The sequence below is a fragment of the Sphingomonas sp. SAFR-052 genome, assembly GCF_051965015.1.
In the GTDB taxonomy this organism is placed as follows: Bacteria; Pseudomonadota; Alphaproteobacteria; order Sphingomonadales; family Sphingomonadaceae; genus Sphingomonas.
On sequence record NZ_JBQCMO010000009.1, the window covers coordinates 115,343 to 170,367 of the forward strand.

Annotated in this window: 50 protein-coding genes, 1 tRNA gene and 1 pseudogene (1 of these 52 cut by a window edge); 35 read left to right on the plus strand and 17 right to left on the minus strand. The window is 67.3% G+C overall.

The window, feature by feature from the left end:
* On the minus strand, positions 1–449 hold the 5' end (the start) of the coding sequence (locus tag ACTHQV_RS15420; protein WP_440491519.1) for a TonB-dependent receptor domain-containing protein. Its footprint begins 2,596 nt before the window's first position; 449 of the gene's 3,045 nt are visible here — the first part of the coding sequence; its start codon is at positions 447–449; its stop codon lies beyond the left edge, outside the window.
* 276 nt (positions 450–725) lie between these two features.
* Here ACTHQV_RS15420 and ACTHQV_RS15425 point away from each other — a divergent pair, with 276 nt between their 5' ends.
* A complete protein-coding gene (locus tag ACTHQV_RS15425) occupies positions 726–1,841 on the plus strand; it encodes a glycoside hydrolase family 43 protein (protein ID WP_440491576.1) in 1,116 nt (371 codons plus the stop codon).
* Between the two features lie 49 nt (positions 1,842–1,890).
* Here the strand turns inward: ACTHQV_RS15425 and ACTHQV_RS15430 are convergent, their stop codons facing one another.
* A complete protein-coding gene (locus ACTHQV_RS15430; RefSeq protein ID WP_440491520.1) occupies positions 1,891–2,145 on the minus strand; it encodes a hypothetical protein in 255 nt (84 codons plus the stop codon).
* Positions 2,146–2,239: 94 nt separating this feature from the next.
* Positions 2,240–3,070, minus strand: a complete 831-nt coding sequence (locus ACTHQV_RS15435; protein WP_440491522.1) for an exonuclease domain-containing protein — start codon at positions 3,068–3,070, stop codon at positions 2,240–2,242.
* Between the two features lie 45 nt (positions 3,071–3,115).
* On the opposite strand from ACTHQV_RS15435, the gene ACTHQV_RS15440 reads away from it, so the two are divergent.
* Positions 3,116–3,919, plus strand: coding sequence for a DUF2306 domain-containing protein (locus tag ACTHQV_RS15440; protein ID WP_440491524.1), 804 nt, complete (start codon positions 3,116–3,118; stop codon positions 3,917–3,919).
* A gap of 7 nt (positions 3,920–3,926) precedes the next feature.
* Here the strand turns inward: ACTHQV_RS15440 and ACTHQV_RS15445 are convergent, their stop codons facing one another.
* Positions 3,927–4,529 carry a hypothetical protein gene (locus ACTHQV_RS15445; RefSeq protein ID WP_440491526.1) on the minus strand — a complete coding sequence of 201 codons (603 nt, stop codon included), beginning with the start codon at positions 4,527–4,529 and terminating at the stop codon, positions 3,927–3,929.
* Positions 4,530–4,714: 185 nt separating this feature from the next.
* Here ACTHQV_RS15445 and ACTHQV_RS15450 point away from each other — a divergent pair, with 185 nt between their 5' ends.
* The 8 genes from ACTHQV_RS15450 to ACTHQV_RS15485 all read left to right on the plus strand — a co-directional run bounded on the left by ACTHQV_RS15450 (position 4,715) and on the right by ACTHQV_RS15485 (position 12,442).
* Positions 4,715–5,215, plus strand: coding sequence for a 2Fe-2S iron-sulfur cluster-binding protein (locus ACTHQV_RS15450; protein WP_440491527.1), 501 nt, complete (start codon positions 4,715–4,717; stop codon positions 5,213–5,215).
* Entirely contained in the window at positions 5,212–6,201 is a 990-nt protein-coding gene (locus ACTHQV_RS15455) for an FAD binding domain-containing protein (RefSeq protein WP_440491528.1), read from the plus strand. The genes ACTHQV_RS15450 and ACTHQV_RS15455 overlap by 4 nt, the downstream gene beginning before the upstream one ends.
* On the plus strand, positions 6,198–8,537 hold the full coding sequence (locus ACTHQV_RS15460) for a xanthine dehydrogenase family protein molybdopterin-binding subunit (protein WP_440491529.1): 2,340 nt from the start codon (positions 6,198–6,200) through the stop codon (positions 8,535–8,537). Before ACTHQV_RS15455 ends, ACTHQV_RS15460 begins: the two co-directional genes overlap by 4 nt.
* 119 nt (positions 8,538–8,656) lie before the next feature.
* Entirely contained in the window at positions 8,657–9,958 is a 1,302-nt protein-coding gene (locus tag ACTHQV_RS15465) for a cation:proton antiporter (RefSeq protein WP_440491530.1), read from the plus strand.
* A gap of 103 nt (positions 9,959–10,061) precedes the next feature.
* Positions 10,062–11,183, plus strand: coding sequence for a DUF3182 family protein (locus ACTHQV_RS15470; RefSeq protein WP_440491531.1), 1,122 nt, complete (start codon positions 10,062–10,064; stop codon positions 11,181–11,183).
* Complete coding sequence (locus ACTHQV_RS15475; RefSeq protein WP_440491532.1) at positions 11,180–11,938, plus strand: alpha/beta hydrolase family protein; 759 nt, start codon at positions 11,180–11,182, stop codon at positions 11,936–11,938. Before ACTHQV_RS15470 ends, ACTHQV_RS15475 begins: the two co-directional genes overlap by 4 nt.
* An 88-nt stretch (positions 11,939–12,026) precedes the next feature.
* Entirely contained in the window at positions 12,027–12,227 is a 201-nt protein-coding gene (gene rpsU, locus ACTHQV_RS15480; protein WP_055997902.1) for a 30S ribosomal protein S21, read from the plus strand.
* An 11-nt stretch (positions 12,228–12,238) separates the two neighbouring features.
* Complete coding sequence (locus tag ACTHQV_RS15485; RefSeq protein ID WP_242121085.1) at positions 12,239–12,442, plus strand: DUF5818 domain-containing protein; 204 nt, start codon at positions 12,239–12,241, stop codon at positions 12,440–12,442.
* Positions 12,443–12,481: 39 nt separating this feature from the next.
* On the opposite strand, the gene ACTHQV_RS15490 is transcribed toward ACTHQV_RS15485, so the two are convergent.
* Positions 12,482–14,071 carry a serralysin family metalloprotease gene (locus ACTHQV_RS15490; RefSeq protein ID WP_440491533.1) on the minus strand — a complete coding sequence of 530 codons (1,590 nt, stop codon included), beginning with the start codon at positions 14,069–14,071 and terminating at the stop codon, positions 12,482–12,484.
* 249 nt (positions 14,072–14,320) lie between these two features.
* Between ACTHQV_RS15490 and ACTHQV_RS15495 the strand changes: the two genes are divergently transcribed.
* Positions 14,321–14,656: an AprI/Inh family metalloprotease inhibitor gene (locus tag ACTHQV_RS15495; protein WP_440491535.1), complete on the plus strand. Its 336-nt coding sequence runs from the start codon at positions 14,321–14,323 to the stop codon at positions 14,654–14,656.
* A gap of 142 nt (positions 14,657–14,798) precedes the next feature.
* Here the strand turns inward: ACTHQV_RS15495 and ACTHQV_RS15500 are convergent, their stop codons facing one another.
* Both ACTHQV_RS15500 and ACTHQV_RS15505 read right to left on the minus strand, forming a co-directional pair.
* On the minus strand, positions 14,799–16,886 hold the full coding sequence (locus tag ACTHQV_RS15500) for a catalase (protein WP_440491537.1): 2,088 nt from the start codon (positions 16,884–16,886) through the stop codon (positions 14,799–14,801).
* A gap of 87 nt (positions 16,887–16,973) precedes the next feature.
* On the minus strand, positions 16,974–18,902 hold the full coding sequence (locus ACTHQV_RS15505; RefSeq protein ID WP_440491538.1) for a beta-N-acetylhexosaminidase family protein: 1,929 nt from the start codon (positions 18,900–18,902) through the stop codon (positions 16,974–16,976).
* 100 nt (positions 18,903–19,002) lie between these two features.
* Here ACTHQV_RS15505 and ACTHQV_RS15510 point away from each other — a divergent pair, with 100 nt between their 5' ends.
* The 8 genes from ACTHQV_RS15510 (at position 19,003) to ACTHQV_RS15545 (ending at position 24,892) form a co-directional block, all read left to right on the plus strand.
* Positions 19,003–19,257 carry a hypothetical protein gene (locus ACTHQV_RS15510; protein WP_440491578.1) on the plus strand — a complete coding sequence of 85 codons (255 nt, stop codon included), beginning with the start codon at positions 19,003–19,005 and terminating at the stop codon, positions 19,255–19,257.
* Between the two features lie 110 nt (positions 19,258–19,367).
* Positions 19,368–19,865: a c-type cytochrome gene (locus ACTHQV_RS15515; RefSeq protein ID WP_440491539.1), complete on the plus strand. Its 498-nt coding sequence runs from the start codon at positions 19,368–19,370 to the stop codon at positions 19,863–19,865.
* Positions 19,847–20,809: a cytochrome c oxidase subunit II gene (locus ACTHQV_RS15520; protein WP_440491540.1), complete on the plus strand. Its 963-nt coding sequence runs from the start codon at positions 19,847–19,849 to the stop codon at positions 20,807–20,809. Before ACTHQV_RS15515 ends, ACTHQV_RS15520 begins: the two co-directional genes overlap by 19 nt.
* Positions 20,806–22,698 carry a cbb3-type cytochrome c oxidase subunit I gene (locus ACTHQV_RS15525; RefSeq protein ID WP_440491541.1) on the plus strand — a complete coding sequence of 631 codons (1,893 nt, stop codon included), beginning with the start codon at positions 20,806–20,808 and terminating at the stop codon, positions 22,696–22,698. The genes ACTHQV_RS15520 and ACTHQV_RS15525 overlap by 4 nt, the downstream gene beginning before the upstream one ends.
* A complete protein-coding gene (locus ACTHQV_RS15530; RefSeq protein WP_440491542.1) occupies positions 22,695–23,312 on the plus strand; it encodes a cytochrome c oxidase subunit 3 in 618 nt (205 codons plus the stop codon). The genes ACTHQV_RS15525 and ACTHQV_RS15530 overlap by 4 nt, the downstream gene beginning before the upstream one ends.
* Positions 23,309–23,617, plus strand: coding sequence for a hypothetical protein (locus ACTHQV_RS15535; protein ID WP_440491543.1), 309 nt, complete (start codon positions 23,309–23,311; stop codon positions 23,615–23,617). The genes ACTHQV_RS15530 and ACTHQV_RS15535 overlap by 4 nt, the downstream gene beginning before the upstream one ends.
* Positions 23,605–24,480 carry a cytochrome c oxidase assembly protein gene (locus ACTHQV_RS15540; RefSeq protein WP_440491544.1) on the plus strand — a complete coding sequence of 292 codons (876 nt, stop codon included), beginning with the start codon at positions 23,605–23,607 and terminating at the stop codon, positions 24,478–24,480. The genes ACTHQV_RS15535 and ACTHQV_RS15540 overlap by 13 nt, the downstream gene beginning before the upstream one ends.
* Complete coding sequence (locus ACTHQV_RS15545) at positions 24,473–24,892, plus strand: c-type cytochrome (RefSeq protein ID WP_440491545.1); 420 nt, start codon at positions 24,473–24,475, stop codon at positions 24,890–24,892. The genes ACTHQV_RS15540 and ACTHQV_RS15545 overlap by 8 nt, the downstream gene beginning before the upstream one ends.
* Before the next feature lie 27 nt (positions 24,893–24,919).
* Here ACTHQV_RS15545 and ACTHQV_RS15550 read toward each other — a convergent pair whose 3' ends face one another.
* From ACTHQV_RS15550 to ACTHQV_RS15575, 6 genes are all read right to left on the minus strand, one after another.
* Positions 24,920–25,222, minus strand: a complete 303-nt coding sequence (locus ACTHQV_RS15550; RefSeq protein ID WP_440491546.1) for a hypothetical protein — start codon at positions 25,220–25,222, stop codon at positions 24,920–24,922.
* Positions 25,223–25,393: 171 nt separating this feature from the next.
* Positions 25,394–25,879: a peptide-methionine (S)-S-oxide reductase gene (locus tag ACTHQV_RS15555; protein WP_440491547.1), complete on the minus strand. Its 486-nt coding sequence runs from the start codon at positions 25,877–25,879 to the stop codon at positions 25,394–25,396.
* Positions 25,876–27,084, minus strand: coding sequence for an ABC transporter permease (locus ACTHQV_RS15560; protein ID WP_440491548.1), 1,209 nt, complete (start codon positions 27,082–27,084; stop codon positions 25,876–25,878). Before ACTHQV_RS15560 ends, ACTHQV_RS15555 begins: the two co-directional genes overlap by 4 nt.
* Before the next feature lie 196 nt (positions 27,085–27,280).
* Positions 27,281–28,003 carry an ABC transporter ATP-binding protein gene (locus ACTHQV_RS15565; RefSeq protein ID WP_440491549.1) on the minus strand — a complete coding sequence of 241 codons (723 nt, stop codon included), beginning with the start codon at positions 28,001–28,003 and terminating at the stop codon, positions 27,281–27,283.
* Positions 27,993–29,375 carry an efflux RND transporter periplasmic adaptor subunit gene (locus tag ACTHQV_RS15570; RefSeq protein WP_440491550.1) on the minus strand — a complete coding sequence of 461 codons (1,383 nt, stop codon included), beginning with the start codon at positions 29,373–29,375 and terminating at the stop codon, positions 27,993–27,995. Before ACTHQV_RS15570 ends, ACTHQV_RS15565 begins: the two co-directional genes overlap by 11 nt.
* The gene (locus tag ACTHQV_RS15575) at positions 29,375–30,859 is read right to left on the minus strand and encodes an efflux transporter outer membrane subunit (protein WP_440491551.1); all 1,485 of its coding nucleotides are present in this window, start codon (positions 30,857–30,859) and stop codon (positions 29,375–29,377) included. Before ACTHQV_RS15575 ends, ACTHQV_RS15570 begins: the two co-directional genes overlap by 1 nt.
* Before the next feature lie 184 nt (positions 30,860–31,043).
* Here ACTHQV_RS15575 and ACTHQV_RS15580 point away from each other — a divergent pair, with 184 nt between their 5' ends.
* The 5 genes from ACTHQV_RS15580 (at position 31,044) to ACTHQV_RS15600 (ending at position 39,505) form a co-directional block, all read left to right on the plus strand.
* Positions 31,044–31,997, plus strand: coding sequence for a GGDEF domain-containing protein (locus ACTHQV_RS15580; protein ID WP_440491552.1), 954 nt, complete (start codon positions 31,044–31,046; stop codon positions 31,995–31,997).
* Between the two features lie 617 nt (positions 31,998–32,614).
* Positions 32,615–34,507: an Ig-like domain-containing protein gene (locus ACTHQV_RS15585; protein ID WP_440491553.1), complete on the plus strand. Its 1,893-nt coding sequence runs from the start codon at positions 32,615–32,617 to the stop codon at positions 34,505–34,507.
* Between the two features lie 141 nt (positions 34,508–34,648).
* Complete coding sequence (locus ACTHQV_RS15590) at positions 34,649–35,941, plus strand: serine hydrolase domain-containing protein (protein ID WP_440491554.1); 1,293 nt, start codon at positions 34,649–34,651, stop codon at positions 35,939–35,941.
* Between the two features lie 91 nt (positions 35,942–36,032).
* The gene (locus ACTHQV_RS15595) at positions 36,033–38,564 is read left to right on the plus strand and encodes a glycoside hydrolase family 9 protein (protein ID WP_440491555.1); all 2,532 of its coding nucleotides are present in this window, start codon (positions 36,033–36,035) and stop codon (positions 38,562–38,564) included.
* Positions 38,561–39,505 (plus strand): 3-keto-disaccharide hydrolase, encoded by a 945-nt coding sequence (locus ACTHQV_RS15600; protein ID WP_440491556.1) that lies wholly within the window; start codon positions 38,561–38,563, stop codon positions 39,503–39,505. The genes ACTHQV_RS15595 and ACTHQV_RS15600 overlap by 4 nt, the downstream gene beginning before the upstream one ends.
* A 173-nt stretch (positions 39,506–39,678) precedes the next feature.
* Here ACTHQV_RS15600 and ACTHQV_RS15605 read toward each other — a convergent pair whose 3' ends face one another.
* Positions 39,679–40,776, minus strand: a complete 1,098-nt coding sequence (locus ACTHQV_RS15605; RefSeq protein WP_440491557.1) for a DUF3616 domain-containing protein — start codon at positions 40,774–40,776, stop codon at positions 39,679–39,681.
* A gap of 162 nt (positions 40,777–40,938) precedes the next feature.
* On the opposite strand from ACTHQV_RS15605, the gene ACTHQV_RS15610 reads away from it, so the two are divergent.
* From ACTHQV_RS15610 to ACTHQV_RS15645, 8 genes are all read left to right on the plus strand, one after another.
* Positions 40,939–41,595: a YjbE family putative metal transport protein gene (locus ACTHQV_RS15610; RefSeq protein ID WP_440491558.1), complete on the plus strand. Its 657-nt coding sequence runs from the start codon at positions 40,939–40,941 to the stop codon at positions 41,593–41,595.
* 165 nt (positions 41,596–41,760) lie between these two features.
* Positions 41,761–42,786: a glycosyltransferase gene (locus ACTHQV_RS15615; RefSeq protein WP_440491559.1), complete on the plus strand. Its 1,026-nt coding sequence runs from the start codon at positions 41,761–41,763 to the stop codon at positions 42,784–42,786.
* Positions 42,783–43,757, plus strand: coding sequence for an acyl-CoA dehydrogenase (locus tag ACTHQV_RS15620; protein ID WP_440491560.1), 975 nt, complete (start codon positions 42,783–42,785; stop codon positions 43,755–43,757). The genes ACTHQV_RS15615 and ACTHQV_RS15620 overlap by 4 nt, the downstream gene beginning before the upstream one ends.
* Before the next feature lie 20 nt (positions 43,758–43,777).
* Entirely contained in the window at positions 43,778–44,392 is a 615-nt protein-coding gene (locus ACTHQV_RS15625; protein WP_440491561.1) for a PIG-L deacetylase family protein, read from the plus strand.
* Complete coding sequence (locus tag ACTHQV_RS15630) at positions 44,389–44,964, plus strand: class I SAM-dependent methyltransferase (RefSeq protein WP_440491562.1); 576 nt, start codon at positions 44,389–44,391, stop codon at positions 44,962–44,964. Before ACTHQV_RS15625 ends, ACTHQV_RS15630 begins: the two co-directional genes overlap by 4 nt.
* An 87-nt stretch (positions 44,965–45,051) precedes the next feature.
* On the plus strand, positions 45,052–46,185 hold the full coding sequence (locus tag ACTHQV_RS15635) for a Gfo/Idh/MocA family protein (protein WP_440491564.1): 1,134 nt from the start codon (positions 45,052–45,054) through the stop codon (positions 46,183–46,185).
* Positions 46,186–46,192: 7 nt separating this feature from the next.
* Positions 46,193–47,014, plus strand: a complete 822-nt coding sequence (locus tag ACTHQV_RS15640; RefSeq protein ID WP_440491566.1) for an SDR family oxidoreductase — start codon at positions 46,193–46,195, stop codon at positions 47,012–47,014.
* Complete coding sequence (locus ACTHQV_RS15645) at positions 47,007–48,818, plus strand: glycoside hydrolase family 15 protein (RefSeq protein ID WP_440491567.1); 1,812 nt, start codon at positions 47,007–47,009, stop codon at positions 48,816–48,818. The genes ACTHQV_RS15640 and ACTHQV_RS15645 overlap by 8 nt, the downstream gene beginning before the upstream one ends.
* Before the next feature lie 27 nt (positions 48,819–48,845).
* On the opposite strand, the gene ACTHQV_RS15650 is transcribed toward ACTHQV_RS15645, so the two are convergent.
* Entirely contained in the window at positions 48,846–49,574 is a 729-nt protein-coding gene (locus tag ACTHQV_RS15650; RefSeq protein WP_440491568.1) for a Crp/Fnr family transcriptional regulator, read from the minus strand.
* A gap of 190 nt (positions 49,575–49,764) precedes the next feature.
* Here ACTHQV_RS15650 and ACTHQV_RS15655 point away from each other — a divergent pair, with 190 nt between their 5' ends.
* A complete protein-coding gene (locus tag ACTHQV_RS15655; protein WP_440491570.1) occupies positions 49,765–50,847 on the plus strand; it encodes a CAP domain-containing protein in 1,083 nt (360 codons plus the stop codon).
* A gap of 41 nt (positions 50,848–50,888) precedes the next feature.
* A complete protein-coding gene (locus ACTHQV_RS15660) occupies positions 50,889–52,007 on the plus strand; it encodes a DNA alkylation repair protein (RefSeq protein WP_440491571.1) in 1,119 nt (372 codons plus the stop codon).
* A 17-nt stretch (positions 52,008–52,024) separates the two neighbouring features.
* Here ACTHQV_RS15660 and ACTHQV_RS15665 read toward each other — a convergent pair whose 3' ends face one another.
* Complete coding sequence (locus tag ACTHQV_RS15665; RefSeq protein WP_440491573.1) at positions 52,025–52,918, minus strand: TonB-dependent receptor domain-containing protein; 894 nt, start codon at positions 52,916–52,918, stop codon at positions 52,025–52,027.
* A gap of 35 nt (positions 52,919–52,953) precedes the next feature.
* Here ACTHQV_RS15665 and ACTHQV_RS15670 point away from each other — a divergent pair.
* Positions 52,954–54,438: pseudogene (locus ACTHQV_RS15670) on the plus strand (S9 family peptidase); the annotation flags it as partial.
* Positions 54,439–54,948: 510 nt separating this feature from the next.
* Here ACTHQV_RS15670 and ACTHQV_RS15675 read toward each other — a convergent pair.
* A tRNA-Met gene (locus tag ACTHQV_RS15675) sits at positions 54,949–55,025 on the minus strand.

Below are 55,025 nucleotides of genomic sequence, written 5' to 3' on the forward strand. Positions count from 1 at the left end.
CGGCCGTTGAGCAGGATCAGCGTGCGGTTGGGGCCGAGGCCGCGCAGGCCGAGCGTGTTCGCGCCGCCGCCGCCATCGGTGACGAAGCCGCCATAGGCGCTGTTGATCTGCGAGGCACCCTGCGCGACCGCGTTGCTTTGCAGCGCATCGCCGACGCTGGCGAAACCGGCCTGGGTGATCTCGCCGCGGCCGATGACGGTGATCGGTTCGGCGACCGAGAATTCGTCGCGGCGGATGCGCGAACCGGTCACGACGATGTCGGCGCCGGTCACCGTCGCGCTGTCGGCATTGGGCGACTGCGGGTTCTCGGCGTCGCTCGGCACCTGGGTCGGGTCGGGGACCGGGCTGGTCTGCGTATCGGTGGCGATCGTCTGCGCGGCGGCAGGCAAAGCAAGTGCGATGGCCAGCGGCGTCAATGCCGTGGCCACATACAGATGTGACAGTTTCACGATGTTTCCCCGTTTTTATAGCCCGTCGGGCGTATCGATATAAGAATATTCGTACGCGGCAGCGGCAAGGGGGAAATGTAGGCGCGGCCTACTAAATTGTTGAATGTGCCAAAAATATCACGGCTGCCCCGCGAGGGTGCGTTCCGCCGATGACCGCCGCATCGGCCTCCGACACCCAGCCTCTTGCGGGCGGCGTACCGCGAATGGTAGCGCTATCGCAGCAGCGGCATCAGCCGCGCCGGACCAAGATGAGAGGATGGGCTGTTGCGTCTTTCGATGAAATTGCCGGCGGCTGCGGCCGCATTGGCGCTCCTTGCCGGGTGTTCCGGTAACAACGCCGTGCAGAACGATGCCGCGGCCAATGCCGCTACGCCTGGCAATGCAAGCGACGAGGCGCGCAGTCCCGAGGGCAAGCGCTATCTGGCGCAGCCGCTGGTCAAGGATCTGTATTTTGCCGATCCGTCCGCGCATGTCTTCAACGGCAAAATCTATGTCTATCCCAGCCATGACGTCGATGCCGGCATCCCCGACGACGATCTGGGCAGCCAATATGCGATGCACGACTATCAGGTGCTGAGCATGGACCGGCCGGGCGGGCCGGTGACGGTGCATCCGGTGGCACTCGACCTGAAACAGATTCCGTGGGCATCGGAAAAGGCATGGGCGCCCGACGCAGCGTACAAGAACGGCACCTATTACCTGTATTTCCCGGCCAAGGACAAACAGGGCGTGTTCCGCATCGGCGTCGCCACCTCGTCCTCACCGGTCGGTCCGTTCAAGGCCGAGCGCAAGCCGATCGAGGGCGCCTATTCGATGGACCCGGCGGTGTTCACCGACGATGACGGGCAGAGCTATCTGTATCTGGGCGGCATCTGGGGCGGGCAGTTGCAGCGTTGGGCGACCGGCAAATACGACCCCAAAGCCGGCGACACCGACCTGAAGCAGGACGACAAGCCGGCGCTGTCGGGCAAGGTCGCCCGCCTCGGCCCCGACATGAAGCAGCTGGCCGAGCCGCTACGCGATGCAACGATCGTCGACGAAAATGGCAAGCCGGTGCTGGGCGGCGACCATGACCGGCGCTTCTTCGAAGGGTCGTGGGTCTTTAAGCGGAACGGCAAATATTATTACATGTATTCGACCGGCGACACGCATTACCTCGCCTATGCGGTCGGCAATACGCCCTATGGTCCGTTCAAATATACCGGCCGCATCCTCGAACCGGTACAGGGCTGGACCAGCCACGGGTCGGTGTTCGAATTCGGCGGCAAATGGTATCTGGCATATCACGATACGCAACTGACGAACAAAAACCATCTGCGATCGGCCAAGATCACCGAACTGACCTTCCGCCCCGACGGGACGATCGAGACGCTGAACCCATTCAAGGATTGAGGACTGGGGGCGGATCGCGGGTTCTTTCCTGCGATCCGCCCCGATTCCTTCAGACCGTTTCCGACTCGGCGATCGCGGCGTCGATCATCGCTGCCCAGACCGCCGGGTCGCCGGTCGTCGACATGGTGGCGGAGGGTTCGCGGATCGTCCGGAGCACCGCATCGGCCTGCGCCAGATAGGCGCGCCAGGTTTCGTCGACGCTGGTCGCGGCCGACGTCTCGCGCCCTGCACCGTTGGCGCTGTGGTCCAGCCCGGCAAGGGTGCGGGCGATCCGTTCCACCAGCGTGGTCGTGGCGATGTCCATGGCGTGTCTCCTGCGTCCGTTCCTGCGCAACGGCGCGGCGGGGCGGTCGTTCCGCGACCGACGCTTAGGGCACGGTAGAAGTCGTTGATCTGAATCAGGAAGTCGGCAGCGCATCCTCCGCGACGATCGCGATCGTCGCGCCGGCGCGGTTGAGTTCCTCGGCACGGCGATAATCGGCATGGGCGTGGACGAAGCGGCCGAAGGTCTGGGCGTTGCCGATCACCAGCATCGTCGTGGTCGTGCCGACCCCGGCGGTGATCCGGGCGCCCATCGCCGCCAGACGATGCGCGAGCGGACCGTCGCGGGTCGCGCCGAGCAGGGCGATGCGCTGTCCCTTGAGCGGTCCATCGGCAGCGGCTTTCGGCGCAGGCCGGCGCTTGGGCGTCGGGGCGAGCAGGGTGGCGAGGTCGTGGCCGGTGTGGGCCATGGCACGGACCACGACCATGCCCGCCGCGCGCGCGTCGCTCAGCGCGTCGTGATGCTTGTGGCGGAGTTTCAGGAATTTGGTCAGGATGTTGAGCCGGTGGCTCGGCAATTCCGGCCAGGCGCGCCGCGCGACGCCGACGCTGTCGAGCCAGCGCGTCTCGATCGGCGGCAGACCATGCTGCGCACAGGCGGCGGCAAGCGCGCTCTTGTCGAACGACGAATGCGCCACCGTCACCCGGCCGGTCAGATAGGTGCCGACCGTCGCATGGATATCGGCGAAATTGGGCTTGCCACGGACGTGGTCGCTGGTGATGCCGTGGATGCGGATGTTCGAGACGAAGAATTCGTCGCAGGGGTCGAGCAGCGTTTCGTAGGCGAAGACCTCCGCCCCGCCGGAAAAGCCGACGATGCCGATCTGGCAGATGCTGCTGACGCGCGAACAGGCGGTTTCGACATCGATGACGACGAAATCGACGGGCGGGACGAGAGGCACGGACACCGCGTCGCCATAGCATGACCGCGCGCGCCCGCGTAAGATGGCGCGATGGAACGGACGGTGCGATGGGCGGCGGTGCTGCTGGTCGGTGTGACCTGGATCAGCGCGGCGCTGTTCGGCGCCTATATCGTCGCGTTCTTCGGCGGGGCGGCGCTGCGCGGCAACCCGGACCAGTGGAATGAATCGCTGCCCGCGCTATTCGATCGCGCCGGCCCGGTCGGCACCGCGGCGATCGGCGCGCATTTCGTGGCCGGCGGGGTGTTGTTGCTGCTGGGGCCGATCCAGCTGATCGGACGGGTGCGCCGGGGCTGGCCGCGGGTGCATCGCTGGCTGGGCCGCGTATACGTCGTCGCGGCGGCGGTGACCGGGGCGGGGGGCCTGGGGTTCATCGTCACGCGCGGCACGATTGGCGGGCCGGTGATGGATATCGGCTTCGGCCTGTACGGGCTGCTCACCTGCGCCGCCGCGGTGCTGGCGTGGCAGCGGGCATGGACCGGGCGGATCGCGGCGCACCGGGCATGGGCGATCCGCCTGTTCGCGCTGGTCATCGGATCGTGGCTGTACCGGATGGAATATGGACTGTGGTTCCTGACCATGGGCAAGGCCGGGCATAGCAGCGATTTTCGCGGCGGCTTCGATGCGGTAATGGCGTTCGCCTTCTACCTGCCCAATCTGGCGGTCGCCGAACTGTTCCTCCGCGCCCGCCGCCGCCCGGCTCATTCGGCACTGGCGATCGGCGCGGTCGTGGCGCTCATCGCCGCCAGCCTGTTCATCGTGCTGGCGACCTGGGTGTTCGTCACCCGCTTCTGGGGGCCGGGGTTCGTCAGCGGGGTGACCGGCGCGCCGCTATGATGCCCGGTCAGTCGACCGGGGTGATCCGCGCTTCGAAAAAGGCCCAGTTGCCGTCGCGGTCCCAGAATTTCTGGCCCGTGGCCCAGGCCGACTGGATCGAGGCGAAGTCGCGCATCAGGAACATGATGGTCTCGCGATGCCCTTCGGAAATGGTCATTACCTGCTTGTTCGCCGCCTGAATCTCGAACTCGGGATCGCCAGGCGGGACGTCGTAGCAGTGGATATCGACCTCGATCAGCATCGTCGCCGCCGGCGGATCGACGAGGCGGATCAGCACCTGCGGCCGTTCGACCGAATAGGAGGAGGGCATGTCTTTTTGAAAGATCAGGTCGAACGCGGCATACATGTAGCTGCCGTCCGCGAACTGCCCCATGCCGACCGCGCTGGGGCTGACATATTCGACCCAGCCCTTGCCCGGCACGATCGGCTGGTCGGGGCGCAGCGTCAGCCATGGCGTGTCGAGCTTATAGGGTTTCTGCGATCCCAGCAGCGCGGCGATCCGCGCGGCGCGCGTGTCGCGCAGCGCCGCGAGGCGAGCGGGATCGATCCGCATCCGCGACGGATCGAAACGTTTGCGGGTGAAGGTACGCAACAGCCTGGCATCCGGCATGGCGGCTCTCCTGTGGTTGCCGGCACGAGGCGGCAGTCATGGCGATGATGCCGGGGAGGCGACAGGCCGGGAATACGCCATATCGGGTAGCGTGCCTTGGTGCCATGGGGACCGAAAATGCCGGCTTTTCAATTATTCGCACTATGATAGCCTGATGCGATCCAGCCATCGGACGGAGATCAGGCGTGTCGCTCATCATCAACGGGGTGGCGGTCGCGCCGCCCGCCGATCCCCGCGTCTCGCTGCTCGACCATCTGCGCGAGACGCTGCACCTGACCGGTACCAAGAAGGGCTGCAACCAGGGCGCGTGCGGGGCGTGCACCGTGCTGGCCGATGGCGAGCGCATCCTGTCGTGTCTGGCACTCGCCGTCCAATATGACGGACGGTCGATCACCACGATCGAGGGGGTGGGGCAGGCGGGCGCGCTCCACCCGCTGCAACAGGCGTTCATCGACCATGACGGGTTCCAGTGCGGCTATTGCACGCCGGGCCAGATCTGTTCGGCGCTGGGGATGGTGGCGGAGGCCAAGCGCGGGCTGCCGAGCAACGTCACCGCCGACCTGACCGCCGCCGTCACGCTCGACCGGGGCGAGGTGCAGGAGCGGATGAGCGGCAATCTGTGCCGCTGCGGCGCGCATAACGGGATCATCGATGCGATCCGCCAGAGCGTGGAGACGGTGGCATGACCCCGTTCGACTATGCCCGCGCGGGCGACGTCGCGGATGCGCTGCGCATGGGGGCGGGGCAGGGGGCCGCGTTTCTGGGCGGAGGCACCAATCTGGTCGACCTGATGCGCGAGACGGTGGCGCGGCCGGCAAGGCTGATCGACGTGAGCGGCCTGTCCGACACGATCGTGGAGACGCCGGACGGGGGGCTGCGCATCGGCGCGGGGGTGCGCAATACCGCGCTTGCCGAACATGAAGCGGTGCGCAGCCGCTATCCGGTGCTGGCGCGGGCGATATTGGCGGGGGCGTCGGCGCAGATCCGCAACATGGCGACGGTCGGCGGCAACCTGTTGCAACGCACCCGCTGCACCTATTTCTACGACACCGAGGGGTCGCGCTGTAACAAGCGGGTGGTCGGATCGGGCTGCGACGCGCGCGGCGGGTTCAACCGCATCCATGCGGTGCTCGGCGCGTCGGAGGCGTGCGTGGCGACGCATCCCTCCGACCTGTGCGTGGCGCTCGCCGCGCTCGATGCGGTGGTGCATGTCGAGGGACCGGACGGCGCGCGCACGATCGCGTTCGATGCGTTCCACCGCCTGCCCGGCGACCGGCCCGATCTGGACACGGTGCTGGCGCCGGGCGAGTTGATCGTCGCGGTCGAGCTGCCCGCCGACCGGCTTGCGGCGCATTCGACCTATCGCAAGGTGCGCGACCGGGCGAGCTATGCCTTTGCCCTGATCTCGGTCGCGGCGGCGCTGTCGATCGAGGAGGGTCGCATCGCCGATGTCCGCATCGCGTTCGGCGGGGTGGCGCACAAGCCGTGGCGCGCGGCGAAGGCGGAGGCGGCGCTGCGCGGACAGGCTCCGGGCGAGGCGGCATTCCGCGCGGCGGCGGCGGCCGAGTTCGCCGATGCGCAACCGCTGCGCGACAACGGATTCAAGCCGGTGCTGGCGCAGCGCACGCTGGCGGCGGTGCTGGGCGAACTGGCGACGGGAGCAGCGGCATGAGCATCATCGACAGCGCCAAACAGACCGCTCAGGGGCTGGTGATGGGCGCGCTCCAGAAGCTGGTGCCGCTGGCCCCCGACAGCTGGATCCCGGGCGGGGTGCCCGACCCGCTGATCGCGCGCAAGCACGGGCTGATCGGGACGCCGGTGTCGCGGATCGACGGGCCGCCGAAGGTGAGCGGCGGCGCGGCGTTCGCCGCCGAGTATCGGTTCGACGCCATGGTCTATGCCGCGCTCGCCTATGCCACGATCGCACGCGGTCGGGTCACCGCGATCGACAGCGCGGCGGCGGAGGCGGCGCCGGGCGTGGTGCTGGTGATGACCCACCGCAACGCGCCGCGCATCAAGACGCCGGCGATGTTCGGCACGTCGGGCAGCGCGGTCGGACCCGACACGGTACCGATTTTCCAGGACGATCAGGTCCATTGGAACGGACAGCCGATCGCCTGTGTGCTGGCCGAGACGCAGGAACAGGCCGATCATGCCGCGTCGCTGCTGCGCTTCACCTATGCCGAACTACCGGCGGTGACGACGCTGGCGGCGGCGAAGGCGAAGGGCATCGAACAGGGCCTGTTCATGGGACAGCCGCTGCGCGACGAGATCGGCGATGCCGAGGCGGCGCTGGCCGCCGCGCCGCACAAGGTCGACCGGCGCTATACGACGCCGCGCCACAACCATAATCCGATCGAGCCGCATGCCGCGACGCTGGCATGGATCGACGGCGAACTGGTGATCCACGACGCCAGCCAGATGGTCGCGCAACAGGCGCAGGCCATGGCCGAGGTGTTCGGAATGAAGGCCGACAAGGTCCGGCTGACCTCCCCCTATGTCGGTGGCGGTTTCGGGTCGAAGGGGCTGTGGGAGCATCAGGTGATCGCCGCCGCCGCCGCGAAGCTGGCCGGGCGGCCGGTGCGCATCGCCCTGTCGCGCGAGGGGGTGTACCGGGTGGTCGGCGGGCGGACGCTGACCGAACAGCGCGTCGCGATCGGCGCGGACGCCGATGGGCGCTTCACCGCACTGATCCATGACGGGCTGTCGGTGATGACGCCGCACAATGCGATGCCCGAACCGTTCATCCTCGGCACCCGGTCGGCCTATGCGGTGCCGAACATCGCGCTGAACGTCGGCATCGCGCGGATGCAGATGCTCGCCAACACCTTCATGCGCGCGCCGGGCGAGGCGGTCGGCACCTTTGCACTGGAATCGGCGATCGACGAACTGGCGGGCGAGCTCGGCATCGATCCGGTCGAACTGCGCATCCGGAACGAGCCGGACAAGGACCCGACCTCGGGCCTGCCCTTTTCCTCGCGGCATATCGTCACCGCGTGGCGGCAGGGGGCGGAACGCTTCGGCTGGAACGACCGGCCGGCGACGGCAACCCGCCGCGAGGGCGAATGGCGGATCGGCATGGGCTGCGCGACCGGCACCTATCCCTATTACCGGATGCCGGGGGCAAAGGCGCGGCTGACGCTGACGCGCGATGGCGACGACGTGCGTGCCCATGTCGAGGTGGCGGCGGCGGAAATGGGCATGGGCACCGGCACGACGACCGCGATCGTCGCTGCCGAACGCCTGGGCCTCCCGCTCGACCGGGTCGAGGTCGGTTATGGCGACAGCGCCATTCCCGGCGCGATCATGGCCGGGGGATCGCAACAGACCGCGGCGATCGGCGCAGCGGTGATCGCCGCGCACAATGCGCTGACCGCGAAGCTGCTGAAACTGGCGGGCAACGACTCGCCGCTTGCCGGGCTGTCGGCGAAGGAGGTCGGCAGCGATAGCGGTGGCCTCGCCAGTCTCGACGATCCGACGCGGCGCGAAAGCTATGCCTCGATCCTCAAGCGCGCCGGGCGCGACAGCATCGAGGTGACCGAGGCGGGGTCGCCGCCGCTCGAATTCATGCACTGGTCGATGCATTCGCACAGCGCGCTGTTCTGCGAAGTCGGGGTCAACGACGTGACCGGCGAGGTGCGGGTGCGCCGGTTTCTCGGGTCGTTCGACTGCGGGCGCATCCTCAACCCGCGTACCGCCGCCAGCCAGTTTCGCGGCGGCATCGTCATGGGGCTGGGCATGGCGTTAATGGAAGAGACGCAGTTCGACGAACGCAGCGGCCGGATCATGAACCCCAGCCTCGCCGAATATCATGTGCCGGTGCATCTCGACGTGCCGGAGATCGAGGTGATCTGGACCGACATTCCCGATCCGCACACGCCGATGGGTGCGCACGGCATCGGCGAGATCGGCATTACCGGCGTCGCCGCGGCGGTGGCCAATGCGGTCCACAACGCGACCGGCCGCCGCATCCGCGACCTGCCGATCACGCTCGACAAGCTGTTGTAGCGGGCGAGAAACCGGAGCGATTTTAAGGACGTATGCCGGCCGGTCGCCGAAACCGGCTTGCCAGCGTGATCGAGTCCGGCGATGCATGCCGGACAGAACGAAATGGGCGGGAGGGGCCGATGGCGTTACCGGAATTGAGCGTGGCATTCTTCCTGCAGATTTTCGTGATCGTCGGCGCGTGCCGGGTGACGGGATGGTTCGGGAAACGCTTTCTCGATCAGCCGCAGGTGGTGGGGGAGATGATCGCCGGGGTCCTGCTCGGCCCGTCGCTGCTCGGGCTGTTCGCGCCCGATCTGCAGGCGGCGATCTTTCCGAAGGATGCCAAGCCGATCCTGTATGTCTGCGCGCAGCTGGGCGTCGGGCTGTACATGTTCCTCGTCGGGCTGGGGTTTCGCACCGATCATTTCCGGCTGAACGCGAGGAGCGCGGTCGCGGTGTCGCTGTCGGGGATGGCGGCGCCGTTCCTGGTCGCGCTGGCGCTGACGCCGTGGTTGCTGAGCCTCGACCTGTTCGGGAAGGGGATCACCAGCCTGCAGGTGACGCTGTTCATGGGCGCGTGCATCTCGATCACCGCCTTTCCGATGCTGGCGCGGATCATCCATGAGCGCGGGCTGACCGGTACGCCGCTCGGATCGCTGTCGCTGTCGGCAGGTGCGATCGACGATGCCGGGGCGTGGGTGGTGCTGGCGATCGTGCTGGCGAGCTTCGGCGGCGGCAGCGAGGTCGCGATCAAGGCGATCGTCGGCGGCGGCGCGTTCGCTGCGTTCATGATCCTGCTGGGGCCGAAGGTGCTCGCGCCGCTGACCCGCTGGGCCGATCGCGAGGGGCGGGTGACGCAGCCGATGCTGGCGGTCGTCGTGATGCTGTTCGGGCTCAGCGCATGGGCGATGGACGCGGCGGGGATGCATTCGGTGTTCGGCGGCTTCCTGCTCGGCTGTGTCATGCCGCGCGGGGTGTTGACGCGCGAGGTGCGCAAACAGGTCGAACCGTTCACGACCGCGTTGCTGGTGCCGATGTTCTTCGCCTATTCGGGGCTGAACACGCAGCTGACCATGGTCAACAGCGTCGACCTGATCGCGGTCGCGTCCGTGATCCTGATCGGATCGGTGGCGGCGAAGGGCGTCGCATGTTGGGCGGCGGCGCGCGCGACCGGTCAGGACAATGCGACGGCGATGGCGGTCGGCACGCTGATGAACGCGCGCGGGCTGATGGAACTCATCATCATCAATATCGGGCTGCAAAAGGGGATTATCGGCCCGGCGCTGTTTTCGATGTTGGTCATCATGGCGATCGTCACGACGCTGATGGCCTCGCCGCTGTTCGAGATCGTCTATGGCCGCAAGGCACGCGCGGCGGGCGCGCTGGGGCAGTTGAACGAGGATGAAGCGGCGGAACCCGTCGCGCGACCATCGGCGGCCTGACGGGCGGCAAAGATCGTTACGGCTTGCGAAGTTAGGAGAGGCGCTGAACCGGTCGGGATTGCGGTGCGTTGGCGCGACATTCCTCTGATGCAGGCGAAACGGCATGCTCCACGCTTCCGCTGTCGACCCGACCGTGACGATCCCGCCGCTGCCCCCGGTGCGGGTGGTTGCCGCAATGACCGATGCCGATCGCGCGAGCGGCAACGTCCATGACCATAGGTCGCGCGAAACGCTGCTGCTACGGATCGCCGCCTTGCTTGAGGTCGAGGTAAGCGATCCGCTCGACGACGCGACGCTGCACGTGCCGGGCGACGCGATCGAGGCGGCGGTGGCGGCCGCGGCCGGGATCCGGCGCGCCGACCAGATACTGGGCGGGGTCGTTCCCGCCGCCTTCGTTGCGACCAAGGCGATCACCCACGGCCTGCTCCACCGCGATGCGCAGTGTCCGCCGCTTTGGTCACCAGCGATGGTCGAGCTGATGGGCGATGCCGCGCTGACCGGCTATACCGCGTTCAACCGCGAGGACGCGCTGGCCGCCGGCCGGCAATTGCTGGCGCGCGGGCCGGTGCGGATCAAGGACGTGTGTGCCAAGGCCGGGCTGGGGCAGATCGTCGTCCATGACGATGACGCGCTCGCCTATGCTCTGTTGCGCGAGGACGACGCGATGCTGGCGCGCCACGGCATCGTGCTCGAGGAGAATTTGACCGACGTCGTGACCTACAGCGTCGGCATCATCGAACTCGGTGGCGGCACGATCAGCTATTGGGGCAGCCAGAACCTGACCCGCGATCATCACGGGCGCGACGTCTATGGCGGGTCGGACCTGTATGTCGTGCGCGGCGGGCTCGATACGCTGGCCGCCAAGCCCCTGCCGAGCGCGATCGCGCGGGCCGTGGCGTGCGCGGGGACGTTCGACCGCGCGGCGCGGCTCGCCTATCCCGACCTGCTGCTGACCCGGCGCAATTACGACGTGATCGAGGGGACCGATGCGGCGGGCGTTCGGCGCATCGGCGTCCTCGAACAGTCTTGGCGCGTCGGCGGCGCGAGCGGCGCGGAGATCGCCGCGTTCGAGGCGCTGCGCGACGAACCCGATACCCATGCCGTGCGCTGCTCGACCGTCGAAGTCTATGCCGAGATCGACCCGCCGACCGGCGCGACGCTCTATTATCGCGGGGTCGATCCGGTGGTCGGGCCGATGACCAAATATGCGGTGCGGCTGGCGTGAGCGATCTGGAGACGCTGGACGAAGGGCGCGTGACGCTTAACGTCGACGGACAGAAGCTGACCGGCACGCTGATCGAGCCCGAGGCGCCGGTGCCGGGCTTCTTGTTCGTCCATGGCTGGGGCGGGGACCAGGCCGAGGATTTCGGGCAGGCGGAGGAGCTGGCGCGGCTGGGCTGCGTCTGCTTCACCTTCGATTTGCGCGGCCATGCCGGCAGCGATGCCGACCGCAACGAGGTGACGCGGCAGAACAGCCTCGACGATGTCGTCGCTGCATACGACTATCTGGCCGCGCATCCGCTGATCGACCGGGACGCCATCGGCGTGATCGGGACTAGCTATGGCGGCTATCTGTCGGCGCTGCTGACCGCCGAGCGGCCGATCCGCTGGATGGCGCTGCGGGTGCCGGCGCTATATCCGGACGAACATTGGGACACGCCCAAGGCGCTGCTCGACAAGGAGGTGGTGCGTGCCTATCGCCAGCAGCCGCAGGACGAGCGCGGCGACCGCGCACTCGCTGCCTGTGCCGCGTTTCGCGGCGACGTGCTGATCGTCGAATCCGAAAAGGACGAACAGATCCCGCGGGAGGCGATGCTGTCCTACCAGTCCGCATTCCGCAACGCCAACTCGCTCAGCCACCGGATCCTGCACGGCGCGAGCCATGCGATGCGCGACCCACGGCACCAGCGGACCTACACCACCTTGCTGCTGCATTGGATCGATGAAATGGTCCGTGCGAGCCGCAGGACCGATCGATGATTGCCAAATGTAAGGCAATCGTAATAGGCGGTGCCGGATAGCGCGGCCGAATCACGCCGACTCGAATCAACTTAGGACGTCGTACATCATGCAGATCATCGTTCGCGATAACAATGTCGATCAGGCGCTGCGGGCGCTCAAGAAGAAGCTGCAGCGCGAAGGCGTGTATCGCGAGATGAAGCTGCGCCGCCATTACGAGAAGCCGTCGGAAAAGCGCGCCCGCGAGCGCGCCGCCGCGATCAGCCGTGCACGCAAGGCCGACCGCAAGCGCGCCGAACGCGACCGCTGAGCCGCTCGGCGATGCCGACGATCGGCACCCGCATCGACGAAAGCGGAACGCTGATCCGCGAGGGCGGTGCCTTCTACCTGCGACGCGATCTGGGCGGGCGGTATCAGCTCGAACTGCATCGCACGCCGGTCGATGAAGTCGAAAAGCGGGTCCGACTGGTCGGCACGCTGGTCGGCGCCGATCTGGTCAACGCCGACAGCGTCACGCTCGCGTGACCCTGCCGGGGCCGGCGCGATGCCGGCCCCGGTGGTCGCTCACCAATACAGGTCGCTACCCGACAGCGACCCCGTCAACGACAGCACGAAGTCGGCCACGCCATCGCCATTCTGGTCGAGGGATAGCAGCGCCGTGCCGTTGCTGTTGCTGATGACCGCCTGCCCGGCGCGGCCGGTGAACTGCGACACCTGGGTAAAGGCCTGATCGCCCGATACCGACAGGTTGGCATCGATCGCCGTAAGGTCGATCTTGTCGACGCCGGTGGCGAAGTCGGTGATCCGATCGCGGACGTTCGATGTCGAATCGCCAATCGCGGTGAAGACGAACACGTCCGCCCCGCTGCCGCCGGTCAGCACATCGGCACCGCCGCCGCCGATCAGCACGTCGTTGCCGGCATTGCCGAACAGCTGGTTGGCGACTTCGTTACCGATGATGCGGTCGGCGCCCGATCCGCCGCGCGCATTCTCGATCGTCGCACCCTGCGCGATGGCGACATTGCCCTTCAGCCCGCCGACGTCGGAGAAATTACCGTCGTTCAGGTCGATGACCTGCGCGCTGCCATAGCCCGAAAAATCGAACGTGTCGTTGCCGCCGGCATCCCATGCGGCAAAGATCAGCGCCGAGTTGCCCGATAGTGCGGTGTAATAATCGCGCCCGGTATTGGAGTTGAACCCATAAACGGTATCGCCGGTGCGGGTCGTGTTGTTCGCACCGTATAGCCGCTGGATCGCGGCGATATCGTCGAGGAGCGGTGCTGCGGCATAGAACCCGCCCTGGTCGCCGCCGGTGTTGGTTTCCGACCAGTAGCTCATGACCGAATATTGCCGCGTATCCTCGTAATAGGAGGCGCTGTTGGCATAGGTCGGCGATCCGTTGCCGGCATTGTAATCACCCGGATGGCCGAGCCCCAGCGCATGGCCGATCTCGTGGATCAGCACCTGCCCGCCATAGTTCAGGTTGTCGGGTGCGCGATTGTAGCTGAGCGAACTGTTGTACCAGCTGTCGCCGCCGACGCCGCTGCCGGGATAATAGGCGAAGGCCGCCGCTCCCGATGCGCCGCTCGAATAATTGCCGAGCAGCATCTGCGCGTTGTTGCTATAGCCATTGCCGCTGTCGACCCGGCGGAAGGTGACGCGCGCGACATCGGCCCATGCCTGGAACGCGATTTGCGCCTGTTCGATCTGCGCATCGTTGAAGCGCGAGAAGCCCGACGTGCCGTTGGGCATCGACGTCGGTGCGCTGGCACGGAAGGCGTAGGTGACCTCCGCCGCCTGTCCCAGCGTCGAACCGTTCCAGGTCTGGTTGGCGCGGCCGATCTGCGCGGCGGCTTCGCTGATCGTCAGCGACTGCTTGCCGTTCGGCCCGGAATCGCCGCGCTGTTCGCCGTTCAGCGCCGCCTGCGGTCCCGAACCGGTCCCCCGGTCCGGCGTGCCGCCGTTCATGCAGCCCCAGCACTGGCACCCTTCCGCCGCCGCCGCGGTCTGCGACGACTGGTGCGACTGCCATGCGTCCCATCCGAAGCCGAACGCGGCACCGGTGGCGGGCATCGGCAGTACGGCGGACAGCGTCGGTGCCGCACCAATAGCGGGCAAGTCGATGCCGCCGATTGCGGCGTTGCCATCGTTCATCAGTCGATGCAATATCGATGTCGCATCGGGTCCGTTCGGACCGTCGAAATATTGATCGGATATCATTCCGGAAAAGGGAGTTGTGGGATGCGCTACTGCCACGGATATTCTCCACGCAATCGCCCCCCGACCGCATGGATCGGACGCGTATTTCGGTACGTTAGGGGAATGACTTTGAGCATTGCCCCGTTGGTATTCTTTATCAATACGGCTGGCTGCGCAACGCTTGGTACGAAGGACGACATTGGAATGGCCCAAACCCACGACGAACCGGCCCAATCGCGCGGCAGCTTGAGGATGGAGGAGCCGGAATCGCTCGCCGGACGCTGGTTGGTCGCGACCGCCAAGGGCGAATGTGCGGTCGTGTTCACGACCCGGCGGGTCGAATCCGCCAATGCGTGGGCGCTCGAGGATGCCGGCAATTGCTTCGCCGGACTGGTGCCGGGCGCGGTCGGATGGCGGCCGGTGCCCGACGGTATCGCGCTGGCATCGGCCGACCGCCGCACCGCCGCACTGTTCGCGCGTGGTGCGGACGGATGGACGGCGACGCTGGCGAGTGGCGCCGCGACGCTGCGGCGGGGGTAGGGGTGCTGGGGTACGGCTATGACGCCGTACCTGGTTTTCGCGCGATCTTTACGGAAGCGCACCGCACCGTGTCCCCGCGAAGGCGGGGACACGGTGTAGCTGATTGGCGGAGCGCTCGTCGGCGCAGGGATATGGTGGACGATCAGGCCAGCGTGCGGACCTTCGGTTCGCGGTCCCAGTAGCGCCGCTTGGCCGCGTCGACGAACGCGGTGAGGTTGGTGACCCCTTCGTCGGGTTCGACGCCGGCCTTGTCGAGCAGCGGCTGGGCGTCGGCGTTATGGCCGATCGCTTTCAGATGACCGAAGGCGTCCATTACCCACTGCACGGCGGCGCCTTCCTTCGTCAGCTTCTGCGCTGCTTCGTCCGACAGGATCACCGCACAGGCATCGACCGTGACCGATGGCTGGCCGAACAGCTGCGCATCGGCGGCGATCGTCGATCCGTCCGACAGCGGCACCTTGCCCACCTTCGGCGCGATCGTCATGGCATTGCCGCCGGCTGCCTTGACCGCATCCTTCAGCGTCTTCAGTTCGGCCGCATCGGTGCCGTCGGCGATCAGGATGCCGACGGTGCGCCCCTCCAGCGTATGCTTTTCGAGTGGCCCGCGAATGATGCGCAGCGCCGGCGACGGGTCCATGTCGAGCACCGGCGCGGCGGTCGGCGACGCTTCGGGCAGGTCCATCGCCAGCCCATCGGCGACGCGGCCCGCCAGCCCTTCGTCGACGTTGCGCAGATTGGCGAGCATCGCGATGCGGATATGCTCGAGGCTGACCTTCGACAGCTCAAACACGAGCGCGGAGGCGATGTGGGCCTGTTCGGCCGGGTCCATCGAGCGGAAGAACAGCCGCGCCTGGCTATAATGGTCGGCGAAGCTTTCGGGGCGGATGCGCAGCTTCTGGCCCTCCTCCTCCGACGGATAGGTCTTGTAGCCCTTCGCCGGATCCTCGCGCGCGCCGGCTTCCTCGCCGGCCTTTGCCAGACTGTTCGGCTCGTAATTGGCGCGGCCCTTGGGGACGGTCATTTGCATGTGGCCGTCGCGCTGTTGGTTCATGAATGGACACCCCGCCGCCGCGGCGCGGCCCTTGGCGCTGTTGATCGGCAGCTGGTGGAAATTGACCGAGCCGAGGCGCGACAGCTGGGTGTCGGTGTAGCTGAACAGGCGGCCCTGCAGCAGCGGGTCGTTGGAGAAGCCGATGCCGGGGACGACATGGCTGGGCACGAACGCCGCCTGTTCGGTTTCGGCGAAGAAGTTGTCCGGGTAACGGACGAGCACCATCCGTCCGACGATGCGGACCGGAAGAACTTCCTCCGGAATGATCTTGGTCGCGTCGAGCACGTCATAGGGTTGGCGGTTCGCGAATTCCTCGTCGAACAGCTGCACGCCCAGTTCCCATTCGGGATAATCGCCACGGTCGATCCGTTCGAACAGGTCGCGGCGCTGGAAATCGGGATCGGCACCGGCGATCTTGACCGTCTCGTCCCAGATGGTCGAGGCGAGGCCCGCCTTGGGCTTCCAATGGAACTTGACGAAGGTCGACTTCCCCTCGGCATTGATGAAGCGGAAGGTGTGGACGCCGAACCCCTCCATATTTGCAAAAGTGCGCGGCAGGGTACGGTCCGACATCGCCCACATGATCATATGGGTCGCTTCGGGCATCAGCGAGATGAAATCCCAGAAGGTATCGTGCGCGGTCGCCGCCTGCGGATAGCCGCGATCGGCCTCCATCTTCGCAGCGTGGATCAGGTCGGGGAACTTGATCGCGTCCTGGATGAAGAAGACCGGGATGTTGTTGCCGACAAGGTCCCAATTGCCTTCGCGGGTGTAGAATTTGACCGCGAAGCCGCGCACGTCGCGCGGGGTGTCGACCGAACCCGCGCCGCCCGCGACCGTCGAGAAGCGGACGAACACGTCGGTGCGCTGGCCCTTTTTCTGGAACAGGTCGGCGACGGTGATGTCGGACAGGCTGTCGGTACATTCGAAATAGCCATGCGCCGCACTGCCGCGGGCATGGACGATGCGTTCGGGAATGCGTTCGTGATCGAAATGGTTCATCTTCTCGCGGAAGACTTCATCCTCGATCAGCACCGGACCGCGTGCGCCGGCCTTCAACTGGTTCTGATTGTCCGACACCGGGGTGCCGTGGTTGGTGGTCAGCACCGGATGATCGGCATCGGTCACCTGATGCGTTTCGCCGCCGTTGCCGGGATTGCGCGTCGATAGGTCGGTCATGGCATTCCTTCTGGTTCGGAACGCCAACGGTTCGCGACCGGGCAAGTTGCGGTAGGTTAGGTGCTTTGTCCGAAAACGCCCGCCCGGTCACCGCGCCGGCGCCACGATCAGCGTCGGCGCGTCGGCGACGAACCGGTCGAGCACCCCGTCGGCGATCCGCACCGGGCCGTCGAAGCGGGTGGCGCCGGGGATCGAGCGGACCGCCGCCGCTTCGCCGGCCAGTTTCCGCGCGTCGGCGAAATAGCGCGTGGCGGTGCCGCTGCCCTGGTTCGCCGCGTCCAGGCCGGCGGCGGTCAGTTGCAGCGCCCGGCCCCATAGCTGCATCGCGTCGAGCCAAGGTCGCGATTGCGCGACGAAGCCGGGATCGACCAGCCCGGCGCGGATCAGGTCGGGCGCGGCGGCGAAGGCGTCGGCGCGTTCGCCCAGATCGGCGATCGCCCGTTGCCGTGCGGGCGCATCGCCATTGGCGATGGCATCGCGCACCCGGTCGAACAGCGCTTTCAATCGGGGCGCCTGTTCCTGCCAGGGCTGGGTGCCGAAGGTCGGTGCCATATGCTGGGTATCGAAGAAGGTCAGCAGCGCCTGCGTCGCACGTTCGTCGCCGCCCGCCAGGTCGCGCGCGGTCGTGACCCACGTCCCCTCGGCATCATAGCCGCGATCGTTCCATGCGAAGGCGGCGACACCGGCGACGGCGACACGGCTCGGCGCCTCCTGGTTCATCGGGTTGGACAGGATGCCGCTCAGCTCGCCCGACAGCCCCGCCTGACGCCGCGTATAGGGCGCGAGCAGCAGCCGCCCGGTCGTCTGCGCATAGTCGTTGACCGGATAATTGTCCCACAGCAGCGTCTTGCGCCCGAACGCCTTGGTCGCGGCCTTCGCATCGGGGATCGAGATGGCGGGCGGCACGACGTCGGTCCCGGTCCATTGCACGACGATGCGTGGGTTCAGATCCTTGCGCAGCGCGGCCTTGTACGGGCTGTCCTTTGCATCATAATATTCGGTCGGCACCATGATGAGCGGGCGCGCGGCGGGCAGTTTCGCGGTCAGATAGGCCTGCACCCCGTTCAGGAAGCGCGCCTGCGCGACGCCGGCCGCCTGTGGTCCCGACGGGCCGAAGGTCGCCTTGTCCGCCTCGCAATTCCATTTGGCATATTCGATATCGTCGAGCGCGACATAGAAGCTGCTGACGCCGATACCGCGCAGCGCGTCGAACTTGCGCTCCAGCGCCTGTGCGTCGGCGGGATCGGCGAAGCAGACGGTCGGGCCGGGCGAGATCGCGTAGACGAAATCGATATGGTTGCGCCGCGCGGTCGCCGCCAGCGTGCCGAGTTCGCCCAGCGTCGCCGCCGGGTATGCATCGCGCCAGCGATCGCGGGCGTAGGGATCGTCCTTCGGCGAATAGACATAGGTGTTGGCCTGAACGGTCGCGAGGAAGTTCAGATGGTCGGTGCGCTCGGCCATCGACCATGGCTTGCCATAGAAACCCTCGATCGTGCCGCGGATCGGCATCGCCGGATGGTCGGCGATCACCAGCGCCGGGATCGGCCCACGCTTCGCCAGTTGCCGAAAGGTCTGCACCGCATGGAACAGGCCGTCGGCATCGCGACCGGCCAGCGTCACGATGCCGCTGTCGCCGACGATGCCGGCGGCGATGGCATAGCCCTCGCGCTGGGTCGGGAGCGTCGCCTTGGCACGCGTGAGCGCGCTCTGGACGACACCGGTTTCGCCGACGCCGATGACGATATGCGGCCGGTCGATGGTCGCGGGCAGGCGGCGGGCGGTGACGATCGTGTCGACCCCGGCGGCGGTCAGGATGCGGCGGACCAGTGCGACGGTGTCGGCATCGGCGCCCGCCCCTTCGACCAGCACCACCGACCGGCCGAGCGCGATCGTGCCGCCGGTCGCGGTCATCGACACCGGCGCCGGCACCAGCATCGGCAGCGTCACCGGTTCGGCCGCGGCGGGGGTGGCGGCGAGGCCGGCGAGGGCGAGCAGCGGGGCGGAGCGTCGGGTCATATAGTCTCGCAAGGCAGCGGGGCGGGTCGCGCAATGGGTGGAGCGTTTCGTGGCGCTCGGCAAGCGTGACGACGCCCCGCATGGCGGCTATGCGACGGCGATGGCTCGCAAGAAGCGTATCCTGACCGCGACGATGGCCGATGGCTGGGTCAAGACGATCGGCCCGACCAACGCGCCCTTCACCCATTTCTGGCGGATCGTCGCCACGCTGGAGAACGGCAGGACCGAGGTGTTCTGGGGCCATGCCGCGTCGCTGAAGGAAGCCAATGGCAAGCGGGCGGCGACACAGGACGCAGCCCGGCAGCGCGGTTGGCGCGATTATGCGTTCGAGGTCGTGCCCCTGGTCGAGGAATAGCGGCGCGCGACGTGAATGGTGGTGCCCGCCCCGTTTTTCCGACCGATCCTAACCTGCGTCACTGTCCATACCGCTGAAAATACGATGATATTGCGGCGGAAGAGGTGGCGATGTCGACGGATGAATCGACGGGAATGGCGAAGGACAGGCGGCGCCGGCTGATGTGTCGGCGGGCGCTGCTGATCGCCGCCGCGCTGTCGGGATGTAGCGGCGAAGCGCGGACGGTCGCGCCCACCGTGCCGCAGACGCCGCCCCGGTCCGACGGTGACGCGCGCATCGGCGCATATCAGGGCAATGCCTATCAGATCGCGCAGGGCGGACGCTATTTCGGCTGGTATGGCTGCTCGGCCTGTCATGGGGAGGGGATCGATCCGGTCCGCAATCTGGCGGATGGGCGGTGGCGGCACGGCGCGGGGTTCGCGGCGGTCTATCGCGCGATCGCCATGGGCCATGGCGGGCGTTTCGGACGGACCATCCCGCCCGAGCAATTGTGGCAGATCACCGCCTATATCCGCGACCTGCCGACGCATACGCCCGAAAAGCGTCGGCGCAGCGCCGCCGATCAGTCGGCCGAGCCGCAGGGGGCCGTGTGGCGCGGGCCGCTATAATCCTCGCCACGCTGTTGCTCGCCGGCTGTGCGGGCAACCAGTCGCCGCTCGACCCGGCGGGCGATCAGGCGTGCGCTTTGCACCGGTTGCTGGTGCTGATGACGGTCGTTTGCGGCGCGGTCTATGCGCTGGTGCTGTCGGGCGTCGCATGGAGCCTGTGGCGTGCGCGGCGACGGATGGCGTCGGGCGGTGACGACAAACCGCTCGACCGGGGGCTGTGGATGACGGCGGGGGCGATCGTGGTCGCGCTGAGCGTGCTGATCGTCGGCAGCTTCGTCGCCGACCGCGCGCTGGTCGCGACGCGCGACGATCCGGCGCTGCTGGTCCGGGTGACCGGGCATCAATGGTGGTGGCGGATCGAATATCGCGACCCTGGAACCGATCGCTGGATCGAGACCGCCAACGAACTGCATCTGCCGATCGGGCGGACGACGCGGGTCGCGCTGGGATCGGCGGATGTCATCCACAGCTTCTGGGTGCCCAATGTCGCGGGCAAGATCGACATGATCCCCGGCCGGCGCAACCAGATCGATGTGACGCCGCGCCGTGCCGGATGGTTTCGCGGCCAATGCGCCGAATTCTGCGGGACGCAGCACGCGCATATGGCGCTGGACGTAAGGGTCGACGCGCCCGCCGATTTCGACCGCTGGCTGGCGACGCAGGCAAGGCCTGCCGCACCGCAGGCGCAGGCCGTGTTCGCGCAGCGCTGCGCCGCGTGCCACCGCGTGCGCGGCACGCAGGCGGCGGGGCGGGCCGGGCCCGACCTGACCCATGTCGCGGCAAGGCGGTCGATCGCGGCGGGCACGCTGCCGATGACACGCGGCGCGCTGCAGGGCTGGATCCAGCAGCCGCAGGCGTTAAAACCCGGTACGTCGATGCCGGCGGTGCCGCTGTCGGCGGCGGAGGCGCTGGCGGTCGCCGACTATGTGGGCACCCTGCGATGATCCCGCCGCAGGACCGCATCGACCAATTGAACGCGACGTGGCGCGACCCGCCGGGGTTGCGCGGGTTCCTGACGACGGTCGATCACAAGCGGATCGCCGCGCGCTACATCGTCACCGCGCTGCTGCTGATGTTCCTTGCCGGCATGCTTGCGCTCGACATGCGCTGGCAATTGTCGGTGCCCGACAACACGCGGATGACGCCGCAGCTGTATAACGAAAGTTTCTCGCTCCACGGATCGACGATGCTGTTCCTCGTCTCGGTACCGGTGATGGAGGCGATGGCGTTCTGGCTGGTACCGCTGATGCTCGGCACCCGCAACCTGGCGTTCCCGCGCCTCGCCGCGTTCAGCTATTGGCTGTATCTGGGCGGGGTGCTGACGATGTGGGTCGCGCACGCGCTCGACATCACGCCCGATCTCGGCTGGTTCGAATATCCGCCGCTTGCCGGCCCGTCCTATTCGCCCGGCCACCGTGCCGACATCTGGGCGCAGATGATTACCTTTACCGAGGTCGCGGCGCTCGCCGCCTCGGTCAACGTCGCTGTGACGATCCTGAAGATGCGCCCGCCGGGCATGACGCTGGCGCGGATGCCGGTGTTCCTATGGGCGATGCTGATCGCGTCGATCATGACCATCCTGTCGATGCCGGCGATCATGTTGGTGACCTCGATGCTGATCGCCGACCGGCTGGTATCCACGCAGTTCTTCGCGCCCGCAGCTGGCGGCGACGTGCTGCTGTTTCAGCATCTGTTCTGGTTCTTCGGCCATCCCGAGGTCTATATCATCTTCGTCCCCGCCACCGGTTTCGTCTCGTCGATCGTCGAGACGTTCTCGCGCCGCCCGTTGTTCGGGCATAACGTGGTCGTGCTGGCGATCATGGCGATCGGCGCGCTCGCCTTCGGCCTGTGGGTGCATCACATGTTCGCGGTCGGGCTGCCGCGGCTGGGCAACAACTTCTACACCGCAGCCAGCATGGCGATCGGCCTGCCGGCGGGGCTGCAGATCTTCTGCTGGATCGCGACGCTGTGGAGCGGGCGGCCATGGTTGGCGACGCCGATGCTGTGGGTGATCGGCTTCATCGCGACCTTCGTCATCGGCGGGCTGTCGGGGATCATGACCGCATCGGCCGCGCTCGACCTGCAGCTGACCGATAGCTATTTCATCGTCGCCCACTTGCATTACGTGCTGATCGGCGGGGCGATGTTCCCGCTCTTCGGTGCCTTTTGCTACTGGTATCCCAAGGCGACCGGGCGGCTGATGTCGGAGCGCTGGGGGCGGATCGCGTTCGTGCTGATCGTCGGCGGGTTCAATCTCGGTTTCATGCCGATGCATTTCCTCGGCCTGATGGGGATGCCGCGGCGCATCTACACCTATCCGGCAGGCATGGGGTGGGAGGTGCTGAACCAGGTCGCGACCGCGGGCAGCGCGATCGCGGTGCTGGGCGGGCTGGTGTTCGTCGCCAATGCGATCGGCAGCTATTGGCGTGGTCGCCCGGCCGGGGCCGATCCGTGGCGCGGATCGACGCTGGAATGGGCGGCGGCGTCGCCTGCGCCGGCCTGGAACGTCGCCTATACCCCGATCGTCGACAGCCTGACCCCGATGTGGAACGATGGACGCTCGATCCGGGTGCTCGACGGGATCGCGATCCACCGGCGCGAGGTGCTGGTGACCAGCGTCACCGATGCCGAGCCGATTTATCGACAGGAAAGCGCCTCCCCCTCGATCTGGCCGCTCGCCGCAGCGCTCGCCACGTCGGCGATGTTCATCGCCAGCATCTTCACCCCCTGGGCCGTTGCGATCGGGGCGGTGCCGATCGCGATCACCCTGATCGGTTGGTTCTGGCCTGCCCGGCCGCGCGCGGACAGCGGGCCACTGGCGGTGGCGCCATGAAGTTCGGGCGCGGGATCGAGATTGCGGGCGACCTGTCGCACCTGCCCGCCAGCACCACCGGACCGCGCCATCTGGTGTGGTGGGGCAATATCGGCTTCATGCTGATCGAGGGGACCGGCTTCGCGCTGGCCGCCGCAGCGTATCTCTACCTGATGACGCAGCACGGACGCTGGCCGCCGGCGGGCGATGCGGTGCCCGACCTGTTCTGGGGCGCGGTGTTCACCATTGCCATGCTGCTCACCACCATTCCCGATGCCTGCCTGTTGCGCTGTGCGCGGCGCAGGCATCTGGCGGGGGTGCGCTGGGGCATGCTGGCGATGGCGGTGTTGTCGCTGCTGCTGATGATCCCGCGCGCGTTCGAATTCGCGCATCTGAACGTCGCTTGGCACCGCGATGCCTATGGATCGGTGCTGTGGCTGTTACTGGTGCTGCACACCACCCACCTCGTCACCGAAGGCGCGGAGACGGCGGTGCTGTCGGTCTGGCTGTTCACCCACCAGGTCGGCGACGACCAGTTCGCCGATGTCGAGGACAATGCCAATTACTGGACCTTCGTCGTGCTGTGCTGGTTGCCGCTCTATGTGCTGATCTATTGGGCGCCGCGGGCGACATGAGCGTCCGCGCCCGCGCCTGGACGGCGATCGCCGTGCCGCCGTTCAGCTGGTTCCTGTTCGAACAGGGGCTGTCGGCACTGCTCCATGCCGATTGCCGGCGTGCATGGGTCGGCGTGGTCTGGGGCGTCGCCGCCGCCGGACTGTGCGCGGGCGTGGCGTGGCGGGTGTGGCACTTGCGGCCCGCGGTCGGCGAACGGGGCGATGTCTGGCTGGCCCGACTGGCGCCGATGATCGCCGCGCTGTTCACCCTCGCGATCGCGTTCCAGACGCTGGCCGTGCTGCTGGTGCCGCCATGCGTGCGGTGAGGCTTGCCGGCTGGGCGATGCTGGTGGCGGCGGTGCCGGCATGGGCGCACGATACCGGCGCGCCGCATGACGAGCCGCCGGGCTGGACGCTCGACCCGCTGATCTTGTTGCCGCTGCTGCTGGCGGCGGGTGCGTTCGCGGTCGGGTGGCGGCGGCTGTCGCGCCGGTCGCGGCTTGGAGAGACCGGGTTGCGGCGATCGGCGGGGCGGTTCGGCACGGGCTGGCTGGTGCTGGCCGGTGCCCTGCTGTCGCCGTTGCACGAAGCGGGCGAGCGGTCCTTTGCGGCGCATATGTTCGAACACGAACTAATCATGCTGCTCGCCGCGCCGCTGCTGGTCCTGTCGCGACCGCTGGCGGTGATGCTCTGGGCATTTCCGGCCGGGCCACGCAAGCGGATCGGCGCACTGGCGGCGGCGCCCGTGGTGCACGGCGCATGGCGGACGCTGTCGGCGCCGGTTTTCGCGACGGTGGCGCAGGCAGCGGCGCTCTGGCTGTGGCACGCCCCGGCGCTGTTCGACCGGGCGTTGTCGGGATCGGGGTGGCATGCCGCGCAGCATCTGAGCTTCTTGGTCACCGCGCTGCTGTTCTGGAGCGCGATGTTCGCCCGCCGCACGGCGCCGGGCATTGCCGCCCTGTGCCTGATCGTCACCTCGATCGTGTCTGGGGCGCTGGGGGCGCTGATGGCGTTCGCCGAAAGTCCCTGGTACGCCGGCTATGCTCGCTTCGCCTTCGCCCCGTTCGGACTGTCGCCGGTCGAGGATCAGCAGATTGCCGGGCTGTTGATGTGGGTGCCGGGCGGGCTGGTCCATGCCGGCGCGGCGCTGGTGATCGTGCGGCGGCTGTTGCGGCCGGCCCATGCGTAGCCGCCGGGTCCCCGCCAGCCTGATCTGGCTGGCGATACTGGTCGCGGCGGCGATCGGCGTCGCGGTGGTGGCGGGTGCGACGCTGTATTGGCAAACGCGCCACGCCGCGCGGGTTCAAGCCGATGCGATGACCGGCGGCGACGGGGGGCGGGGCCGGATCGCGATCGTCCGCTACCAATGCGGTGCCTGTCACGTGATCCCCGGCATCGACGGCGCGACCGGCCAGATCGGCCCCGACCTGACCGAGATCGGCACCCGGACGATCATCGCGGGCGAATGGTCGAACGATCCCGACACGCTCGCTCGGTTCATCGCCCATCCGCAGCGATTGCGGTCCGGTGGGGCGATGCCCGAGTTGGGCGTCACCCCGGGTGAGGCGCGCGACATCGCCGCCTATCTCTACGCCCGGTGACGCTCTACGCCCGGTGACCCCCGCCGATCAGCGGCCGGCCAGTGCCGCGTCGAGGTCAACGCCGGCGGCCTGCCAGTCGGTGCGGGTCTTGCAGACGCGGGGGGTGATGCGCGACCCGATCCGTTCGACGCGGAAGCAGTAGCGGGCATCGGGCGCCGCCTTGTACGCGACGGCGGCGGGACCGGCGGCCAGCGTCACGGTCAGCGGCAGTGCCGATGCGGTCGCGGCAACGGGGCTGGGCGCCGGGGCGGCGTTGGGTTCGGCGGCCTGCGCCGAGGTGGCGGCAACCAGGCCGAGGACGATCGAAGTGGCGAAACGGATGGCGGTCATGATGCTGTCTCCCTGTGCAATTCCGGTGTGTTCCGGGGTTGCCAGTATCTTTGCAGCGACCGTGCCAGTTCTGAAAAATGGCGGGAATGCGTGGGTTTGAGGCTCGGGGCAGGGGGAGTTGGTGTGTTTCGCCGCCAAAGAACGGTGTAAAATCCCATGCTTTGGGAATGGCTAGTCGGGCCGCACGACCGCGGCGAACTCCGCGCGCAGAAAATCGAGTTTGGGGTCGATATAGCGGCGGCAGAACGGGCGGTTCGGGTCGGTCCGGTAATAGTCGCGAAAACGCTCCTCGGACGGTTTGAAGTCGCGAAGCGGCAGGATCAGCGTCCGCGCCGCTTCACCGCGTTCCGCCGCGACGCGGGCGATGACCGTAGCGGCAACGTCGTCCTGACCCGCTTCGCAGACATAGACGGCGCTGCGATAGCGGCCGTTGGGTGAATAGCCGCTGCCGCCCGAATGGGTGCGCAGATGCACCTCGATCAGCGTGTCGAGCGGCAGCATGACGGGATCGAAGGTCGCGACCACGCCCTCCGCCCACGCGTCCAACGGCGGATCGGCGCGCAGGAAACCCTGATCGACCTGCATCACCCCCCGCAAAGCCTGCACGACGCCCTCGGTACACCAATGGCAGCCACCGCCTAGGCCGATGCGCATCATTCGTGGCGAAGCGCGTCGATCGGATTGAGCGAGGCGGCGCGACGCGCAGGGAAATAACCGAACACGACCCCGATCAGCGCCGACACCCCGAACGCCAGCGCATTGACCTGCGGCACGAACAGGAACGGCAGGTCGCTGGCGATCGACAGCCCGGCAACCGCCGCCTGCGCAATCAGCAGCCCGATCAGTCCGCCGAGACAGGACAGGGCGACCGCCTCGACCAGAAACTGCAGCAGCACTTCGGAGGCGACCGCGCCGATCGCCAGGCGGATGCCGATCTCGCGCGTGCGTTCGGTCACCGACACCAGCATGATGTTCATGATCCCGATCCCGCCGACCAGCAGGCTGATCGCCGCCACCGCCGACACGATCGTCGTCAGCAGCGTCGTGGTGCTGGTGATGGTGGCGGAGATTTGCGCGGTGTCGAAGATGTTGAAGTCGTCTTCCTTCCCGCCCGAGATGTTGCGCCGTTCGCGCAGCAGCTGGGTAAGCGATTGCTGGACCTGTGCACCGTCATAGGCGGGGTTCACCCCGACCAGGATCAGGCGGATGTCGCGATTGCCGGTGAAGCGGCGCTGCACCGTCTTGATCGGCATGATGACGACATCGTCCTGATCGCCGCCGAACCCGGCCTGTCCACGCGTGCTCAAGGTGCCGATCACGTCGCAGCTGACATTGCCGATGCGGAAGCGGGAACCCACCGCCTCGCCACCGCCGAACAAATTGGTGCGCACGGTATTGCCGATGATGCACACCGCCTTGCCCGCCGCTTCCTCGGCCGGGGTGAAGGTGCGTCCCGACACCAACGGCCAGGGCTGGACGGTGAAATAGGCGTTGGTGGTGCCGTTGATCGTCGTCGACCAGTTGGCGCCGTTATAGATGGCGGTGGCGGTCGATTGCGCCTGCGGGGCGACGGCGGTGACGCCGGCGATCTGGTCGTGGATCGCTTCCACATCCGCCTCGTCGAAATCGGGCGGACGCGGCCCGCCACCGCCGCGCCCGAAGCCTTGGCCGGGGCGGACCTGGAGGATGTTGCTGCCGAGGCTGGCGATGTTGGACTGCACCGCGCTGGTCGTGGCTTGGCCAAGCGTCGAGATGGTCACGACGGCTGCGACGCCGATGATGATGCCGAGCGTGGTGAGGAACGAGCGCAGCTTGTGGCGCAGGATCGAGCGGATCGCGAGGAGGAAGGTGGTGCCTAGCATCGGGTTGTCCCTCCCCAAAAATTGCCGTTCGGTTCGAGCAGCGATCGAGCTTGTCGAGAGCGCGTGTCGAGAACGGGGTTCCGCTGGGGCGACCTATGTCGGTTCCGTTCGGGGCTGGCCGTTCTCGACGGACGCTTCTCGACAGGCTCGAAGCTGCTCGAACCAAACGGGAGGCGTGGGGAGGGGGGTTGGAGACTCATGACGCCACCACCTCCCCCTGCGCATGGTTGGCCTCGATCCGCTCGACCAGCCCGTCCTTGAAGTGCACCACCGTCCGCGCGAACGCGGCCATATCGGGTTCGTGGGTCACCATCAGCACGGTAATGCCGCTCGTCCGGTTCAGGTCGGTCAGCAGCCGCATAATCTCGACCGATCGTTCGGAATCGAGATTGCCGGTCGGCTCGTCGGCCAGCAGCACGTCGGGATTGGTGACGATCGCGCGGGCGATGGCGACGCGCTGTTGCTGTCCGCCCGACAGTTCGGCGGGGGTATGGTCCCACCATTTGTCGAGCCCGACCTTTTCGAGCGCCGCAATCGACGCCCGCCGCCGCTCCGCCTTCGCATCGCCGCGATAGAGCAGGGGCAGTTCGACATTTTCGAGTGCGGTGGTGCGGCTGAGCAGGTTGAACCCCTGAAACACGAAGCCGAGATAATTGCGCCGGAGCAGCGCGCGCTGGTCGCGGTTCAGCCGTTCGACATGGTGGCCGCGGAACAGGAAGATGCCGCCGGTCGGCACGTCGAGACAGCCGAGGATGTTCATCGTCGTCGACTTGCCCGATCCCGACGGTCCCATCACCGCGACGAAATCGCCTGCGGCTATGTCGAGGTCGACACCTTTAAGCGCCTGAAACTGCGTCGCACCCTCGCCATAGCTTTTGGTGACGCCACGCAGTTGGATGAGGGGGGCGTCAGTTGCCACGCGGACCCCCGCCGCCCTTCGACGCGCCGCCCTTGCTGCTCTTGCCGCTGGGGTCGGCCAGTTGCGCGGTGATGACCTTCATTCCCGCTCGCAGACCCCCGCCGGTCACCTCGGTCATCGCACCGTTGCTGTTGCCGGTGGTGATCTGCACCGGTTGCGGCTTGCCGTCGTCGCCGAGGATATAGACGGTCTGCTGCGACCCGCGACCGATCGTCGCCGCCTTCTCCTGCCCGCCGCCGCGCCGCCGCCGGGGCGGACCGAAAGCGCTGGCGAGACCGCCGCCGCCCGCCGAGGCATCGCCGTCCTGCGGGCGGAAGCGCAGCGCGGCATCGGGGATCAGCAGCGCGCGCGGGCGTTCCAGCGTCACGATCTCGGCCGTCGCGGTCATGCCGGGGCGCAGCTTCAGGTTCGGATTGGCGACCGACAGCGTCGCCGCATAGGACACGACCTGTCCGGTGGTGCTCGCCGCACTCGTCGTGCTGCTGCTCGTGGAGGATTGCGCCGACAGGTTGGAGCCAAGGTCGACGCGGGTGATCTTCGCCGGGAAAGTTTCCCCGGGGAAAGCATCGACAGTGAAGTCGGCGCGTTGGCCGTCCCTGACCTGTCCGACATCGGCCTCGTCGATCGCGACCTCGAGCTTCATCTGGCTGAGATCCTCGGCGATGACGAACAAAGTCGGGGTGTTGAACGACGCGGCGACGGTCTGGCCGGGTTCGACCTGCCGCGCCAACACCACCCCATTGACCGGCGAGCGGATGATCGCCCGGTAGCGCTGCGTCTGGCTGGAATTGAGCTGCGCGCGCGCGGCGACGACGTTGGACTGCGCCTGTCGCACGCCCGCTTCGGCGCGCTGCACCGCCGCCTGTTGCGTCTGGAGTTCGGTGGCGGAGGGGACCCGCCCGCCCGACAGGCGGCGGACTTCCTCGAGCCGCTGCAACTGCGCGCGGGCTTCGGACAAGGTCGCCTGTGCGGTCGCGACCTGTGCCTGATTGGCGCTGACCTGCGCCTGCCCCTGCCGGATCGCGTCGTCGAGCTGTTCGGGATCGATCAGCGCCAGCGGTTGCCCGGCGCGGACCCTGTCGTTGACGTCGGCGACGACCTGCGTGACGAGGCCCGACAGCTGCGATCCGACCTCGACCTGGTTGGTCGGCGCGAGCTTGCCGGTGGCCGAGACGGTGACGGTCAACGGCGCCTGTCCGATCACGCTCGTCGCATATTTCGGTGCGTCGTCGCCCTTCACGCAGCTGCGCACCGCGAGGCCGAGCAACACCACGCCCAGCGCGATCAGTGCCCATTTCAGCCATTTGCGCCAGCGCGGTTGCGCCTTGACGCGCAGGAACTGATCGAGATCGGGGTCGGTCGGATCGGCCATCAGCGGTCCTTGGTATATTGGGCGCGGTCGGGGGTCGGGGCGGTGACGGGGTCGGGGATGGCGGCGTCGCTCCATCCGCCACCCATCGCGGTCATCAATTGGACGAGTGCGGTCGCCCGGTCGGCCCGCGCCTGCACCAGCCCGTTCTGCGCCGACAACAGCGACGATTCCGCCTGGTTGAGCGTGGTGAAGTCGGTCAGCCCCGATCGATATTGCAGCCGGGAGAGCAGCGCGAAATTGCGCGCGGCATCGGCGGCGACGGTGAATTCCCGCTCGCGCGCGGTGGCGCTGTCGAGCGAGACGATCGCATTCTCGACATCCTCCAGCGCGGTCAGCACCGTCTGCTTGTACGCGGCGAAGGCGGCATCGGCAGCGGCGCGCTGTCCCCGCACCTGCGCGCGCAGCCGCCCGCCATCGAAGATGGTCTGCGCGATCGAGGCGAACAGGCGGCCGTTGATGATGTCGGTCAGCGCAGTGAACGACGTCGCATTGGTATCGACCGTGCCGCCAAGACTGAGCGCAGGATAAAGTTGCGCGGTCGCTACCCCGATCTGCGCGACGGCGGCGGCGAGGTTGCGCTCGGCCGCCAACACATCGGGACGCAGCCGCAGCGTGTCGGCGGGGATGCCGGTGCCGATCCGCGCATCGGCGCTCGGGATCGCGGCGGCCCGTGCCATTTCGGTTCGCAGCGCGCCGGGGGCCTGCCCGGTCAGCACGCCGAGACGCGCGACGGCGGCGGCATAGCTCGCCTCGATCTGCGGCAATTGCGCGGCGGTCTGCGCGCGGGCCGTGCGCGCCTGTTCGACATCGAGCGAGGAGACGAGACCCGCCTGCACCCGGAAACCGGCGATCTCCAGATTGTCGTCCTGCAGCGCGATCGAGGCGCGGGCATTGGCGAGCTGTGCCTGCGCAAGCCGCGCGGTCAGATAGTTGCGCGCGATCTCCGACTGCACCGACAGCAGCACTGTCGCATAGTCGTAGCGGGTAGCGTCCAGCTGCGCCCGGCTCGCGGCGATACCGCTGGCAATGCCGCCGAAGATGTCGGCGGTGTAGCGCGCATCGCCCCCGACCGAGAAACTGTCCGACGCGCCGATATTGCGCTGGACGATGGTGCCGTCGGGCAGGGTGGTAGTGCCGCCGCCGCCGCGCAGCACTTCGAGGCGCGAGTAGCTGCCCGAGGCGGACAGTTGCGGGAACAGCGACGCGCGGCTCTGCACCAGCTGCTCGCGCGCCTGCCGCAACCGCGCGACCGCCTGCGCCACGTCGAGATTGTCGGCGGCGGCGCGGTCGACCAGCGTGACCAGCAACGGATCGTTGAACCGCGCCCACCAGCGCGTCAAATCCTCGCGCGGCGTCTGGCTTTTCGCTACCGAAAAGGCGGGCGGCACGCCCAGCGCAGCATCGACCGGCGCGTGGTACGCGGGGCCGGTGGTACAGGCACTCGCCAGTAACGCGAGGCCAAGCAAGGCGGTTCGGCGCAACATTGATAAACGATATGGCCGAACCGCGGCATCGTCCAGCACGAAACTGTCGCAGTTTGTCGCGATCGTTTCCGGCGGGTAATGATCCGAAACGGAGGCGACACCCGCAAATTCCGCAACATGGTAGCCCGCCGTTAACGCCATCGCGCTAAGCTTCGACTCAACCGGGTGAAAGTGGCGAGTAAGCATGGCAGACAGTATTGGCGCACGGGCGCTACGGTTTCTCGATGCGCAAAAGCTGGATCACAGCCCCGAACATTATGCGTTCGCCTATCGCTATCTAGCTGGCGTCGATCGGGAATTTTCCGATGCGGTCGACCGCGAGATCGAGGGCGGGGTGCGGCTGCGCGAGGAAGCGGTGCGCGCGCTGATGCCCGAAACCGTCTCGCCCTTCACCGACGGCACGTTCGATCGGCTGACGATCCAGCTACTCGAACTGCTGACCCAGGTCGCATCGGCGACCGGCGGGCTGAACCAGGACCTGACCCGCACCGCCGCCGAACTGGTCTCGGCCGAACCGCACCAAATCCAGCGGCTGGTCGTCTTCATGATCGAACGCACGGCACAGGCGGAAAGCTCGCTGTCGGCGGCGCTGCAACAGGCGCAGGTGCTGCGCGACACGCTGAACGGCGTGCGCGAGGAAATGGGGCGCGATCCGCTGACCGGCCTGCCGGGATGGGAGGCGATGGTCGAACGCCTCGATGCCTGCCTGACCGCGATCGGCCATTGTTCGGTGGCGGTGGTCGATATCGACCAACTCGACGAGTTCGTCGCGACCCACGGGCCGGCGATGGGCGACCGGGTGCTCAAGGCCGCGGCGATGACGCTGAAGGATGCCTGTGCCCCCTATCAGGTCGGGCGCTGGGGCGACGCGTCGTTCCTGACCGTCATCGACGAACCCGATCTGGCGACCGGCATCGCGCGTCTGGAAAGCGCGGTCGCCGAAATGGCGTCACGTCACCTGAAGGTGCGCGAGACCGACGAGCCGCTGGGACAGGTCACGCTGTCGGCCGGCGTCGCGACCAGTCGCGGGCGGCTGCCGCGCGACGTGACCAAGGCGGCGGTGCGCCTGTCGCGCAAGGCCCGCAAACAGGGCGGCAACCGCGTGCTGGCCGAAGCGCGGCTGATCGAGATCGCCTGACGATCGTCGCACAGTATTGGTTCGCACGATTACTTGCGGGGCGTATTGCCGCGGCAAGTCGAACCGTCGCCGCTGCGGCAATGATCGAACGTTCGTCCGCGGGCGCCGGCGGACCGTCGCAACGGTACGGTTTTGCGCGCTGCCGCGGCGCAGCGAACAGGGCTGCTGACAAGCAATTTGATGAGATATTATAACTCGTTGCGAATCATGGTAAACGGGCCGGCAAAGTAGCGCACAACGCTTGCCGGCAACCCGGCAAATCGGTGCCGAGGCGCCATTTTCGGCTACGACGAAACGTTCCGATCCGTCGATGAAATGCATTGCACGATTTCGGTTCCTTCGACTGTGCCAATTTGGCGCGAATCTTGAACGTCTCATCGCCGGACTATCGACGGTGAAGGAGGCTTCGCTTAGCGCCACAATAACGGCAACGAACTTCGGGGTCGTGCTGATCGCGTGACAAGTAACGCGGTCGGCGGTGTCTGCCTGTATCGTTGTAACAAGTATTTCCAAAAGTCGTATTATGGATCGGGGGAGAGCGGCCCGGTCGTCTTCGGACGGCATGCTGTCGCATGTTTGGCAACAATCTGAATCTAGCAGTTCGAGCGGGGATTTTGATGACTATTTCTAGCCTGGTTTCTAACGGTGAACTATTCTTGCAGGGGACCTATCTTGGGATAGGGATCAACGAATGGGGAGGGCTCGGCACGACCAAGAATGCTCCGAAGGGGTATGAAACCGATTCGGATTCCGGCTTTCTGCGGATCGGCATGTTCGCCGATCTCGACGGCTTCGATAAGGGTTCGAGCACGACGCTCGACGACGCGCTGCTCCAGGGCCGTTCGATCGAAGGGTTCAACGTCGGCTATAATATCGGTTCGACGAAGGTTGTGCAGAGCAACCAGCTGCTGACCGGCTATTACCAGATCAAGGGCACGCTGAGCGATGCCTCGGGCAAGGGCAATGGCGTCGCCAACTGGGCCGGCTCGACCAAGGACGATCTGGCCATCGCGCAGAAGATCACCTTGGCCGACGACGCGAAATACATCCGCATCGACGTCACGCTGACCAACAATTCGTCGTCGACGATGAGCGACGTCCGCTACATGCGGACCGCCGACCCCGACCAGTCGGGCAAGTTCGCGACCGCGAACAAGATCGAACAGCAGGACGACAAGGGCGCGCTGGTGACGGCGATGCTGCAGAAGGACACCCCCTTCTTCCTGTATTCGCAGGACTCGCGCGCCGACGCCTCCTTCTACGGCTTCGTCAATCTCGATCCCTATGCGTCGAAGGCGACTTCGCAGGCCGAGGGTTATGCCAGGACCATCGACGAGACGCTGAACCTGACCTTCAGCCTCGGCACGCTGAAGGCTGGCCAGTCGACCAAGATCACCATGTATATGGGCGTCACCGACAATCTGAAGGCGACGATCGCGCAGATCGACAAGGGCGCGGACACCACGCCCACGCCACCGCCCCCGCCGCCCGTCGAAAATCTCGCGCCGGTCGTGGGTTCGGATGCGTTTTCGGGTAAGGAAGACGGCCGTTTGTCGGGCAACGTCCTGTCGAACGACCGCGATCCCGAAGGAAAGGCGCTCACCGCCAGCCTGGTCGATGGCCCCAACAACGGCACCATCCAGTTCTCGGCCGACGGCTCGTTCGTCTATGTGCCCAAGGCCGGGTGGAGCGGCAGCGACAGCTTCGTCTATGCGGCGTCGGACGGCGTCAACAAGACGAACGGCACCGTAAAGCTGACCGTCGAAGCGGCGCCGGTCGTCGTCGATCCGATCGTCGACCCGGTGCTCGACCTGCTCCAGAGCTACAACATCATCAACGGCAGCGGCACCGCCAACGAAGTGCTCAAGGGGACGACCGGTTCGGACGCCTTCTACTTCGCTTCGGGCGCCGTGTCGGGCAACGACCGGATCGTCAACTTCGGGTCGGACGACCTGCTGGTGATCGACAAGAAGCTCTACGACTATAACAACGACAATTACATCGGCCTCAGCAACAACCGCCTCACCCTCGACGCGACCGGCGATACGGTGCAGATCGAGGGCGTGTCGGCGCTGCGTCTGCTCGGCAGCGATGGTGAGGGCAACTTCATCTATCGCGACGACAGCGTCCGTCCGCGCGGTGCGAAGGAAGGCACGTTCGGCGACAACGTCTTCTGGGGCGACGCCGCCGACAAATCGAAGAACGTATTCTTCTTCGACACCCGTCTGGGCGTCGATCTGGGCGACGACACGATCAATCACTTCGGCAAGCACGACCTGATCGTGACGACCACCAAGCTGTTCGACGGTAACAACGACGGCATCATCATGGGCAGCAAGGGCAATATCTCGCTGCCCGACGGCACCGGCTCGATCACCATGACCGATGTCGATGGCAATGCGCTGACCAAGGTCGAGTATGACGGATCGGTCACCAATGACGGCGTGACCTATTACGTCTATTCGCTGATCGGATCGGATGCCGGGGTCGGTGGCCTCGTCCTCGCCTGATCCGGTACCATAGGTCGCCGAAACGGGCGTCGATGCGCTGGCGACAGCGGATCGGCGTCCGTTTCCGTTTGGGCGACGGAAACGCGCTGGTCCGCGGCCCCTACGTTCCGCTATGCAGGCGGCAACGATGAGGGAGGGGTCATGTCGCTGAAATTCCGGGGCCGGTCGCTCGTGGCCGCCATGTTGCTTGCCGCGTTGCCGGCGCTCTCCGTGGCGCATGCGCAGGTCGCGCCAACGCCGGCGCGCGCGGCATCGGGCGTCTCCGCCGAACGGATGGCGCGGCTGTCGGCGCTGCTGAAAGCCTATGTCGGTCAGGGGCGGATCGCCGGCGCGGTGGTGCAGATCCAGCAGGACGGCCGCACCGTCTATGCCGATGCGGTGGGCTGGCGCGACAAGGAAGCCCGCGATCCGATGCGGCAGGACGCGATCTTCCGCATCGCGTCGCAGACCAAGGCGCTGACCAGCGTTGCCATCCTGATGCTGATGGAGCAGGGCAAGCTGTTGCTGTCCGATCCGGTCGGCAACTATCTGCCCGCGTGGCGTAAGACGACGGTCGCGGTCGCCAACGACCAAGGCGGTTATGACGTCGTTCCCGCCAAGCGCGCGATCACCATCCGCGACCTGCTGACCCACACTGCCGGCATTTCCTATGGGGGCGGCCCGGCCGAAAAGGCGTGGCGCGATGCCGGCATCTTCGGTTGGTATTTCGCCGATCGGAACGAACCCGTCGCCGATGTCGTCGAGCGGATGGCGGCGCTGCCGATGGCCGAGCAGCCGGGCACCAAGTTCGTCTATGGCTATAACACCGACATATTGGGCGTAGTGGTCGAAAAGATCAGCGGACAGAAGCTGGACGCCTTTCTGAACGAACGGCTGATCGGCCCGCTCGGGATGCGCGACACATCCTTCTATCTGCCGCCGGCCAAGGCGGGGCGGCTCGCCACCGTCTATGCCGTCGACCCCGCCGGGGTGCGCCGCAATCCCGATCCCGGCGTATGGGAAGGCGGCGGCCATGTCGGGCAGGGCCATTATCTGCGGGGGCCTCGCGTGGCGCTGTCGGGCGGCGCAGGGCTGTTGTCGACCGCGGCCGATTACAGCCGCTTCCTCGAAATGCTCCGGCGTGGGGGTGAATTGGACGGGCGGCGCTATCTTGGCCGCAAGACGGTCGAGCTGATGACCAGCGACCAGTTGGTCGACATCCCCTACGAACCGGGCAAGGGCTTCGGTCTGGGGTTCAGCCTGCGCACCGATCTTGGCAAGGCGGGCGAGCCGGGATCGGTCGGCGAGTTCGGTTGGGGCGGCGCCTATCACAGCAGCTACTGGGTCGATCCGGCCGAGCGGCTGACCGTCGTCTACATGACCCAGCTGCTGCCCGCCGGGAATATCGATGACCATGGCAAGCTGCGCGCGCTGATCTATCAGGCGCTGCAATAGAGGCTAACCCAGGATAGCGAACGATTTCATGCCCTTGCCAAGCCCCGCCCGCCCCCTATGGTAGCGGTAACGAAAAGAGTTGGGAGGGGTTATGACCGTAGGTCGCATGGGCGCCATGGTGGCGGCGTTGCTCGCGTCGAGCATGCCGGCATGGGGACAGAGCGCGCCGCCGCCCACGCCGGAGCTGCGGCTCGACCGGTCGGATTATTTCGAGGCGCCGGGCGTCAACTGGCTCATATTCTCGAACGTCAATGAAGGGCTGTTCGCCGATGCCAAGATCAGCGGCGTCGAGCTGATCCAGCAGGGGGTGCGCACCGCGACCAACGGCGACGTCCGCCTCGCCGCTACGCCGGGACAATGGGACCCGGCCGGCGCCTTCGTCCGCCGCCGGGTCGACAAGGCGGCGGGCGTGATCGAAGCGGTGATGCGCTATCCCGACTTCGATTACACCGTCCGTGCCGAGCGCCGCGGGGGGAAGGTCGTGCTGTCGGTGATCCTCGACAAGCCGCTGCCCGCGGCGATGGTCGGGAAGGCCGGGCTGAACCTCGAATTCATACCCTCCGCCTATTTCCATCGCAGCTACACCGCCGATGGCCGGGCGGCGCTGTTCCCGCGCTATCCCGCCGATGCGATGACGCTGACCCCCGAGCGCAATCTGGCGAGCGGGCGTAGCGATGGCCCCGGCGCCGAACCGCAGCCCTTTGCCACCGCGCGCAGCCTGACGCTCGCGCCCGAGGACCCTGCCCACCGCGTCGGCATCGCCACGCGCGAGGGCATGCTGGCGCTGTTCGATGGGCGTAATCAGGCGCAGAATGGATGGTATGTCGTCCGGCAACTTCTGCCCGGTGGCCGTACCGGCAAGGTCGTCGAATGGACGCTTGACGCCAGCAGCGTGTCCGACTGGCTGCGCCCTCCGGTGATCGGCCATTCGCAGATCGGATACCGCGCCGATGGCCCCAAGATCGCGACGGTCGAGCTCGACCGCGACGACAAGCGGGCGCTGAAGCCCCGGCTGCTGCGGCTGAACGCAGCGGGGAGGTTCGTGCCCGTTCCTGGCCCGGTGGCGAAGGACTGGGGCAGCTACCTACGCTATCGCTACACGCAGCTCGATTTCAGCGGGGTCACAACGCCCGGCACCTACGCCATCGACTATGGCACCACGCGCAGCGCGCCCTTCCCGATCGGGCCGGACGTAATGGCGGGCATCTGGCACCTGACCAACGACATCTATTTCCCGATCGCGATGGACCATATGCTGGTCAACGAAGCCTATCGCGTCTGGCACGGCGACCCGCACCGCGACGATGCGCGACAGGCGCCGCTGAACCATGAGCATATCGACCTGTATCGGCAGGGGCCGACCACCGACACGCGCTTTCAGCCCGGCGAGCATATTCCCGGTCTTGCGGTCGGCGGGTGGCTCGACGCCGGCGACTTCGATATCCGGACCCAGACGCAATATCAGGTCGTGCGGCAGCTAGTCGATGCGTGGGAGACGTTCGGCATCGATCGCGATACCGTCGCGGTCGATTGGGACGCGCGCAAGGTCGAGATGCATGTCCCGGACGGGGTGCCCGACATATTGCAGCAGATCCGCCATGGCAGCGTGCAGTTGCTGGCGCAGTTCGATGCGGTCGGCCATGCGATCCATGGCATCGTCGAACCCGATGTCGGCCAGTACACCCATCTGGGCGATGCGGCGAGCAAGACCGACGGCCTGATCTATGACGCGAAGCTCAAGCCCTATCAGCGCGCCTATGATGCCAAGGGCGGACGCAGCGGCACGCCCGACGATCGCTGGGCCTTCACCAGCAAGGCGACGGCGCTGAACTATGGATCGGCGGCGGCGCTGGCGGCGACCGCGCGGGCGTGGAAGGACCGCGATCCAGCCTTTGCCAACCGCTGTCTCGACCGGGCGATCCGCGTCTGGGCGGACGAGCATTCGCACGCGCCCGACACGTTCCGCCACGGCAACACCACCGGCGGCCCGATCGAGGAGGAGGAATTCACCGCGGCGGTCGAATTGCTGATCGCGACCGGTGATCAACGCTATGTCGAGCGGGTGCAGGCGCTGACCCCGGCGATGCTGCGCCGGTTCGACGCGACCGCGACGCTGATCGCCAAGGTCGTGCCGCACATGCCGGCCAGCTACCGCGCGACGATCGAACCCGCTGCGCGCGACTGGGCGAAGCGGGCGGCGGCGATGACGAGCGCCAACCCGTTCGGCGTGCCGATCACCGCCGGGGGCTGGGCGGGGAGCGGCGCGGTACTGGGCTTCGGCCTCACCGCCGATGCGCTGCACCGCGTGTTCCCGACCATCGTTGATACCGCGCCGGTGCTGCGCGCGCTCGACTTCATCCATGGCCATCACCCGGCATCGGCGAAGTCGTTCGTTTCGGGCGTCGGCGCGGAGTCGAAGGAAGTCGCCTATGGCAGCAACCGCGCCGATTTTTCGTTCATTCCCGGCGGCGTGGTGCCGGGCGTGCTGCTGCTCAAACCCGATTACCCGGAAAACCGCGACGACTGGCCGTTCTTCTGGGGCGAGAATGAATATGTCGTTCCCGAAGGCGCCATGTACCTGACCCTCGCCAACGCCGCCGCGCGCATCGGGGGCGGCAAGTGAGCGTGCGCCGGATCGCCCTTGCCGTGCTGCTGCTCGCCGGCCCGGCGCTGGCGCAGGACAGTAAGCAGGCGGCGCAGGTCATTGCCGGAGCCGCCGCCACGACGCCGCAGCGGCTGACGCTGGTCGACATCCCGAAGCCCGCGGGCCGCAAGATCGCGCTGTTCGACGGCAGGACCCTGAAGGATTGGGAACCGTGGCTCGGCTATGCCGACCCGGCGCTGACCTACCAGAACCCCGCCATTCAGCCGATCGGCACGAGCCGCGACACCAAGGGCGATTTCGCGGTGCGGATGGTCGATGGCGCGCCGGCCATCTGGGTGAGGGGCGAGACCTGGGGCAGCTTGGTCCACCGTGCCGATCTGCGCGACTATCACCTGCGCCTGCGCTTCAAATGGGGGGCGAAGACCTATGCCCCGCGCGAAACGCAGCCGCGCAACAACGGCCTGCTCTACCACACGCACGGCAAGCCCGGCGAAGTGTTCGGGACGTGGCGCCCCTCGGCCGAGTTCGAGATCATGACCGGGTCGACCGGCATGATCGTCGCGGTCGGTGGCAAGGTGCGCGGCCATACCGAGGTCGCCTTCGACCCGTCGCTGATCGCGCCGCATCTGCGCTACCGCGCAGGCGGGCGCACGATCGATATCATCAACGGTACCCCGACCTGGAACGTCGAGGCGGCGACCGACGCCGAACGGCCGGTCGGGGAGTGGAACACGCTCGACCTCTATGTCGTCGGCGACCGCGCGGTGCATGTCGTCAACGGCGTGCCGGTCGCCGAGGTCCGCGACCTCGCCACCATCGCTGCCGATGGCAGCCGCCAACCGCTGACCCATGGCCGCGTCCAGTTGCAGTCGGAGGGGGCGGAGACGTGGTTCCGCGACATAACGGTCGAGCCGATCCGGGCCTTGCCGCGTATCGTAGTCGGCGGGGCAGGGGGATAGGGTCCCCTTCCAGTATCCCCGCGAAGGCGGGGATCCAGGGCGACATCCGCAAGCCATTGTTCTGTGAGACTCTGGACCCCCGCCTGCGCGGGGGTACGAGAGGGTTCCGGGATAGGGAGGGGGGCCTTCGCGGAGGTCGCGCCTTCGCGGGGGTAGGGGATTCACCCGCGTCGTCAGCCATCGCGATCCGGCAGTCGAAACCGGTCGCAGCGCACGCTGTTCGTCGCGCGATCAATCCGTGCGACAGCGGGGCTGTCGCAGATCACCAGCAGGTCGCGGCCGCCCTCGGGCCGGTCGAGCAGCACCAGCCCCTCGGGATGATCGTCGCCGCGGCCGAAGGGCAGGTCGATGATCCGCTTCGGCCGGTGCCGCCGCACGACCTGTTCGTGCTGCGGCGGGTCGCCCAGCCAGTCCTTCCACCGATAGACCGCGCACGGCCCGTCGAGGCCGGTGGTCGGGCCGGCGAGGATCAGCAGGTCGGCGCCGTCGCGCTTCAGGTCGCGGATGCCTAGGCCGTCGAGCTCGAGGATGCGGATATGCAACGGACCGAGGATTTTGAGCCGTCCGGTCCGCGTCGGCACCACCTCCACCTCCAGCAGCACGGCATGGGTCTGGATCACCGGCCCGCGCATGCCGATGGCGATGCGGTTGCCCGCCACCGCGATCCCCTCCAGATCAACGCCGCCTTCCTTCGCGGCGATGCGGGTGAACGGGCGGAGCAGCGGGCTTTCCTGCAGCATCCGCGACAGCCGATTGCCATATTTGGTCTGGCGCAGCATGCCCGCGCGCCGATCGCCGTCGCGCCGGACGGGCAGGACCGCGCCGTCGGTGTCGGTGTCGGGTGCCAGCGGCAACCGCGCCAGCAGGCAGCGCGGCCGGGTATGTTTCAGCGTCGCGAATTTCGTCAGATCGATGCGGTTGTCGCCCCCGCCGCCGATCTTCGGCCGGGTGCGGGCATGCGACCCGAGCACCCAGAGCCAGCCATTCTCCTCAGCCAGCCCCTCGATATCCGCCTCGCCCGACGCATCGAGGTCGAGGATCGCATCGAGCGGGAAGCGGCGATGCCGTCCCCAGTCGCCATCGCCATCCCCGATCAGCCGTTCCAGCCGGACGCCTTCGTCGCTGCCGAGAAACATCGTCCGCCCGTGCCGCGCCGCCGCCGACAGGTCGAGCGCCGGATCGTCGGCCGTGCCGCGTTCGGCATCGAGGATCAAGCGTTCGGTGCCCGCCGGGGCGGTGGTGGCGGGCCATGGGGTCGTCGGGTCGGGCATAGGCGAAACCTTTCGCGGACGAACGGCATTGTTCCGATCGATCAGGCTAGGGGCGATCGCCCTGTCGCGAAAGGCCCTGCGGTCGGTCCCGGCGGCACCCATCGGCGGTCGCGACGTTTTGCCGGTATGATCCTGCCCGTCTTTCCTGCATGAGCTGAACCGATGACCGAACTCTGGAACCATATCGTCGCGGACTTTGCCAATATCGGCAGTCCGTCCGCGCTCGCCGCCTTCGGGCAGGTCGTACTGATCGACGTGATGCTCGCCGCCGACAATGCGATCGTCGTGGGAGCACTCGCCGCCGGCCTCCCCGCCGACATGCGGCGCAAGGTGATCCTGATCGGCGTTGGGGCCGCGCTGCTGCTGCGCGTCGCCTTCGCCCTCGTCGTGACGCAGCTGCTGCAGGTCACCGGTCTCGTCTTCGCCGGCGGGCTGCTGCTGGTGTGGGTCGCGTGGAAGATGTGGCGCGAACTGCGCGACCATGACGACACGCCGGGCGAGGACGGGACGCTGAAGGCCGCTGCCCCGCGCACCTTCGCCAGCGCCGCCTGGGCCGTTGCCGTCGCCGATGTCTCGATGAGCCTCGACAACGTGCTGGCCGTCGCCGGTGCGGCGCGCGACCATCCCGGCATCCTCGCCATCGGCCTGATCCTGTCGGTCGCGCTGATGGGGGTGGCTGCCAACGTGCTGGCGCGCGTGATCGAACGCTATCGCTGGGTCGCCTATATCGGCCTTGCCGTCATCGTCTATGTCGCGCTGAAAATGATCTATGAAGGGCTGACCGACCCGTCGCGCGGCATCCTCGCGCTGTTCGGCTGATCGGTCCGGAGCGGACCTGAACCATAAAGCTACCCCGTTCGTTACCGAAGCGATATCAAATACCTGGAGGGCCTGCTCTCCATCGCATCGGATTACCGGCGGGGACAGCGACATGGCACGACTTTACAGGACAGGACCGGCAGCCGGGCAGGGCGGACGCGGTCGTTGACCGCGCCCCCGATCGCGATCTGCATCCCGGCGCGCGACGAGGCGGATCGGCTGCCCGACCTGTTCGCCGCGCTCGACCGGCTGATCGTGCCGCCGGGGATCGCGGTGACGTTGTGCCTGCTGCTCGACGGCGGCAGCGATGCCAGCATGGCGCCGATCGCCGCCTATCGCACGGCCGGCTGCCACCGCCTGGTCGTCGAGGTCGCCGATCGTGGGCCGCCCAATGCCGGGCGCGCGCGTGACCGGGCGATGCGCCTGGGGCTGGCGAGCGTGGGGCAGGGGGATGCGATCCTGCTGACCAGCGATGCCGACAGCCTGCCCGCGCCCGACTGGCTGGTGGCGATGACCGTGGCGCTCGACCAGGCCGACCTCGTCGTCGGCGACGTGGTCCGCAGCGGCCGCGGCGGCAATCGCGATCAGGACCGGATCGAGCGCCATTATGCCGGCCTCTATGCGCTACGCCGCCGCATCGATCCGGTCGCGTGGGAGGCGCCGGCCGTGCACCACCATGCCAGCGGCGCCAATATGGGGCTGCGCGCCGCGACCTATGTCGCGCTCGGCGGGTTCCTGCCGCTGGCGCGCGGCGAGGATGCGCGACTGGTCGACGATGCCGCGCGTGCGGGCATGCGGGTCCGGCGCGACGCGGCGAGCATCGTCCATACCTCCGACCGGCGGGTCGGGCGGGTGCAGGGCGGGCTGGCGACCAATTTGTGTGCGCTCGATCGCGACGGGCTGGGCGCGGTCAGCGTCGCGCATCCCGCCGACCAGCTGTGGCAATATCGGCAGCACGCGGTCGCGCGCCGTGCCTTTGCCAGCGGCGATTTTGCGGCGATGAGCGGAGTTATCGGGCTGGATACCGATCATCTGCTCGGCGTCGCGCGCGACTGTCCCAATGCCGAGGCGTTCGCGATGCGGGTGGTGCCGGTGCCGCCGGGCGGAATGCGCCACATCCCTTTCGTTGCCGCCGAAGCCGCGCTCGCGCTGCTCACCGCCAGCCCGGCGGCGGCGGCGGCGGCGGCATGAGCGGCCTGCGCGACCGGATCGCCGCGCTGACCGGCGAACTGGGCGATCCTGCCGACCCGATCGACGCGCCGGCACTGCTGACGCTGTTGCGGCTGCTCTACCGCGTCGGTCGCGAGGACCTGCCGCTCGGGCGGTTGTTCGAGGGGCATGTCGATGCCGCGCAGATCGTCGCCCGCTATGGCACTGCCGCGCAGCGCGACCGGCTGAGCGCGATCCTGCGCGACGGCGGGGCGCTGGGGGTGTGGAACGCCGACCTGCCGGGCGACGGGCTGCGGCTCGAGGGTGACATGCTCCATGGCGGCAAGAGCTTCGCCTCGGGCGCTGGCATCCTCAGCCATGCGCTGGTCAGCGTCGATGCGCCGGGCGGGCGGCAATTGCTGCTGCTCGACCTTGCGCGCGTGGCGCACAGCATCGATCGCAGCTTCTGGCGGGTGGTCGGCATGCAGCGATCGGAAACGCATATCGTGCGATGGGCGGAGTCACCGATCGCCCCCGACGACCGGATCGGGATGCCCGGCGACTATGTCCGCGAACCCTGGTTCAGCGGCGGCGCGCTGCGCTTCGCGGCGGTGCAGGCGGGCGGTATCGCCGCGATCGTCGACGGGGTGCGCGACCATCTGGTCAAGACCGGCCGCGCCGGCGATCCGCATCAGGCGGGGCGGCTGGCGCGGATGTACGGACTGGGCGAGGCGGCGGCGGGGGCGGTGCGGACGGCGGCGGCGACCTGGTTCACCGACGAGGCGGCGCGCTTGCCGAGCGTGTCAGCCGCCCGCGCCGCGGTCTATGCTGCGGGGGGCGAGGCGATCGCGGTTGCGCAGGAGGCGGTCGGCGTGGCGGCATTGTTTCACGACCATCCGCTGTCGACGACCATCACCGACCTCGCCATGTATCTGCGCCAGCCCGGCCCCGATGCGCAGCGGATGCTGGTCGGTGCGGCGGTCGCCAATGGCACGCTGACGGTAACCCTGTGATCGGGGCAAGGTCGCTGCTGATGGTTGCGCCGCATCCCGATGACGAGACGATCGGCGCGCATGCGCTGATCGCGCGGGCACGGCGGCGCGGGGTGGCGGTTCGCGTGCTGATCGTCAGCGACGGCGCGGGATCGCACCGCAGCAGCCCGACCTGGCCGCGCACGCGACTGGTACGCGAACGCCGGCGGGAGACGCGACGCGAGCTGCACCGCATCGGCGTGACCGCGGGTGCGATTGGTTTCCTCGACCTGCCCGACGGCGATGTCTCCGCTCATGGCGGTACGATCCGCCGCGCGATCGCACGGGCGCTGTCGATGCTGCCGGCACCGGTGCTGGCGCTGGCCCCGTCGCCGCGCGACGACCATCCCGATCACCGTGCGGTCGCCGCCGCCGCCCGGCCGCGCGGCGGGGTGCGTTGGCGCGCCTATCCGGTGTGGCCGGCGGGGCAGCGCCTGCCCGCCGCCCGCAGGGTGCCGCTGACGGCGCAGGAACGCCTCGCCAAGCGCCACGCCATCCGCCGCTACCGGACGCAGACCGGGTGGGTCACCGACGATCCGCACGGCTTCGCGCTAACCGCCGGACAGATCGCCGCGTTTAGCCGTCCCGCCGAAATCCTGGGCGCGATGCGGCGATGAGAGCAATCACCCTCGACGGGTTCGAGCGGACCTTCGCCGCCGATCCCGATCCGTGGCAGACCTTTTGCAACCGCGACGAGGCGGTGAAGCGCGGCGCCATCCTGCACGCGATCGGGGCGGGGCCATGGGGCCGTGTCCTCGAACTGGCGGCGGGCAACGGATCGAACAGCTTCGCCATCGCCCCCCGCGCCCTCCGCCTCGATGCGACCGAGGCGACCGGGACGGGGACGGCGTTGGTCGGAAAGGCGCTGGCCGGCAAGCCGCGCGCCCGTGCGATCCGCCTCGCGGTCCCCGCGAGATTGCCGCGCACGACCTATGACGTCGTGGTCGTGGCCGAGCTGCTCTATTACCTGACGCCCGATGCCATGCGGCGCACCGCGCGCGACGTGGCGGCGGCGCTGCGGCCCGGCGGCAGGCTGGTGCTCGCGCATCACCGCATCGACTTTCACGACTTCGCCCAGCATGCCGCACCGCTGCACGCCCGGTTTCTGCGCGCAACCGGTCGTGACTGGCGGGTGCGCCCCGTCCATCGCAACCGCCGCTGGGCGGTACTCGCCTGCACGCCGATCTAGCGCGAGCCGGACCCATTCCGGCCGCGATGGAACCAAGTCGGGCCGTGGGGCGGTTGCGCCGCTCGACAATAGTTTGTGAGAGCGTTCATGGGTATAGCATCGGCACTGGGTTTCGGCGGACGCAAGGTGCGCTATGCGATCGTGGGCTTGGGCGACATTGCGCAGGAGGCGCTGATGCCCGGCGTCGCGCATACCGGCAATTCGGAGATCACCGCGCTGGTATCGGGCGATCCCGAAAAGCTCGGCGCGCTGGGCGAACGCTATGGGGTCGCGGATCGCTATGGCTATGAGCAGTTCCCCGAATTGCTGCGTTCGGGCACGATCGACGCCATCTACCTCGCCACCCCGAACTGGCGCCATGCCGAATTCGCGGTCCCGGCGCTGGAGGCCGGCATCCACGTCCTGTGCGAAAAGCCGCTCGACGTCTCGGCGGAACAGGCGCGCGCGATCATCGCGGCGGCGGAGCGCGGCGGGGCGAAGGTGATGACCGCCTATCGACTGCATTTCGAACCGGCGACGCTCGATGCGATCCGGCGGATCCGGGCGGGTGAGCTGGGTGACCTGATCGCCTTCACCGCCTGTTTCACGCAGATGGTCGACCCGGCCAATCACCGCGCGACCAACGGCATCTGGGCCGGGCCGCTGTTCGACATGGGCGCCTATCCGATCAACGCCATCCGCTATCTGTTCGGCGCGGAGCCGCTTGAGGTCGTGTCGGCGATCGGCGTGCGGCATGCCGATGCCGGCTTCGGCGATCTCGACGATACGATCGCGGTAACGCTGCGTCTGCCGGGCGACCGCCTAGCCCAGTTCACGGTCAGCTATTATGCCAACAACGTCGACAGCCTAATCATCGCCGGCACCAAGGGGTCGATCGAGATGAACCCCGCCTTCGGCTTCGGGCAGGGACTGGAGCATCACCGCCAGATCGGCGAGGAGCGCACCCACAAGACGTACAAGGAAACCGACCAGTTCGGCGGCGAGCTGCGCTACTTCTCCGACTGCATCCTCCACGAGCGCGATCCCGAACCCGATGGTGAGGAGGGGCTGGCCGACCTGCTGGTGATCGAGGCGATCGTCGCCGCGCTCAAATCGGGCGGGCGGGTGCCGATCGAGCCGCTGGCACGGACCCGGCGGATCGATCCCGATGCGCAGGAGCAGACACTGCGCGCGGTATCGGCGCCCGATCCGGTCAATGCCGCCTCGCCGACCGGGGCCTGACGCTTCGATGGCGTCGCACCCCGATCCCGCCACGCCGCTCGCCGGTCACGTCGCGGTCGTCACCGGCGCCAGTTCGGGCATCGGTCTGGCGGTGGCCGAAGGGCTGGCGACCGCCGGCGCGGCGGTCGTCGTCAACTATCATTCGGACAACGCTTCGGCCGACACGCTGGTCGATCACATCCGCGCGGATGGTGGACGTGCGATCGCGGTTGGTGCCGACGTGTCGGATGAGGCCGAGGTCGCGCGGCTGTTCGATGCCGCCGCCGACGCCTTTGGCCGGATCGACATATTGATCGCCAATTCGGGACTGCAAAAGGATGGGGCGATCGCCGACATGACGCTCGACGACTGGAACACCGTCATCGGCGTCAACCTGACCGGCCAGTTCCTGTGCGCGCGCGAAGCGGTGCGCCGCTTCCGTGCGCAGCCTGCGGATCGCCGCCCGGCGCGCAGTGCCGGATCGATCGTGACGATGAGTTCGGTGCACGAGGTGATCCCGTGGGCGGGGCACATCAACTATGCCGCGTCGAAGGGCGGCAGCCGCATGTTCACCCGGTCGCTGGCGCAGGAGGTCGCCGCCGATCGCATCCGCGTCAACGCCATCGCCCCCGGCGCGATCCGCACCCCGATCAACCGCGAGGCGTGGGACAGCGACGAAGCGTTGGAGAAGCTGTTGCGGCTGATCCCCTATGGCCGGATCGGCGAGCCCGACGACGTCGCCCGCGCCGCGGTCTGGCTGGCGTCGGATGCGGCCGATTACGTCACCGGCACCACGTTGTTCGTCGATGGCGGCATGACGCTGTACCCCGAGTTTCGCGACAATGGTTGAGCCGCTCCGCGCGATCGGCGACCATGGCATCATCGGCGATCTGGAGACGGCGGCGCTGGTCGCGCGCGACGGCACGATCGATTATCTGTGCTGGCCCGCGCTCGACAGCCCGACGATCTTCGCCGAACTGCTCGATGCCGAACAGGGCGGGGCGTTCACCCTGCAACCCGAACTCGACGATCCGCAGCACCTGCAGCTCTACGTGCCCGACACCAACGTGCTGCTCACCCGCTGGATGGCGGAGGACGGCAGTGCCGAGGTCACCGACCTGATGCCGCTGGCCGAGGCGCGGACCCGCCCCGATTTCGACGCCCGCTGCCTGATCCGCCGAGTGCGAGTGACGCGCGGGACGGTGCGCTTCTCGGTGCGCTGTGCGCCGCGGTTCGACTATGCCCGAATCGTGCCGGCCGTGACGACGGAGGAGGGGGGCATCTGCTTCACCGGCGGGGAACAGACGCTGCGCCTGTTCGCATCGATCCCGCTGACCGCCGAGGACGGCGCCGCCACCGCCGATTTCACCCTATCTGCGGGCGAGGCGGCGTGGTTCGTGCTCGGCGACGATCTACGCGCATGCCCCAGCGACGACGCGATCGACTTCGTCACCGCCACCACGACCGATGCGTGGCGACGCTGGACGGCGCAGTCGACCTATCGGGGGCGTTGGCGCGAGGCGATGACCCGGTCGGTGCTGGCGCTGAAGCTGCTGACCTCCGCCCGGTACGGCTCGATCGCGGCGGCGGCGACCTTCGGCCTGCCCGAGGCGACCGGGGCGGGGCGCAACTGGGACTATCGTGCGACGTGGATCCGCGATGCGTCGTTCACCGTCTATGCCTTTCTTCGTCTCGGCTTCGTGGCAGAAGCGGAGCATTTCAATCGCTGGGCGGCGGCGCGGGTCATGGATGCCGGTCCTGACCATCCGATTCGCATCATGTACGCGATCGATGGTTCGGAGGCGGCGGACGAACACGAACTGCCGCATCTGGCGGGCTATGCCGGCAGCCGCCCGGTACGCATCGGCAATGCGGCGCATGCGCAGAGCCAGCTCGATATCTTCGGCGAACTCCTCGACAGCGTCTACCTCTCGAACAAATATGGCCGCGCGATCGACCATGAAGGCTGGCAGCATGTGTGCGGCATCGTCGACCATGTCATCGCCCATTGGCAGGAAGCCGATGCCGGCATCTGGGAGATGCGCGACGAACCACGCCATTTCCTGCATTCGCGGCTGATGTGCTGGGTGGCGCTCGACCGTGCGATCCGGCTGGCCAAGAAGCGCTCGCTGCCGGCACCACTCGTCCTATGGGCCGAATGTCGCGACGCGATCGTCGACGATGTCTGGACCAATTTCCGCCATCCCGAACATGGCTATTTCGTGCAGGAACGCGGCGGGCACGAGCTCGACGCCGCGCTGCTGATGATGCCGCTGGTCCGCTTCGTCTCTTCGACCGACCCGGTCTGGCTGAAGACCCTCGACGCGATCGGTAGTGAATTGCGCGACGACGGGCTGGTCTATCGCTACCGCAATGCCGACGGGCTGGAGGGGGGCGAGGGGGCTTTCACCACCTGCACCTTCTGGTATGCCGAATGCCTCGCGCGCGCCGGGCGAATGGACGAGGCGCAGATGATCCTCGCCAAGGGCATGGCCTATGCCAATGGGCTCGGCCTGTTTTCGGAAGAAGTCGACCAGCGCGGCCTGCCGCTCGGCAATTTTCCGCAGGCGCTGACCCATCTCGCATTCATCAGCGCCGCCTTCTTCATCGATCGCCGGCTCGACCCGTCCTACCGCCCCCATTGGGAGCCGTGACGCCGGTTCGGCCGATCCGACCCAGCCCTACCGCGCCGGTGGCAGCCACGCCGGTTCGAACGTCGGCTCCCGCGGCTTGAGCGGTGCCAGATTGCGCAGCGCCGCGACGTCGCGCAGGTGAAAGCGATGTCCCTCGCGCGCGATCAGCCCGTCGTCTTCCAGCCCGCGGATCGTGCGGTTCACATGGACGGGGGTCAGGCCCAGCAGGTCGCCGATCGCCTCCTGCGTCAGCGGCAGGACGAACCGGTCCGCCTCGACCTCGCCGATCGCGCTCAGCCGCAGGTGCAGGTCGATCAGCAACCGGGCAAGCCGCTCGCGCGCCGATGCGTTGCCGGTCGTCGCCAGCGTATCCATCAGCGCCAGCCGCTCCATCTGCGTCGCGATGATGAACAGTGCGGCGAGGCGCGGCGCATCGACGAACAACTGCCCAAACCGTTCATAGGGGACGAATGCGGTGACGGCTTCGGTGATCGCAGTCAGCGTATCGGCAGCGCGCGGCAACACCATGCTCGGCGTGCCCAGCATGTCGCCGGGCAGATGGACCTTCTGGATCAGCCGATCGCCGCTGCGCAGTACGATCGACGAACTGACCCAGCCCCGGATATGGAGGTGGAAGCCGCGGATCGGCTCGCCCTCGCGCTGGAACGTCTCGCCCTTGCGGTGCACGATCTCGGCATCGCCCAGCGTCGACAGCGTCGTCTCCTCGAATGGCGTCAGGTCGGCAAAGGCCCTGTACCGATGCAGGGGATAGCCCAAACCCGTTCTCCCGTTCGCTCCCGCCGTTTCACGCGATTACCGCGTACCGCGTCAACCGCCCTTGATACTGATACAGATCAAGCGGCACCGCCGATTTGACGATGTACGTTCGCGGTGTTTAGGAAATCGCAACCCGATCCTGCGATAAGAGTCAGGAATCGTGCCAGTATCGCCGCAGTCGGAACCTTTGATGATGCGTCCAGTCCCTTCGTCCGGTCCGCGCCGCGCTCTGTGCCGCTTCGCACCGCTGTTCCTGCTCGCGCTTCTGCCCGGTTGCGGCGGAGGCAGCACGCCCAGCAGCGGGACGATCGTCACCCCGACCCTTACGCCTGCGCCTTCGCCGACCCCGACACCGACCCCCACCCCCACACCGTCGCCCGTCGCTACCGCGAACGAGCCGGCGACCGGTGCCGATTTCACGACCTCGGTCGCGCAACTCTATGCCGCCGCGCCCAACATCGCCGCCTGCCAGGCGGGACAGTTGAAGCCGGCGGTGGGCGCGCGGGTGCTGGCGGTGCTCAACGACATCCGCGCGCGTCACGGCCTGCCTGCGGTCACCTATGCGATGGCCGACGAAGCGGCATCGATGCAGTCGGCGCTGATGATGGCCGCGAACGGTCAGTTGAGCCACACGCCGCCCACCGACTGGAAATGCTATACCGGCGCGGGCGCGACTGCCGCCGGGCAGAGCAACATCTATCTCGGCTATGGCTCGGGGCTGCGCTATTCGCAGGATGCCGACATCATGATCGGCTATCTGACCGATGTCGACAATCTGATCGCGAACAATATCGGCCATCGCCGCTGGCTGCTCTATCCGTTCCTGTCCAGCGTCGCCTATGGCCGGGTGGCGGGTGCGGAAGCGACCCGGGGGCGGGTCGACGGTTCGTCGATCAAGGTCATCAATACGACCCAGAACACCGCCGGCCCGCTGCCCGACTTCGTCGCCTATCCCTATCAGGACTATCCAGCGCGCTATTACGCGACGGGGGCGTTGCTGTCGTTCAGCGTCATCGCCGACAAGACCCGCAATTTCGGCGCGAATGCGCAGGTCCGCTTCGCCAATGCGACCATTACCGTCCGGCCGCGCGACGGGGCGGCGCTGACGGTCGGCAACATCGCCTATGACAATGACGGATACGGCCTGTCGAACAACCTGCAATGGAGCGTGGCGGGGCTGGCGGCGAACACAACCTACGACGTGACGATCGGCAACGTCGTCGTGGCGGGGGTGCCCAAGACCTATAGCTATTATTTCCGCCTGACGCCCTGAACCTTGCCCGCGGCCTTGGCGTGGCGGATGATCGGCCGGCCATGTCGGAACCCAGATCTCCGCTGCTAAAGGACCTGCTCGGGCCGGATGCGATCGCGACCATCGCCGATGCCGGGGTCGCCGCCTCGCCGCGGTTCGACCGCGCCGCCTTCGTCGCGGCGGCGCTGGCGGGTCTCGACACGCTGTCGGTGATGCAGCGGGTGCGTCATATCGCCGATGCGCTGCACCCTGCGCTGCCGGCCGCGTATCCCGCGGCGCTCAATATCCTGCGGGCGATGGCGCCGCGCCTGACCCATGCGTTTCAGGCGATGGCGATCACCGAATATGTCCCGCGCCACGGCCTGTCCGACGTCGACCGGTCGCTGGCGGCGCTGGCCGATCTGACCCGGTTCGGCAGCGCCGAATTCGCGATCCGCCCGTTCCTGGCGCAGGATGTCGTGGGCACGCTGCGCACGATGCGGCAGTGGAGCCACCACGAGAACGAACATGTCCGCCGCCTAGCCAGCGAAGGCAGCCGACCGCGGCTGCCATGGGGCAGCCGCATCGCCGCCTTCCGGCAGGACCCGACGCTTGCCGCGCCGATCCTCGATACGCTGCGTGCCGATCCCAGCGTCTATGTCCGCAAATCGGTCGCCAACCATCTGAACGATATCGGCAAGGACCGGCCCGACTGGCTGGTCGCCCACCTGTCCAACTGGTCCGATGCAGACCCGCGCACGGCGTGGATTATCCGCCACGCGCTGCGCTCACTGGTGAAGCAGGGCGATCCTGCCGCCCTCACGCTGCTCGGCGCCAGTCACGAGGCGGAGTTGGTGGTGGATGGCTTTACGATCGCGCCAGCAGCGGTCACGTTGGGCGAAGCGATCACCCTCGACGTGCGGCTCCGCTCGACCGCGTCGGTCGACCAGCGTGTGGTGGTCGACTATCGACTCCATTATGTCCGCCCCCATGGCAGGCGCGCGGCCAAGGTGTTCAAGCTGAAGACCTTCGACCTCGTCGCAGGCGCGACGGCGACGCTGACGACCAGGCAGACGATCCGCAATTTCAGCACACGCCGCCATCACGCCGGAGATCACGTCGTCGAACTGCTCGTCAACGGCAAGGTCCGCGCCACGGCGGCGTTCGCGCTACGGGCGCTGTCGGTCCCGCCGGCGGCGTGACCCGTCGGCGATGACCGTCAGAAGCCGGGCACCCGAACCCGCACCCCGAGGAAGTAGAAGCGTCCATACGGACTGACCGGGTAGGCGGACAGGTTTCGGTAGGGATCGACATTGGTGAGGTTGTTGACGCCGCCATAGAAGGAGAAGCGGTCGGTCGCGTCGAGATTGAACGCGATATCGTGCACGAACGCCTCCTTGGCCAGCCCGCGCGGACCGGCGATGGTCATCGGATCGACGCCGTCGCGGATCTCGACCCCGGCGATATATTGCGCATCGATATATTGCAGCCGGTAGCTGAGCGACACCGGCCCGCGGCTCACGCTGACCGAACCGGCGCCGGAGAATTCCGGCCGGCCCTGCTCGCGAAGTTCGGGATCCAGCGCGGACGGGTCGCCCGGATCGAAGAACCGGTCGACCTTCTGCGTCCAGTTGCCCGTCGCGCGCAGGTTGAAGCGGGTGTCGCCAATCGAGAAGCGATAGGCGATGCTGGCATCGACCCCGGCCGTTTCCAGTCGGCCATAGTTCAGCTGCGTCTGGCGCAGGAAGTTGAGGCCGAGGAAGGTCGCCGACGCCGCATTGCGGTTGCGGGTGAACAGCGCGCAATACTGGTTGTCGAGCGTCGCGCTGTCATAGCAGCTGTCGACGATATCCTGCGCGCTGACGGCGGCGATCGCGTCCTTGATGGTGATGTTGTAATAGTCGGCGGTGAGCGTCAGTCCCGGCACGAAGCGCGGTTCGACGACGACGCCGGCGGTATAGGTGTCGGCGGTTTCCTCCGACAGCCCAGGATTGCCACCGGTGGTGCCCGAGAAGCGAGCGGTCAGCGGATCTTCGAAACCGGCGGGCAGGCCGTCGGCGATGCAGTTGGCCTGTCGCCGAGCCGGATCGGCTGCGCTCGAGATATTGGCCACGTCGCACGGATCGGCGGGCCGGAAGACCGTGCCCTATCGCCAAGGATCCTGTGACCCTGCGCGGCTACCGGGTGATGGCCCATGTCCTCGGAACGCCGACCGGCAACGACCGGATGCTGTATGAGGAGAAGGACGATACCTTCCAGATGTCGATCGCCCGGACGACCGACGATCGCTATGTCTGCATCACCGTCCAGAGCACGGTCAGCGACGAACAACGTTGCGCCCCGGTCGAGGCGCCAAATGCGTTCACTGTCCTCGCGCCACGCGCGCGCGAGTTCCGCTATGGCGCGGATCATCTGAACGGGCGCTGGATCATCCGGACGAACCGGAACGCCAGGAATTACAAGCTGGCCGTGCTGCCCGACCGGGATGTGCCGCGCGGCGTCGCCGCGTGGCGCGACCTGGTGCCGGCTAGCGAAACGGTCTTTATCGAAGACTTCAAGCCATTTGCCGGCTTCGTCGCGATCGACCAGCGGGCAGGGGGCAACCGCATGATTCGCCTGCTGACCGATGCCGGCCGCTCGATCCCGGTCGTCGCCGATGAACCCGCCTATCGCATGGGGCTGTCGACGAACGAAGAGCCCGACACGCCGTGGGTCCGCTATAGCTACAGCTCGCTGGTGACGCCGAGGACGACGTTCGAGATCAACGCCGTGACCGGTGAGCGCAGGACGCTGAAGGTCACGCCGGTGCCGGGCTATGATCCGGCCAACTATGTCACCGAACGGGCATGGGCGCCGGCCCGCGACGGGACGCGCATCCCGGTGTCGCTGGTCTATCGCAAGGGCGTGAAGCGCGACGGCACGGCGCCACTGTTCCAATATGCCTATGGCAGCTATGGCTATTCGACCGATCCCTCGGTCGATCCGGGCCAGATCGGGCTGCTCGATCGCGGGGTGGTTTATGCCATCGCCCATATCCGCGGCGGGCAGGAAATGGGGCGGCGCTGGTATGACGACGGCCATCTGCTCAACAAGAAGAACAGCTTCACCGATTTCATCGACGTGACTCGATATCTGGTCGCGCAGAGATATGCGGCGCCGGGGCGGGTCGCCGCGATGGGCGGCAGCGCCGGCGGCCTGCTGATGGGGGCGGTCGCGAACATGGCGCCGCAGGATTACCGGGTGATGATCGCGCAGGTGCCCTTCGTCGACGTCGTCACGACGATGCTCGACGCGTCGATTCCGCTCACGACCTTCGAATATGACGAATGGGGCAACCCGGCGAACAAGCGCTATTACGACTATATGCTCAGCTACTCGCCCTATGACAATGTGACGGCAAAAGCGTATCCGGCGCTGTATGTCGGCACCGGCCTTTGGGATAGCCAGGTGCAATATTACGAACCCGCCAAATGGGTCGCCAAGCTGCGCGCGACGAAGACCGACAGCAACCCGCTGTTATTCCGTACCAATATGGAGGCGGGACACGGCGGCAAATCGGGTCGGTTCGAGCGCCTGCGCCAGAATGCCGAATGGCAGGCGTTCATGCTGGCCGAGCTCGGCGTTGTGAATTAGGAGTGTCGGGCCGGCGGGGCTGGCTTCCGGTACCGGCTCCGGAGAACCCGCCGTTCAGAAGGCAGCGCCGGTCGAGAGACCGGAACGGGTCGCGTAGCGCATGCAACGCTTGGCATTTGCGAGTGAGCGAGCATCAAGTTGCATCGGATAAGGTTCTGTTCACACGCCACCGGTTTCGCGCTGCGGCGCAGTGGCTTCCGGGGGGCAGTGATCGCCGACGGCACACTGGCGCTGCATCACCATTGGTGGTGAGAGGATTTGACGGCACGAACATGAGGATAAGCGGGCAGGGCGCTGTCGGAATGAGGTTGGGGTGCTACCGACGGCGGGTAGTTGGATGAACGTTTCTGTTCAGACGATGACACCGTTCGCTCTTCGCCTCCGTCTAGATGATCGGAGTAATGCCGGAACGGCTTCGTTGAAGTGTTGATCTGGCGACGATGCTGGTTCTGGCTGCAGAAACAAAGAAAGCCTCGAACGCTGCAACGTTCGAGGGTGAACAATTTAAGTTGGTTGCGGGGACAGGATTTGAACCTGTGACCTTCAGGTTATGAGCCTGACGAGCTACCGGGCTGCTCCACCCCGCG

Coding starts and splice junctions, on each gene's coding strand:
- ACTHQV_RS15425 (WP_440491576.1), top strand. CDS start 726: ATGAAATTGCCGGCGGCTGCGGCCGCATTGGCGCTCCTTGCCGGGTGT.
- ACTHQV_RS15430 (WP_440491520.1), bottom strand. CDS start 2,145: ATGGACATCGCCACGACCACGCTGGTGGAACGGATCGCCCGCACCCTT.
- ACTHQV_RS15440 (WP_440491524.1), top strand. CDS start 3,116: ATGGAACGGACGGTGCGATGGGCGGCGGTGCTGCTGGTCGGTGTGACC.
- ACTHQV_RS15445 (WP_440491526.1), bottom strand. CDS start 4,529: ATGCCGGATGCCAGGCTGTTGCGTACCTTCACCCGCAAACGTTTCGAT.
- ACTHQV_RS15455 (WP_440491528.1), top strand. CDS start 5,212: ATGACCCCGTTCGACTATGCCCGCGCGGGCGACGTCGCGGATGCGCTG.
- ACTHQV_RS15460 (WP_440491529.1), top strand. CDS start 6,198: ATGAGCATCATCGACAGCGCCAAACAGACCGCTCAGGGGCTGGTGATG.
- ACTHQV_RS15465 (WP_440491530.1), top strand. CDS start 8,657: ATGGCGTTACCGGAATTGAGCGTGGCATTCTTCCTGCAGATTTTCGTG.
- ACTHQV_RS15470 (WP_440491531.1), top strand. CDS start 10,062: ATGCTCCACGCTTCCGCTGTCGACCCGACCGTGACGATCCCGCCGCTG.
- rpsU (WP_055997902.1), top strand. CDS start 12,027: ATGCAGATCATCGTTCGCGATAACAATGTCGATCAGGCGCTGCGGGCG.
- ACTHQV_RS15485 (WP_242121085.1), top strand. CDS start 12,239: ATGCCGACGATCGGCACCCGCATCGACGAAAGCGGAACGCTGATCCGC.
- ACTHQV_RS15490 (WP_440491533.1), bottom strand. CDS start 14,071: ATGAACGATGGCAACGCCGCAATCGGCGGCATCGACTTGCCCGCTATT.
- ACTHQV_RS15495 (WP_440491535.1), top strand. CDS start 14,321: ATGGCCCAAACCCACGACGAACCGGCCCAATCGCGCGGCAGCTTGAGG.
- ACTHQV_RS15500 (WP_440491537.1), bottom strand. CDS start 16,886: ATGACCGACCTATCGACGCGCAATCCCGGCAACGGCGGCGAAACGCAT.
- ACTHQV_RS15505 (WP_440491538.1), bottom strand. CDS start 18,902: ATGACCCGACGCTCCGCCCCGCTGCTCGCCCTCGCCGGCCTCGCCGCC.
- ACTHQV_RS15510 (WP_440491578.1), top strand. CDS start 19,003: ATGGCTCGCAAGAAGCGTATCCTGACCGCGACGATGGCCGATGGCTGG.
- ACTHQV_RS15515 (WP_440491539.1), top strand. CDS start 19,368: ATGTCGACGGATGAATCGACGGGAATGGCGAAGGACAGGCGGCGCCGG.
- ACTHQV_RS15525 (WP_440491541.1), top strand. CDS start 20,806: ATGATCCCGCCGCAGGACCGCATCGACCAATTGAACGCGACGTGGCGC.
- ACTHQV_RS15530 (WP_440491542.1), top strand. CDS start 22,695: ATGAAGTTCGGGCGCGGGATCGAGATTGCGGGCGACCTGTCGCACCTG.
- ACTHQV_RS15535 (WP_440491543.1), top strand. CDS start 23,309: ATGAGCGTCCGCGCCCGCGCCTGGACGGCGATCGCCGTGCCGCCGTTC.
- ACTHQV_RS15540 (WP_440491544.1), top strand. CDS start 23,605: ATGCGTGCGGTGAGGCTTGCCGGCTGGGCGATGCTGGTGGCGGCGGTG.
- ACTHQV_RS15545 (WP_440491545.1), top strand. CDS start 24,473: ATGCGTAGCCGCCGGGTCCCCGCCAGCCTGATCTGGCTGGCGATACTG.
- ACTHQV_RS15550 (WP_440491546.1), bottom strand. CDS start 25,222: ATGACCGCCATCCGTTTCGCCACTTCGATCGTCCTCGGCCTGGTTGCC.
- ACTHQV_RS15555 (WP_440491547.1), bottom strand. CDS start 25,879: ATGATGCGCATCGGCCTAGGCGGTGGCTGCCATTGGTGTACCGAGGGC.
- ACTHQV_RS15560 (WP_440491548.1), bottom strand. CDS start 27,084: ATGCTAGGCACCACCTTCCTCCTCGCGATCCGCTCGATCCTGCGCCAC.
- ACTHQV_RS15570 (WP_440491550.1), bottom strand. CDS start 29,375: ATGGCCGATCCGACCGACCCCGATCTCGATCAGTTCCTGCGCGTCAAG.
- ACTHQV_RS15575 (WP_440491551.1), bottom strand. CDS start 30,859: ATGTTGCGCCGAACCGCCTTGCTTGGCCTCGCGTTACTGGCGAGTGCC.
- ACTHQV_RS15580 (WP_440491552.1), top strand. CDS start 31,044: ATGGCAGACAGTATTGGCGCACGGGCGCTACGGTTTCTCGATGCGCAA.
- ACTHQV_RS15585 (WP_440491553.1), top strand. CDS start 32,615: ATGACTATTTCTAGCCTGGTTTCTAACGGTGAACTATTCTTGCAGGGG.
- ACTHQV_RS15590 (WP_440491554.1), top strand. CDS start 34,649: ATGTCGCTGAAATTCCGGGGCCGGTCGCTCGTGGCCGCCATGTTGCTT.
- ACTHQV_RS15595 (WP_440491555.1), top strand. CDS start 36,033: ATGACCGTAGGTCGCATGGGCGCCATGGTGGCGGCGTTGCTCGCGTCG.
- ACTHQV_RS15605 (WP_440491557.1), bottom strand. CDS start 40,776: ATGCCCGACCCGACGACCCCATGGCCCGCCACCACCGCCCCGGCGGGC.
- ACTHQV_RS15610 (WP_440491558.1), top strand. CDS start 40,939: ATGACCGAACTCTGGAACCATATCGTCGCGGACTTTGCCAATATCGGC.
- ACTHQV_RS15620 (WP_440491560.1), top strand. CDS start 42,783: ATGAGCGGCCTGCGCGACCGGATCGCCGCGCTGACCGGCGAACTGGGC.
- ACTHQV_RS15625 (WP_440491561.1), top strand. CDS start 43,778: ATGGTTGCGCCGCATCCCGATGACGAGACGATCGGCGCGCATGCGCTG.
- ACTHQV_RS15630 (WP_440491562.1), top strand. CDS start 44,389: ATGAGAGCAATCACCCTCGACGGGTTCGAGCGGACCTTCGCCGCCGAT.
- ACTHQV_RS15635 (WP_440491564.1), top strand. CDS start 45,052: ATGGGTATAGCATCGGCACTGGGTTTCGGCGGACGCAAGGTGCGCTAT.
- ACTHQV_RS15640 (WP_440491566.1), top strand. CDS start 46,193: ATGGCGTCGCACCCCGATCCCGCCACGCCGCTCGCCGGTCACGTCGCG.
- ACTHQV_RS15645 (WP_440491567.1), top strand. CDS start 47,007: ATGGTTGAGCCGCTCCGCGCGATCGGCGACCATGGCATCATCGGCGAT.
- ACTHQV_RS15655 (WP_440491570.1), top strand. CDS start 49,765: ATGATGCGTCCAGTCCCTTCGTCCGGTCCGCGCCGCGCTCTGTGCCGC.
- ACTHQV_RS15660 (WP_440491571.1), top strand. CDS start 50,889: ATGTCGGAACCCAGATCTCCGCTGCTAAAGGACCTGCTCGGGCCGGAT.